Below are 56,464 nucleotides of genomic sequence, written 5' to 3'. Positions count from 1 at the left end.
ATCTCGATGGGCTGGGCGGAATGGAGGTGACGCTTGTGCTGTATGGGGTAACGGCTGGGGCAGGGTGCGCCTTTGCGCCTGTCTCATCCCAAGACGCCTGTCGTGGGCCGCTGCTTTTGCCGGGAGCGCCGCGCGCCTGGACGCACTCAACCTGTGGGCGGTATGCCCAGGTCATGGCTGAGCGACGCCCCTATCCGAGCGATCTGTCCGATGCCCGCTGGGAGTTGATCGAGCCGGTTCTGTCCGCCTGGCGGGCCAGGCGGCGACGGGATGCTCTGGACATCGGCTGCCCGCCCGAGCACGACCTGCGCGAGATCATGAACGCGATCTTGTACGTGGACCGGACCGGTGTGCAGTGGCGCTACCTGCCGCATGACTTCCCCCCCACCAGACCGTGTACGGCTACTTCGCCAAGTGGCAGAAGGACGGCGTGTTCGCCCAGCTCACCGGCCTGTTGCACAGCTTGCTGCGGCACCGGGAGGGCAAGCGCGCAGACCCGTCGGCGTGTGTCATCGACGCGCAGAGCGTCAAGACGTCCACAAGCGTCCCCGTCGCGGGGCAGGGCACGGACGCGGCGAAGAAGATTGTGGGCCGCAAGCGGAGCATCGTGACCGACACGCTCGGCTTGCTGCTCGCGGTCCTGGTCACCGCCGCGAGCGTGCAGGACTCCGTGGCCGGCACCCACCTGATCAACACGGTCGCCACCGACCATCCCTCGATCCGCAAGGCCTGGGTGGACGGCAGCTACCGCCAGCATCTCGTCGAGCACGCCGCCAGACTCGGCATCGACATGGAAATCGTCCAGCGCAGCCCTGCAACCAGGGGTTTCACTCCGTTACCGAGGCGCTGGGCGGTGGAGCGCACGTACGGGTGGCTGATGTTCCACCGCCGTCTGGCCCGCGACTACGAAACCCTGCCCGCCCGCTCCGAAGCCATGATCCACCTCGCTATGACCGATCTGATGGCCCGCCGCCTCACCGGCGAAGCCACCATCTCCTGGCGAGACCCGACGCTACAGGATCAAACGCAAATTCCAGGATGAAATATCGGGAGAAAACGACCTCTCAGCAACCTCCGCAGGACTGACCCGACCGCACGAGCACATGCCCTGCGGCCACGCTCGCCCGTCTGCCGCGAGGATGGCGAGGTTGTCACCAGGTCACGGGCGGCCATTCTCCTCGCGCGTACGCCGCTATCCGCTCGGTCGGAGGTGAGACCCTGCGCACCGCTGGCCTTGATCGACGAGAGAACTGCGGTCGTAGGGTCATCGGCTCAGCTGAATGATGTGTTCAACCGTTAGGCCCGACCCCGCTGACCTGCGGATTCGCTGTTCCCATGTTCTGGCTCCCCCACCGAGGGCTCGCACCTGCGCACGGCACCGGACAACGTTGCCTGTGGATCGTCTTTTCCGCGCGATGAGACGCGCTCCAGCGTCATCGCCGACGGGTGCTGTCAGGCGGCCGAGTTTGTGAGAATCCGGCCAGCCGTCTCTCGAGCTGGCCGCGATCACACAACGACTTGCTTCGCGGCGTGCGCCCTTGTCGGCTGGATGCACCACACATCCGTGTACCGTTCCCAACCGACGTCCAGAGTCCCGTCACATGCGGCAGCGACTCTTCAGGGCGCCGGACAACACAACTGGGGGTCAGGGGATCGTGGGTTCAAATCCCGCCGTCCGACAGAAAAGCAGCAGGGCAGAGCCTCCTATCCATAGTGGTAGGAGGCTCTCAGTGCGTCTGGAGGCTTTCGGGAGCGGAATGGGGAGTGGATCTCGGTTGCTCATGCTTCCGCTGCGGCCGGCTCGCTCCCGAAGCAGTGCGTCAAGCGTCGGGACCGCCGAGCGGGGGCACATCGCCAGCCGCGCGTCCAGCGCGTCTGCACCTGCTGCTCGACGCCTATGGCTACGACGGCGACCGGTCGCGTTCGCGCTCGTGGCGGCCGCACGGGCGCGGGCCAACGCCGACGTCATCGACCGCATGGCCTCCGACGGCGACCCGGTGTACACCGCGCTGCTCCCGGTTGCCGCCGACCTGCGCCAAGCCGCCCTCGAGGTCGAGGCGTTGCCCGCCTCCTTCTGGGCCCCCGCGAGCGGCTCATCACCCTCGCCCCGGGGCAGGGGCGCCTGGCTGACGAAGGAGACCTACGCCGTGCACCGGGTGTTCTGCCCCCCTCAACGGCGGCGATGGCACCACCGGCCCCAATTTCGTGAACTCCACCGACGAGTTCGGCGCCAGCTTCCACGTCTACCTCAATCCGGATGAATCAGCCGCGCAGGCCGACGACGGCGAAAGCCCCCCTCCCCCCGCAACGCCTTCGACTTCATCGATGAAAAATCCCGCGAGCCCGATGTCTTCGAAACCCACCCCGACCTGTCCCGGAGCGTACCCGCCCCTCGGATGCACCGGTTCGGCCGTTCCTGCTCGGCCGTTCCTGCTCGGCGAACGCGCGTACCAGGCCGTGAACGGGGTACCGCATACAGGCGGGTCCGTGAGGGCTACGTCGCCCGTGGTTGCCATTGCGCACACCGCGCCACTGAGCGACTGTCCCACTACTCAGAGACGCATCGCCGCTGATGCCCCGCTGATGCCCCTGACGTGGAGCCATTCATGACCACACCGCGGGACCTGATGATCATCGCCATGGAGGTCGCGCCCCGTCCTCCTGTGGAGCCAGGCGATCTGTCGCTTGCGCTCGCGGGAGCCGAGTTGATCGACCTCCTGGCCGCCGAAGCCATCCGGCTGGACGGCGATCACATTGTGCCGGCCCACCGGTCGGCGATAGCGGATCGCCTGTTGGATGAGGCCGCGTCGTCGCTTGTCCGAGAAGCGCCGTACGAGTCGGTCCGCGACTGGCTGTGGCGCAGAGGCCGCGGGCTGTCGTCGGCCTATCTGGCCGCCATGGAGGCGGATGGGCAGCTCACGCGGCAACGCCGCCGTGGGACGCTCTTCCGGACCAGCCAGATGGTGCTGGCCGATTCGCCCGATCGCCGCCTGGCGACGGTCCGCTGGACATCGGGTGAGCCCATCCTCGCCACCCTTGCGGCGGCCGTCGGGATCGGCGACAAGCGGACTGCGGACTCCGCGAGCGTGGCCGACGACGCGGTGGCGACAGTGCTGGCCGCCGCCAATGACGCGTTGATGGAACTGGAGGCCGTACGGCAACGGCGAGCCATCGAGAAAGCGGCGTTCGACAACATTTGGCGAGGCGAATGACTCTGCCGCTCCAGCCCTCTGGCCTTGAGCATTGAGCAGGCTCAGGCGGTGGGCCGGACGAGGCCGACGCCCGGGACCCGGCCGGCGGGCGGTGCTGTCGGTGAGTGTTGAGGCAACCAGGCGGCGCAGCGCACCTGCCGGGGGCGGCCAGGACGTGGCACCACCAGTGCGGTCGGGAGCGGCACCCGCCCTCGCTCTGGCTCTGCCGGCGAGGCGAGCGGGAGATTGAAGTCCGCGTGCGGGCGTTTGCAGGGTCCGGCGGTCTGTGCGTCACTGAAGATGGCCCGAGGGCCCAGGAGCGGGCAGGCTGAGTGGACTGATCGGCTCCGTCGGAATCATGCCGCGCTCCCCGTCGGCACTGGACCCGCGATCGGTTGAGGGCGGAAGCGCCAGGGCAGGAGTGAACATGATCGAGATGTTCCCGCCGATACCGCTCCGTGAGTGGCAGGACACCAAGGAAACGCTGCACCGCTTCGCGCAGGTGGTCGGCAAGATCCGTCTCGCGGCGAGTGTCCGGCGTAATCACTGGTGGAACGTCCCGTTCCATGTCACCGGGCGCGGCATCACCACACGCCCGATGGGGCAGGCGGACGGCAATCCGGTCTTCACGATCGACTTCGACTTCGTCGACCATCAACTGCTGGTCTCGTCGTTGGACGGCAGGGAGATGTCCATCCCTCTTCTCGGTCAATCCGTGGCGTCGTTCCACGACAGTGTCATGACCGCTCTGGACGCGCTGGACGTCCGGGTGGTTATCGATAGTCCGAGGCCGTTCGACCTGCCCGACACCGCTCGACTGTTCACAGAGGACACCGAACACGCGGTCTACGATCCGGCACAGGCAAACCGTTACTGGCGGGTTCTCAGTCAAGTGGCCCTTGTGCTGGAAGAGTTCGCGGCGCGCTTTTCGGGTAAGGCAAGCCCGGTCCACCACTTCTGGCACACCTTCGATATCGCTCACACCCGTTTCTCCGATCGCCACGTCGACCAGCCACGGGAGAACGACCCGGTCACGCGGGAGGCGTACTCCCGGGAAGTGATCAGCTTCGGCTTCTGGTTCGGGGACGACAGTTTCCCCGAGCCGGCCTTCTACTCCTACACAGCTCCCGAGCCCGCAGAACTGGCTGCGCAGCCGCTCACTCCCGCGTCAGCGCGGTGGATCGCCCGTGGCGACAGCCACTTGGCCGTGCTGCGCTACGAGGAGGTCCGCGCCACCGCCGATCGTCGCGCAGCCGTCCTCGCCTTCTACGAAAGCGCCTACCGGGCCGGAGCCGGACGCGCCGGCTGGAACGTCGCCCGGCTGGCGTGCCCCGGCGGCATAACCGACCCCCACCTGCGAGAGCCGGACACCGAGGCGGAGAAGCATGCACGCGCGTAGGTACGCGTGAGCAACGGCAGTGAAGGGCGAAGAGCTCAGTGCAGGTGCCGCTCCCAGTCCCCCGGGACCTTCCCCAGGGGGCCCGGGGTCGGCTGGGAGGCCGGGTGCGAGGTCGGCGGAGGCAGTTGCGGTCCGTCGTCGTACTGCTCGGTCTCGACGTTCCAGAACCAGCTTTCCCCCGGCTCGAAGCTGGTCAGGTAGGGGTGGCCCGCCTCGTGGGCATGCCTGGTGGCGTGCTGCGAGGGCGACGAATCGCAGCACCCGATGTGTCCGCACGCGGCGCAGCGCCGCAGGTGCAGCCACCACCCCGGTCCGTCGCCAGCCAGGCACTCCACGCATCCGTCTCCACTCGGGGTCGTGGTCGGGTCGACGCCCGGGGTCAGGTCATTCGGCATGAGCCGCACCTCCCTGAGGGCTAGAGGCAGGTTGTCGCGGGCTGGCACGCCGAGTCGGCGACCGCCCTTCTTCGAGCGTAGACGGCCTGCCGCAGGCGCGCCCAGGTCATGCCCGACCCACCGGCGGGCGCCCCTCGATCGTTAGCTGACCGCAGCCACTGGCCTGCGGCGCCGGCTGTTCCCATGACTCCCGGTGGTGCGCTGGTGTCATCTCCCTCTCCTCGCGGGTCCGGGGGACGCAGGCCACTATCGCGCGGGGCGACATCATCATGACCCCCCGTTCCGGCCAGGGCTCGTCCTTCTCCTCCCCGGTGCGCCATCGAGCGAGTCGCAGGCGCAGGCGGCGCCTGAGGAGTCGTCGAGCCACATGACGTCACCGCGGGCCCCGGAGACCCCCGGGCCTGCGTGGTCCGTGAACAAAGAAGGACCACCGCGACTGCCAGGAGCGTTCCACCCGCAGGATCGTCGGCGCCACCACCAGGCGGACCTAACCGCGCTCCTCACCGCGTGGACGGCCGCGGGCCGCCGCGGTCAGGGCGCGGCGGGCGTAGGCGCGGACGTCGGCGTCGGTGTCGTCGAGGGATCCGGTGAGTGCTTCGGCGACGGCCGGGTCGGCGGCCAGGGGCGCCATGGCCTGCACCGCGGTCCGGCGCACGTTGGCGTGCGCGTCGGTCAACGCCGCGCGCAGGCGCGGCAGGTGCTGGGGGCCGGCTGCCGCGAGGGCGCGGACCGTGCCCTCGCGGACCTGCCAGGCCGGGTCGGCGGCGGCCGTGGCGGCGAGGGCAGTCAGCTCGGCGGCCTCGGGGAAGGCCGCCGCCGCGGTGAACGCCGCCGCGCGGACCAGCGGGTCCCGGTCGCGGGCCAGCCGCGTCAGCGCGGGGAGCCCGCCGGGGTCGGCCAGGGTGCCGAGCCCTCGGGCCACGGCCACCCGCACCTCGCGGGCCTGGTCCGTGGCGGCCCGGGCGACACCGAGCGTGTCGTCCAGGCCGACGAGTCCGCTGACGGCGGCCAGCCGCACGGCCGTCGCCTGGTCCGCCAGCGCCGCGCGGAACGGCTCGGGGCCGGCGGTCCGCACGGAGTGGAGCAGGCTCAGCGCGGCGGCACGGACGCCCGCGTCGGGTGCGGTGAGCGCGCCGCGCAGCCCGGCGCGCATCCCGTCGCCGTCCGGGGTGCCCGCGGCGGGCAGGATCTCGGCGAGTTCGCGCAGCGCGTCCGCCGCGGCGCCGCGCACTCCCGCGTCGTCGTCGGCCAACGCCCCGGTCAGCGCCGTGGCGTAGCCGTCGGGCGTCGTCTCGGTGAGCGTCGTCAGGGCGGTACGCCGCACCCGCGGGTCGGCGTCCGCGAGGTAGGGGCGCAGCTGGGCGAGTGAGGGCGTGCGGTCGTGGAGCGCCAGCAGGGCGAGGATGCGTGGGGAGCCGCTGTCGTGAGACGGGGAGGTCGGGCAGGGCGGGGTGGCGGGGCGCGCGGCGGCGCTCCCCGTCCGGACGCGGCTTGCGGTGCCGGCCGGGTCGGGCATCTCCAGCGGCACCGGGCCGGGGTGCGCCAGCCGCGCGGGCGGCGCGAACTCCGGCACCGGCACGACGTACGGCGCCACGCCTCGGCGCAGGAACTCCATGGACCCGTCGGGCCCCTTGCGCAGGTTGAGGTGGAACAGCCAGCGGTCGTCGTCGCGTTCGGGCAGGTCCACGCGCTGGTGGTACAGCCCCCAGCGGCTCTCGGCGCGCGCCAGCGAGGCGCGGGCCGCCATCTCGGCGCAGTCGCGGATGAAGGAGACCTCGACGCACCGCATCAGCTCGTGCGGGGTACGGGCACCCATGGCGGCGATCTCCTCACGCATCCGCTCGAACGTCTCGATCGCGATGGCGAGCCGGGTATCGCTCTTCGGCGGCGCCACGTAGTCGTTGACGAAGCGGCGCAGCTTGTACTCGACCTGCTGCTGCGGCGGCCCGTCGGGGTGGCGCAGCGGCCGGTAGACCAGCTCGTGGGCCTCGGCGAGCTGGTCGGCCGGCGGCTCCTCGCGATACGGGTCGCGGCCCGGGCCGGTCGCGGCGTGCTCGCCGGCCAGGTCGCCGAAGACGAACGCACCGATCATGTAGTTGTGCGGCACGCAGGCCAGGTCGCCGGCGGCGTAGAGACCGGGGACGGTGGTGGCGGCGTTCTCGTCGACCCACACCCCGGAGCCGGAGTGGCCGCCGCACAGGCCGATCTCCGAGATGTGCATCTCGACGTCGTGGGTGCGGTAGTCGTGGCCGCGCCCGGCGTGGAACGTGCCGCGCGTGGGCCGTTCGGTGGTGTGGAGGATGGACTCCAGGGCGGAGATGGTCTCCTCGGGGAGGTGGCTGACCTTGAGGTAGATGGGTCCCCTGGCGGAGTCGATCTCGCGCTTGACCTCGGCCATCATCTGGCCCGACCAGTAGTCGGAGTCGACGAAGCGGTGGCCGAGGGCGTTGACCTGGTAGCCGCCGAAGGGGTTGGCGACGTAGGCGCAGGCGGGGCCGTTGTAGTCCTTGATGAGGGGGTTGATCTGGAAGCACTCGATGCCGGACAGCTCGGCGCCCGCGTGGTAGGCCATGGCGTGGCCGTCGCCGGCGTTCGTGGGGTTCTCGTAGGTGCCGTAGAGGTAGCCGGAGGCGGGCAGGCCGAGTCGGCCGGCCGCGCCGGTGGCCAGGATCACGGCGCCGGCGCGCACCACGGCCAAGCGGCCGGTGCGGGTGTGCAGGGCTGCCGCGCCGACGGCCCGGCCGGCGTGGGTGAGCACCCGGACGGGCATCAGCCGGTTCTCGATCCGGATGCGCTCGCGGTTCTCGCGGCGGCGCAGCACCCGGTAGAGCACCTTCTTGATGTCCCGGCCCTCCGGCATCGGCAGCACGTAGCTCCCCGAGCGGTGCACCTTGCGGACGGCGTACGCGCCGTGCTCGTCCTTCTCGAACTTCACGCCGTAGCGCTCCAGCCGGCGCACCATGGCGTGGCCGCGGGTGGCGGTCCGCAGCACGGTGCGCTGGTTGACGATGCCGTCATTGGCGCGGGTGATCTCGGCGACGTAGTCCTCGGGAGTGGCCAGGCCCGGCAGGACGGCGTTGTTGACGCCGTCCATGCCCATCGCCAGGGCGCCGGAGTGGCGTACGTGCGCCTTCTCCAGGAGCAGTACGCGCGCGCCGTGGGCGGCGGCGGTCAGCGCGGCCATGGTGCCGGCGGTGCCGCCGCCGATCACCAGCACGTCGCAGTCGAGCACTTCGTGGTCGGCGAGGCGGGGGATCTCCATCGGTGCCTCCATCGGGGCCCGCCCCTTCACGGCGCGGGCTCGGCGGGCTCGGCGGGCTCGGTTGCCGGGTCGGACGCGGGTTCGGCGTCCAGCAGCGCGAGCAGCCGCCCGCGCGCCCGCCGCGTCCCGGCGGTCCCGGCGGCGGCGCGGTCGCGGGGCGACGGCACGGCGACGACGCCGCGCGGCGTGCCGCCCGACGGGCCGAGGACCAGCACCCGGTCGGCCAGGTGCAGCGCCTCGTCGATGTCGTGGGTGACGAACACCAGCGTGGTGCGGTGGTGGCGCCACATCCGCACCAGCAGGTCCTGCATGGCGGCGCGGGTGACGGTGTCCAGCGCGCCGAACGGCTCGTCCATCAGCAGCACGCCGGGCGCGGCCACCAGCGCGCGGGCGAGCTGGACGCGTTGGCGCATGCCGCCGGACAGCTCCCGCGGCAGGTGCCGCTCGTAGCCGGCGAGTCCGACGCGTTCGATCCACGGGCCGCTCGCCCGCGCGCGGTCGCGGCGGCGTAGGCCCCGCATGACGAGGGGCAGTTCGACGTTGCGGCGCACGCTGCGCCAGGGCAGCAGCCCGTCGTCCTGGAAGACCAGGGCGCGGTCGGCGCCGGGGCCGGTGACCGGGGTGCCGTTCACCAGGACCCGGCCCGAGGTGGCGGGCAGCAGGCCGGCGAGCACCCGCAGCAGCGTGGTCTTGCCGCAGCCGGAGGGGCCGACGATGACGAGCACCTCGCCGGGCGCGACGCTGAGGTCGAGACCGGTGAGCACCTCGGTGCCGGGGTAGCGGAGGCTGACGCCGTCCAGGGACAGTGCGGCGGCCGCGCCCTGGCTCGTGTCGGCGGCGGGGATCGTGGTCATCACGGCCTCCTCGAACGGGTGGCGTGCCCGGTCCTGGGCAGCCAGCGGGTGACGCGCCGCCCCGCGAGCTCGACCAGCGCCGAGGTGGCCCAGCCGAGCGCGCCGATGGTGACCATGCCGACCAGCACGCCGGGGTAGTCGACGACCGTGTACGCCTGCCAGGTGCGGTAACCGACGCCGTACTGGCCGGAGATCATCTCGGCGGAGATGACGCAGATCCACGAGACGCCCATGCCGACGGACAGCCCGCCGAAGACGCCGGGCAGGCTGCCCGGCAGCACCACGTGCCACAGCACCCGCCACCGGCCGCCGCCCAGCGTGCGGACCGCCTCCTCCCAGATGACGGGCAGCGAGCGCACCGCGTGCCGGGTGCTGACCAGGACGGGGAAGAACGCCGCGACGAAGGTGATGAAGACGATGCCCTGCTCGTCGGTCGGGAAGAGGAGGATCGCGATCGGCACCAGGGCGATGGCGGGGATGGGCCGGGCCACCTCCAGCGCCGGCTGGAGCACCGCCCCCGCCAGGCGGGAGCGGGCGAGCAGGATACCGATCGCGATGCCGGCGAAAGCTGCCAGGCCGAAGCCGGCGAGGATGCGCTGCAGGCTGAAGTGCAGGTCCGTCCGGTAGGACTCGGTGCCGGCCTGCTCGTGGAAGGCCGAGGCGACCTCGGTGGCGCTCGGCAGCCGGTCGAACCGCAGCCACCACGTCACGTCGTTGACCGTGAGGAACTGCCACAGCGCGAGCGCGGCGGACAGCGACAGCACGCCGAGGGCGAGGCGCACCAGGCGGGCCCGGCCGGGGAGGGCCGGGAGGGCCCGGAGAGCCAGGGGCCCTGGGCCGCCCCGGCGGCCGGGCGGGCGGGCCCCGTCCGGGGCGGGCCCGGCCGCGCCGTGCGGCGGCGTCGCGGGCGCCTCGCCCGGCCCTCCGGTGGCGGGGCGGGTCAGCGGCCGTGTCGTCATCTGGCTGGCTCCTTCCGTCAGGCCTCGGCGAGCGCGTCCTGGTAGCCGATGACTTCCGAGCCCGGGTGCCCGGCGGCGTACGCGTCGGCGGCGGAGGGCGCGGCAAAGGGCAGCAGCCGCTCCTCGGGCGAGGTGGCGGGGTCACGCACCCAGGTCATGTGGTCGGCGAACCAGCGGGTGCCGGTCGTGGCGTCCGGGGCGTATGCGGCGCGCGGCGTCCCGCCCGCCGCCGTGGCGTCGCGGATCTGGCGCAGCAGGCAGGTCGGGGTGGCGGCGGGGCGGGTGGTGTCCTCCCCGGCCAGCCACAGCTCGCCGGCGGTCGCCGGGTCGTCCGCCTCGACGCCGCAGGCGGCGTCGGTGCCGGTGATGGCCGCCGGGTTGGCGGTGGCCGCGGCGTCGGCCTCGTACGCGGGGCCGTACGCCTCGCGCAGATACGAGTCGTCCACGAAGGCGTCCAGGTCGAGGGCGTCGAGCTCGGCGATGTCCTTCAGGAGCGGGACGTCCCGCTCCAGGGCGTCCACCAGCTCCGGCTTGAGGGTGGCGTCGAAGGTGGCTATGCCGCCCGGGCCGTTGTAGAGGTAGACGACCTCGGGCGGCAGTCCCGTCTCCTCCGCGACGATCGTCGCCGCCTCCATCGGCCGCTCGTGCAGGAACGCCGTCGCGTCCAGCTGCGCCCTGAGGAACGCGTCCATCACCTCGGGCCGCTCCTCGGCGAACGGCTCCCGGACGACCACCCCGTGGAGGGTGGGCACGCCGAGCGCGGCACCGTCGTACAGCAGCCTCGCCCGGTCCTGGTGCACCAGCAACCCCGGCCAGGCCACGAACTGCGACTGGGCGGCGACCGCGCCCGACTCCAAGGCGGAGGCGCCGACCTGGGGCTGCTGGTTCTCGATGGACACGGTGTCGGCGGGCAGACCGGCCTGTCGCAGGGCGCGAACGAGCTGGCCGTGGCCAGCGGAGCCCACGGAGGTGGAGACGGTCTCGCCGGCCAGGTCGGACAGCGTCCGGGCGTCGGAGCCGGGCGGCACGACGACGCCGTTGAGGCCGCCGCGCAGGTTGTAGCCGGTGACCGACACCATGATGGTGCGGTCCTCGCCCAGCGGCTGGGTGCGGGAGCCGTTGATCAGCATGGGGTAGTCGCCCATGGAGCCGATGTCGACCTTCCCGGCGACCATCTGGGCGGTGATGGGGGCACCGGTGTCGTAGTCCTGCCACACCACCTCGTAGTCCGTGCCGTCCCGCCGGCCGAGTTCGTCGAGCCGCTGCTCGAACCAGCCCTTCGCGCGCAGGAGCGTCCCGGCGGTGACGGTGTTGATGGTCTTGGACTGGTACCCGACCACGATCTCCACGGCGCTGTCCGAGGCTCCTCCCGGCGCCTCGGCGCAGGCAGCGAGAGGGGCGAGGAGCAGCGTCGCGGCGAGCCCGGCGAGGGCGGCGCGGCGGCGGGTTGTGCGAGGGCGGGTTCCGCGGGGGCGGCGGCGGTGCATGGGTGTCCTCCCCTTCAGCGCAGCAGGTAGGGCATGTTGACCGTGACGGCGTCGGTGGGGCAGCGCAGCGCGCACGGGCCGCAGTACCAGCACTCGTCGACGTGCATGTACGCCTTGCCGGTCTCGGGGTTGATGGCGAGGGAGTCGAGCGGGCACACGTCCACACACAGCGTGCAGCCGTCGATGCAGCGGGACTCGTCGATGGTGACGGGGACGTCGACGCGGTTCTCGGCCTGGGCCATGGCGGGCCTTTCGGGTGCGGTGGCGTGACAGCAGGTCAGCCGCGGTTGATGCGGGCGGTCATGGTGAGCCGGTCGCCGCGGAACCGGATGAACTCCAGGTCCACGGGCCGCCCGCCGTCCAGGTGGCTGAGCCGCTCCACGGCAAGCAGGGCCGCGCCCGGCGGGGCCTGGAGCACGGCGGCGGTGTGGCGGTCGGCGCTGACCGCCTCGACGGTCAGCTCCGCGACGCCGAGCCGGCGGCCGGTGGAGCGCTCGATGAGCGCGAAGAGGTCGTTGTTCACCAGGTCCTCGCCGAGCAGCGGTGCGCCGATGTCGGGGGCGAGGTAGGTCAGGTCGAGGGACAGCGGCAGCCCGCCGACGCGGCGCAGCCGCTCGATGTACACGACGCCGGAGCCCGGGCGGAGCCGCAGCCCCCGCGCCACGGCGGCGGGGGCGGGGACGCTGCCGGCCGCGCGCACCTCGTTGGTGACGGGCCCGTGCTCGTGCAGCGTCTCGGCGAGTCCGGTCAGCCGGTTCAGGCCGTGCGCGTACTTCTCCGCGGTGACCAGGGTGCCGGTGCCGGGGACGCGCTCGACCAGGCCCTCGGCGCGCAGGGCGTCCAGGGCCTGGCGGACGGCGTTGCGCGAGGCCGCGTACTCGTCGGCCAGGGCCTGCTCGTCGGGGAGCACGCCGTCGCGGAAGGCGCCCTGGACGACCTGGCGGCGCAGGATCTCGGCGATGGTGTGGGCGCGGTCCGCGCGTCGCCGGGTGGCGGGCGGGGCGGCTGCCTCGGCGAGGGGAAGCGTCGACGTCGGGGTCATGGGGTGCCTCTCGGAGGTGGTGGTGAGCCGGGGCAGGCCCGGGTGGCGGCGCCACCCGCGCGGAGCGGGCCGGTGGCGATGCGGTCCGGTCCGCGCGGGGCATCCGGAGCGCGGAGGGCGTCCGCGCGGCAGGCGGCTGCGGCTGACGGGCAGTCAGACGTACGCGGGCGGTCAGCCGCTACAGAGGGCGCTCGCCTGGCGGCGCAGATCCACGTGTGCCCGGCCCACCAGGCGCGGCAGCGCCGGGACGGTGGTCAGGACGGGCATCTGCGTCTCCTTGCGAGAGGGCCGGTGACAGGCAACCTCCCCGCTGGGTGTGTATGGGAGATTGCGCTGGTTTGTCGTTCTCATTACGCCACCGTCGGTGGCGGTGGCCCGCCCGATGACCTGCGGTCTCGCCGGCCGGGGCGCGCCACCCGCCACCCGCCGCCGGCCGGGCGGCCTACGGCGCCGGCGTCACGGGCAGTCCGGCGCGGCGCCAGGCCTGGAAGCCGCCGATCAGGTCCGTGGCGCGGGGCAGGCCGATGGCGCGCAGCGAGGCCGCGGCCAGGGAGGAGGCGTACCCCTCGTCGCAGAAGACGATCCAGTGGACGCCACGGTCCCGCGCCTGGGGCACCGAGGCGCCGCTGGCGGGGTCGCAACGCCACTCCAGGTGGTTGCGCTCGATGATCAGCGCACCCGGCACGGCGCCGTCGGCCGCGCGCTGGAACTCCGGCCGAGTGTCCACCAGCACCGCGCCCGCCCGCACCGCGGCGAACGCCTGGCGGGGGTCGAGCCGGTCCAGCGTGCGCCGGACGGCGGCCAGATGGGCGTCGATGGAGGGCGCGGCCGTCACGCGTCCACCGCCTCGGTGCGCAACAGCCGCGGCCGGCCGTCGGCGCCGCGCCGGTAGTACGCCTGGCCGGTCAGCGCCGGCGCGTAGGCGTGGATGCTGACCGCCGGGCGGGCGCCCCGGTTGACCACCTGGTGGATGTGCCGGGGGCCGAACGCCCGCACGCCGCCGGTGGCCAGCGTGCGGGTGTGCGGCTCGGCGCCGGGGAAGGTCAGTTCGGCGAGGGCTCCGTCGACGACGCCGAAGGCGCCCGAGGAGCCGCCGTGGTCGTGGATCTCGGTGGCCTGGCCGGGCAGCCACGTCAGCAGCCAGACCTCGAACTCCCCGGTCCTCTCCAGCCGTCGGTACCAGCGGTCGGGGACGGTGAAGCGCACCAGCGGACGCCACAGCGCGGGGCGGGCGGCGTACGCGCGGACGGTGGCGGCGAGCCGGGTGGGCGTGTGAACGGCGGGGGCAGGCGCGGGCGCGGTGGCCGCGGTGGCGGACATGGGAGGGTCCTCTTTTCAAGCGGTGTCAGGGGTGGGCATGCCGCGCCCACGGCAGACACCGGGCGCGACCGTCGGAGGGAGAAGACGTGGCGTGGGCGGCGTTACGCCGCGACGCCTACGGACGGTCGCTGCGACACAGCGCGCTGGACACGCGGAGGAGATCCACGTGCCACCGGGAGTACAGGCGCTTGCTGGTCGGCATGGCGAGCAGAGTGACAGCGGCGAGGCGGCGACGTCAAGTCGGTTAGCCGGAGGCCGATTGCGCCGGACGCTAACATCCCTACTATCTCTATAGAAACAGTAGGCAACTTGCTTGTCCCCGTCGCCGGCGCCGGGAGCCGGATCGCCCTCGCCGGCGGGGGAAGGCTCCTGGTATTCCCGTGGCCGCCGTCGCGCTGGAGGCTCCCGTGACCACTCTCTCCCCCCGTCCCCTCGTCGCCATCGTCGGCGCGGGCGCCGCCGGCGCGCTGACCGCGATGCAGCTGTGCGAGACCGCGGTACGCCGCAGCACGCCCCTGAGCCTGGTGCTGATCGACCCGGCCCCCGAGGCGGGCCGGGGCGGCGCGTACGCGACCACCGACCCCCGCCACCGGCTCAACGTGCCCGCGGGCGCCATGAGCTGCTATCCGGACGACCCCACGCACTTCGTGCGCTGGCTGCGGGACCACGGCGAAGCGGAGGCCTCCGCCTGCGACTTCGTCTCCCGCCACCGCTACGGCGCCTACCTCGCCGACTCCCTCGGCCAGGCCATCATCCGCGCCCACGGCACCGTCGCCGTGCGCCGGCTGCGCACCGTCGCCACACGCTGTACGCCGACCGGCGGCGGGCCCGCGACGCTGCGCCTCGCCGACGGTCGCACCCTGCGGGCCGACAGCGTCGTGCTGGCCACGGGCCCCGCGCCGGGGACCCGGGCCTGGGCCCCGGAGGCGCTGCGCGCCTCGGACCGCTTCATCCCCGACCCCTGGGCGCCCGGCGCGCTGGACGCGCCCCGCGCCGGCAGGGGGCGCGGGGACGACGGCGACAACGGCGACGATGGGGACAAGGGGGACGACGGGGACAAGGGAGACGTGCTGCTGATCGGCACCGGGCTCACCGCCGTGGACGTGGCGCTCAGCCTGGAGCGCCCGGGCCGCCGGGTGCACCTCGTCTCGCGCGACGGCGCCCTGCCCCGCCCCCACGCCCTCGTCCGGCTCCCGCCGCTCCTGGCGCCCCCCGAACTGGTCGGCCTGCCGCTCGCCGCCCTGCGCGCGGCCGTCCGCCGGCACGTCGCCGCCTCCGTGCGCCGCCACGGCGACTGGCGGCCCGCCGTCGACGGCCTCCGCCCGCTGACGCAGGCGTTGTGGTCCGCCCTCACGGACGCCGAACGGTCCGAGTTCCTGGACCGCGACGCCTCCCGCTGGAACATCCACCGCCACCGCATGCCCCCGGCCACCGCCGAGGCCGTCGAGCGGGCGCTCACCGCCCAGCGGCTGCGCGTGCACGCCGGGCAGGTGCGCGACGCCGCCGCCCGGGACGGCGGCGCCCTCGCCGTCACGCTGGCCTCCGGCCGCACTCTGCACGCCGACTGGGTGGTCGACTGCACCGGGCCCGGGCTGCGCGTCGCCGACTCCCCGGACCCGCTGTGGCAGGGGCTGCTCGCCGACGGCGCCGCCGTCCCCGGGCCGCTCGGCATCGGGGTCGCCACCGACGGCGGCCGGCTGCGGGCCGCCGACGGGCGCGCCGCGCACCCGCTGTTCACGCTCGGCTGGCCCCGCCGCGGCGAGCTGTGGGAGACCACGGCCGTCCCCGAGATCCGCGCCCAGGCCGCCGAGATCGCCGAGGCCGTCCTGGAGCCGCCGCGCCGCCGGACCCGCGGCCGCCGCCGGCCCACCGACATCCACGGGCTGCCGCTGTCCACGCACGCCGCCGCGGCGGCCTCGTACCGCACGGGCCTCGAACGCGTGCTGAAGGTGCGCGCCGGCGCCGAGGGCTCCCTGTCCCGCGCCGTCGAACTCGACCCGGGCTTCGCCCTCGGCCACGCCGCGCTCGCACTGCTCGGCCACGAGTGCGGCGCGGCCGTCGACGTGCCGCGCGCCCTGGCCGATGCCCGGCGTGCCGCGCGCGACCGCGCCGACGAGCGCGAGCGGAGCTTCGTCGACGTCGTCTCCCGCCGCATCGCCGGCAGCGGTTCCGGCAACGGCGGCGACGCCGCGCTCACCCGGCACCTGGCGGCCTACCCGGGCGACGCCCTGGCGCTCGCCGTCGCGGTCCCCACCATCGCGTTCTCCGGAGTCACCGACCTGGACGGCGCGATGGCCCGCCGCCTGGTCGAGCGCTGCGCCCCCGCCTACGAGGGCCACTGGTTCCACACCTCGCTGCTGGCCTTCGTACGCCAGGACGACGGCCGCTACGACGAGGCGTCCGAGCTGGCTCGCCGCGCGCTGGCGGTCGAGCCCGCCTCGGGCCACGCCACGCACGCCCTCACCCACGTCCACTACGAGACCGGGGCGCACCGGCACGGACGCGACTGGCTGGACGGATGGATCGCCGGCTGGGGCCGCGGCGCCACCCACCGGGCGCACTTCGCCTGGCACGTCGCGCTCCACGAGCTGGCCCTGGACGACCCGGAGGCGGTGCGCAGGCGCTGGTTCGCCCAGCTCGCCCCGCACCGGGTGGGCGGCGTACGCGCGCTGGTGGACTCCGGATCGCTGCTGTGGCGGGCCCGGCTGGCGGGCGGCTGGACCGGGGAGCAGCCGGCGGCGGACGTGCTCGCCGCGGTCGGGCGGCAGGTCGTGGAACGCCCGGAGACGCCGTTCACCGCCCTGCACAGCGCGGTGACCCTCACCGCGGCCGGGGATCTGCACGCCCTGCGCCGGCTGCGTACGCACGCCGCGGGCGCGGGCGCGGTCCAGCGCGAGGTCATCGCCCCGCTGTGCGACGCCCTGATGGCGGTGCTGGAGGAACGCTGGCCCGAGGCGGTCGCCCACCTGGAGGCGGTGCGGCCGGTGCTGCGCCGGGTCGGCGGCAGCGCCGCGCAGCGGGAGGTGGTGGAGGAGACGCTGCTGTACGCGCTCGTCTCCGGCGGGCGCTCCGACGCCGCCCGGCGCCTGCTGGAGATCCGGCTGGACAGGCGGGCGTCCCCGGCCGACCACCGCCGCCTGACGGCCCTTCACCCGTAGCCCCACCGCCAGGCGGCGCCCGCCGTGTCGGCGAGCGCCGCCGGACGCCGGGCGGGACCGCCCCTCGGGCCGCGTTCCAGCAGACGGTGTCGTTCTGGCGGTGGTTGTCGTAGAAGGGGATGAGCGTGACGGCCGCGTCGTTGTCCGTCGCCGGCGCGGCGGGCGACAACAGCGTCCAGGTCAACGGGCTGGCCGACTTCGGCTCCTCGGTGACCGCCACCCTGGAGTACACGCCCGGCTCCGGCCGCACCACCGTCGTCGACGCGCCGACGCAGGTGTCGACGGAGACCCTCGCGGTCACCGACGGCAGCGTCACCGTCCAGGTCACCGGCCGGGACGACCTCGGCGCCTGCCGTCTCCTCCCGACCCCGGCCTGACTCCGCCTGGTCCCGCTCGTCGCCCCGCTCACGGCGGGCCGTCGCCGAGCAGCGCCACCGCCGCGTATGCCGCCGAGGCGAGGGAAGCCGTCACGAGGGCCGTCGCGCGGCGGCGCGACGGCCAGGTGGCCAGCGCGGTTGCGAGCGGCAGCAGCAGAGGGAAGGCGGGCATCATCAGCCGGGGGCGGGAGCCGAAGTACGCGGAGCCCGCGAGGGAGAGCACGACGACGGCGCAGCTGTACGCGACGAGTGGGGCGGGCTGGCCCTGGCGTACGGAGCGCCACAGCAGCCACGGCGCCAGGGCCAGCGCCGCGCACACCCCCAGGCCGCCGAGAGGATCCGGCCAGGGGCCGCTCAGCAGACGCCACGCGAAGCCGAGCAGGGCCGCGCCGCCGTCGACGCGGTTGTCCCAGTCCGCCTGGACGTCGAAGTAGCCGAGGGGGGTGCCCCGGCGTACGCCCACGTACGTGACGTAGGACAGCCAGCCGAGCGGGGCCAGCAGCAGGCCGCAGAGCACTCGGCCCCCAGGCGCCCCGGAGCGGAGCGCGCCGAGCGCCGCCACCGCGAGGGCCGCGACGAGGGCCGCGCCGGTGGGGCGGCAGAGGCCGGCGGTGGCCGACAGCAGGCCCGCCGTGAGCCAGCGGCCGGTCAGGGCGGCGTACAGCGACCAGGCGGCGAGGGCGGTGAACAGAGACTCCGTGTAGGCCATCCACTGCACGTAGCCCACGGGCAGCGCGCCCCAGAGGGCGGCCAGGAGGACGCCGGCGCGGCGGTCGAAGACGTGGCTGCCCACGGCGTAGATGCCCCAGGCTGCGGCTAAGGAGGCGGTGCAGCCGACGAGGATGCCGGCGTCGGCGAGGGAAAGCGGTAAGGCCGCGGACAGGGCCCGTTCGAGGAGGGGAAGGAGAGGGAAGAACGCCAGGTCGGGGTGGGTCCCGCCGTCGGGGAGGCGGGCTTCGTAGCCGTATCCGCCGGCCGCGATGCGCTGGTACCAGACCGAGTCCCAGCGGCCGTGGAGGCGATGCGTCGGGTCGTCCTCACCGGCCAGCGCCGCGCCCACGTACAGCGCGAGCAGGCCGGTGAGCCGTATCGCCGCGTACGCCGCCAGCGCGGGGCCCGCTGCCCGCACCGCGCCGGGCAGCCGGAACCCGGGCCCGGGCCGGGGCCAGGGCCGGAAGCGCGGGCGGCCGGCGGGTGGGGACGTGCGTGGCGCGGCGCTCATGCGTCACCTCGGCGGTGCGGGGGAAGACCGGTCGCCGGATGCTCTCCCGGGGGCGCTGAGAGGACGCTGAAGCACCCTGAAGTCGGTTTCAGGCCTGAAGGTTCTCTTCAGGAACGCACATGCGGCGGCGGGATACTGGACGGCGTGCGCCTGCTTGTGGTCGATGACGAGGAAGGGCTGGCCGCGTCCCTCAAGCGAGGTCTTGAGGCGGCCGGTTACGCGGTGGACGTGGCCCATGACGGCCACACCGGGCTGCACCTGGCGCGGGAGCACCCGTACCAGGCCATCGTGCTCGACATCATGCTGCCGGGGCTGAACGGCTACCGCGTCTGCGCCCGGCTGCGCGCCGACGGCGTCGACACGCCCATCCTCATGCTGACCGCCAAGAACGGCGAGTACGACGAGGCGGAGGGGCTGGACACGGGTGCGGACGACTATCTCGCCAAGCCCTTCTCGTACGTGGTGCTGGAGGCCCGGCTGCGGGCGCTGCTGCGGCGCGGCGGCTCGCGCACCCGGGCGGTGCTGCGGTTCGGCGACCTGTGGATCGACCCGGCCGGCCGTGCCTGCGGGCGGGGGGAGGAGCGCATCGCGCTGACGGCGAAGGAGTTCGCCGTGCTGGAGTGCCTGGCCCGCCGCGCGGACGAGACCGTGTCGAAGGCGGAGATCGCCGAGCAGGTCTGGTCGGCCGACTTCGACGGCGACATGAACATCGTCGAGGTCTACGTCAGCGCGCTGCGCCGGAAGATCGACGCCCCGTTCGGCCGGCAGACGATCAGCACCGTGCGGGGCTGTGGCTACCGGATGTCCGGCCATGCCGCGCCCCGATGACACACGGGCGCCGCGGATGCCGCGGATGCCGCGGATGCCGCGGATGCCGCGGATGCCGCGGATGCCGCGAGCGCTGTGCGCGCCTCGCGCCCGGGCGGCGGTGGCCGCGGGCGTCGCGGCCGGCGCGATGCTGTTCGCCGGCCCACCGCTGCCGCGCTACGGCGGGCTGACAGGCGCCGCGGTGGTGGTGCTGGCCACCTGGATCGCGGGCGAGGGCCTGGCTCCGCGGCTGCGGCTGCGGGCGGCGCTCGCGGCCGGCGCGGTCGCGGAGATCCAGTTCCTCGGCTACCGCAGCATGCAGGAGAGCCTTGACGGGACGTCGGCCCTTCTGATGAGCAGCGATCTCAGGCTCTTTCAGAGCCTGCACGTCGCCGAGCCGGTCGTGATGACGTCCGTGGCCCTCGCGGCCTGGGCGTTGGCCGGACGGGTCGGCCGGGGGCTGCCGCTGCGGGTCCGCATGGCCCTGGTGGTAGGCGTGGGCACGCTGGGCGCGGTGAGCGCGTGGCTGGCGTTCACGACCTCGGCGACGACGTCGGAACAGTGGTTTGTCGCATGGACGCCGGCCGGGCTCGAGTGGGTGTTCCTCTACTTGGCGCAGGCGGCCGCCATGGCGGTCGCCTGCGTGGCATGGCTGACGGCGGGCCGTGCCCTGCGGCCCGTGGAAGGGATCCGCCGGGAGCTGGAGGACATCACCCTGCGTTCCCTCGACCGCCGGGTGCCGGTCCCGCGCGGCGGCGACGAGCTGACCCGGCTGGCGCTGACGACGAACGCGATTCTGGACCGGCTGGAGCGGGCGACCGAGACGCAGCAGCAGTTCATCGCCGACGCCTCACACGAGCTGAGAAGCCCGGTGGCGGCGGTGCGGGCGTCGCTGGAGTCCCTGCTGGCACATCCGGAGGACGTCGACTGGCCCACCGCCGTGCGCAGTGCGCTGCGCGATCTGAAGCGGCTGCAGAGCCTCAGCGAGGACCTGCTGCTGCTGGCCCGGCTGGACGGCAACGCGCCGCTGCTCCGCGAGCCGGTGAACGTCACCGACCTGGTGCACGACCTGGTCGAGGAGCACCGCCACCAGCGGCACGGGCGGCTACTGGAGATTCGCTGCCGGGCGAACGGGGTGCCCGTGTGGGTCCGGGGCAGCGACATCCAGCTCGAACGGATGCTGCGCAACCTCCTCAACAACGCCTGCCGCTACGCCCGTACGACGGTCCAGGTCGACGTCGCGGTGGACGGCGGCACCGGCGTGGGCGGCGTGGACGGCGGCGCCCGGCCGGGCACTGTACGGATCGACGTCCGGGACGACGGGCCGGGGATTCCGGCGGGCGACCGGGAGCGGGTGTTCGAGCGGTTCAGCAGGCTGGAGGACGCGCGGACGCGGAAGTCCGGTGGGGCGGGGCTCGGTTTGGCGATCGCCCGGGAGATCGCCGACCGCCACGGTGGCACGCTGCGCTTCGCGGACGCGGCGGGCGGAGCGCACGCGGTGGGCCGGCTCCCCGCCCTCGCGCCGCCGGCGCCCACGACGTGACCCGGCGGCGCCTGCCCGGATCAGCGGTTCAGCGCGGTCTTTGGCGTTCTGGCTTCACCTCACATGTCAGTGGGCACTCGGCAGTGCGCCGGCACGGCCACGTGCCGGTCGCGGGGGGACAGCAGTCAAGCAGAGCGACTTGCCAGCCCACAGAAGGAGTGGTCAGCCATGGACACGGCCGTCATCATCGCCGTGGCCGCCATCGTCGCAGCCGCCGTACTCTTCTTCGCGCTCGGCCGGGGTGCCGTCAGCGGCAGGGAGAGGCTGAAGCGGCGCTTCGGCCCCGAATACCACCGTGCCGTGGCCCGCGAACAGGGCGACGTCAAGGCGGCCGGGCGGGAACTCCGCGCCCGCGTGGCGCGGTACGGATCGATCCGGGAGCGGCCGCTGCCTCCGGGGATCCGCGAGCGGTACACGGTTCAGTGGATCGAGATCCAGCAACGGTTCGTCGACGCGCCGCAGGAAGCGCTCACCGAGACCGAGACCCTGCTGGCGCGGCTGGCGAAGGACCGTGGCTACCCGGACGGACAGCCGGTCGAGGAGCAGATCGCCGCGATCTCCGTCCACCACGGGGACCAGGTGCACGGCTACCGCAGCGTCCACGCGGCGGTGCATGACCAGGTCGGCACCGAGGAGATGCGCCGGGCGATGACCGAGGCCCGCGGCCTGTTCGACGCGCTCACGGCGGAGGAACCGACCGCCTCCGCGCGCCGCCGCGAGCACGCCCCGTGGGCGTTCGCCCGCCGTTGACGCGAAGGAAAGGGAACGTCATGACGTACGAGCACGACATCACGGGCCACGCCGAGGGGACCGCGGCGTCCGTCGGCGCCTACGGCCCCGGCCGCGACGGGCTGCTCCCGCCGGGCGAAAGGGAACAGCTCGTCAGGCGGCTGGACCAGGCCACCCAGAACTTCGTCGCCAGCCCGCGCGAGGCGGTGGAGATGGCCGACGGCGCCCTGGCCGAGGCCACCGCCCAGATCACCGAGGCCATCGCCGAACAGGGGCAGGTCCTCCGCACGCGGTGGCAGGGTGAGGCCACGGTCATGGAGACGGAGAAGCTGCGTCTCCTCCTGCGCCAGTACCGCGAGCTCACCGAGAAGCTGCTGCACATCTAGTCCCGGCTGAACGGGCCCTCCCCCGTGACCCTCAGGCGGGCCCGGCGGCTGGTCGGCGCGCAGTCGCGGCCGTGGTGCCGGCCAGCCCGGCCGTCGGCCCGGTCGCCCGGTCGGGGCCGGTGCGCCGTCCCGCTGCGCGGGCCGCGCCGGACGGCCGCTGGGGCCGGGGGCGCGGCGGGAGCCGCGCCGCTATCCGGTGGGGACCTCCTTCACCAGGTCCGGGCCGTTGGTGCGGACGTTGTTGACGGCGGTGGACACGGGCCGGGCGTCCAGGTGGCCGTCAGCCGGGGTGGTCAGCAGCGCCCGCAGCTCCCCGGGGTCCTCGTGGTGGGGATCGAGCCAGGTGTCGTAGCGGTCCGGGGTGAGGGTCAGCGGCATGCGTGGGTGGATGCGGCCTGCCGCGTCGGTGGCGTCGGTGGTGATGATGGTGCACGTCGTCCACCAGGCCCCCGGGTCGTCGTCGCCGGCCACGGCGGGGTTGCGCCAGAACTCGTACAGCCCGGCCATGGCCATGACCTGCCCGTCGTGGGCGGTGATGAAGTACGGCTGCCTGCGGGGCTTGGCGGTCTCGGTCGCCGGGAGGTGCTTCCACTCGTAGAAGCCGTCGGCCGGCAGCAGGCAGCGGCGCTTGGCGAAGGCGCGGCGGAAGGCGGGCTTCTCGTGCACCGTCTCCACCCGGGCGTTGATCAGTTTCGCGCCGGCCTTCTCGCTCTCGGCCCAGAACGGCACCAGTCCCCAGCGCAGCTGCCGCAGCTGCCGCTCCGCCCCTTCCCCGCCCTTGTGCCGGGGCCGCTCCAGGACCGCCCACACGGTGTCGGTGGGGGCGACGTTCCAGCTCGGCGGCAGCGTCTCCGCGGGGGTCCCGCCGGTGACCTGGAAGGCCTTGGCCAGGTCCTCGGGGCCGCGCGTCGAGACGTAACGCCCGCACATGATTCCACTGTGCCACGCGGCGGCCCGGCACGCGGGGGCGGCGGGGGCGCCGCCGGGCCGGGTGGCTACGGCGTCTCCTCCCCGGCGTCCGTGTCCGCGTCCGTCTCCTCGCCGGGTTCCCTGGTGTGCATCGCGGCCTCCTCCGCGCCGACCGAGGCGCTGTCGCCGCCGGTCGGGGGCTGGACGTCCGGCGTGTCCTCGGCCAGGCGTTCGTCCAGCGTCTCGCCCTCCCGCTGCTCGCGGGCCGTCGTGCCGTGCGCGTCCGCGGCCCGGGGCCTGTCGGGCGGCGAGTAACCGGTGTCCGGCGTCTCGTCGTCCGGGCTCGTGCCTGGCGCCCGATCGTTCGTCCTCCCACCTTCCGGGTTTCTCGCCTGGGCCGACGGGAACCCGCGCGCCACAACCCGGGAACGCGGTGCCACGCGAGTGATCGCCGGTTCTGGCCGGCCGACGGGAGGCAGGATGCGGGTACGTGACTCCGTCGTGGTGGTGACCGGGGCGTCCAGCGGCATCGGGCGCGCGACCGCGGTGTCGTTCGCCCGCAAGGGCTGCGCCGTGGTGCTGGCCGCCCGGCGGGAGGAGGCCCTCGAGGCCGCGGCCGAGGAGTGCCGCGCACACGGCGGGCCACGGAGCGGGCAGACGCTCGTCGTGCCGACCGACGTCACCGACAGCGCTTCCGTGGAGCGCCTCGCCCGGCGCGCGGTGGAGGCCTTCGGGCGGATCGACGTGTGGGTCAACGCCGCGGCCGTCGCCGCCTTCGGCACCTTCGAGGAGGTGCCGCTGCCGGAGTTCCGCAGGGTCATCGACGTCAACGTCATGGGCTACGTCCACGGGGCGCGCGCCGCCCTGCCGGTGATGCGGGAGCAGGGCAGCGGCACGCTGATCAACGTCTCGTCCGTCGTCGGCGTGGTCAGCCAGCCCTACACCCACGCCTACGGCATGTCGAAGTGGGCCGTCAGGGCGCTCGGCGCCAGCCTGCGGCAGCAGCTGCGGCTGGAGGGCGCGAAGCGGATCCACGTCTGCACGGTGCTGCCCGCCTCCATCGACACCCCGCTGTTCGAGCAGGGCGCCAACTACACGGGCCGCAAGGTACTGCCGATTCCTCCCGTCTACGCGCCCGAACGCGTCTCCCGCGCCATCGTCGGCCTGGTGCGCGTGCCCCGGCGGGAAGTCGTCGCGGGCCCGGCGGGGCGCGCCCTGGTGCTGCAGTCCCGCCTGACGCCCGGGATCGTGGAACGAGCGCTCGCCCGGCAGGTGGACCGGACCCACCTCTCCCGTCGGCGGCCGGCCCCGGCCGGCCCGGGCAACCTCCACGTCCCGGCGCCGGGCGCCGGCTCGACGGACGGCGGCTGGCACGGCCGGCGCCGCACCGCCCGGCGCCGCCTGGCCGGCGCGGGGCTGGTCCTGCTCGTCCTGGGCGGCGGCGCGGGGGTCCGCCGGGCGTTCCCTAGCCGGACTCCCGGCTCCGGGTCCGGGCAGGCCGGCCGTGTGAGGCGGAGAGCAGGGCGGCGTAGAGGGTCAGTCCGGGGCCGAAGGCCATGGCCATCACCGGGCCGCCGCCGTTCAGCGCGCCGTCGGTGACGAGCCTGTCGAGCACCAGCAGCACGGTCGCGGACGAGCAGTTGCCGTGCGTGGCCAGGACGGAGCGCGACGCGGCCAGGGCGTGCGGGGGGAGGGCCAGACGCTCCTCCACGGTGTCCAGGATGCGCGGGCCGCCGGGGTGCACCGCCCACGCGCGCACGTCGGGCAGGTCCAGGCCGTGCCGAGCGAGCAGGGACTCCACCACCGGACGCACATGCCGGGCCAGCACGTCCGGCACCCGCCGGGACAGTCCCATGCGGAATCCGAGGTCGGTGATGTCCCAGGTCATGTGGTCGCTGGTGGCGGGGATGGTGAACGCCGCGACCTCCACCAGTTCCAGGCCCAGCGCCGGTTCCAGCCCCGGTCCCCGCTCCGGTCCGGGCGCGCTGCCGGCCTGTGGCCGCAGCACGACGGCGGCCGCGGCGTCGCCGAACAGCGCGTGGCAGATGACCTGCTCCGGATCGTCCGTGGGCGGCTGCAGGTGGAGCGAGGTGAGCTCCAGGCAGAGCAGCACGGCGGCCTGCCGGCGGGCGACCACGAAGTCGGCCGCGCTGCCCAGCGCGGGCAGTGCGGCGTAGCAGCCCATCTGCCCCACCAGCAGCCGCTGCACGTCCGGCCGCAGGCCCAGCGCCGGGATGAGCTGGATGTCGAGCCCGGGGGTGCTGTGGCCCGTGCAGGACGCGACGACGAGCAGCCCGATGTCGTGGGGGGCGACGCCGGCATCGGCCATGGCCGCCCGCACAGCCCTGTGTCCCAGCGGCCGGGCCGCATGGGCGTACCGCCGCATGCGGGCGCCGGTCGAGCAGCCGGACAGATCCTCGTCGACGGGATTGACGGTGGCGTGCCGCCGCTCGACTCCCGACTCCCGGAAGACGCGGTGGGCGATCCGGCTCGTGGCGAAGTGCTTGCGGAAGAAGCCGTCCCACAGCTCCCGTTGCCCGACGGCGGCCGGCAACGCCGATCCCAGCCCGGTGATCGCGGCGGTCACCACCGCGGCACCTGGCCGTCGCGGTCGGGGTCTCCGCCGAGGGCGGCGATACCCAGCCAGTCGGCGCAGACGTCCGAGGTGGCCGGCTGCAGCGCTCCGCAGCGGGCGTCGCGGTAGATCCGCTCCAGCGGGTGGCCCCGCCGCGTGGCCGAGGCGCCGGCCGCCTCGAGCACGGAGGACGCCACCTCGGCCGCGGTGTCCCCGGCCAGCAGCTTGGCGCGCCAGATCCACCGGTTGGTCTCCGGCGTTCCCGGCTGGTCGGTGACCCGCCGGGCGGCCTCGTCGACGACGAGCCCGGCGGCGGCGACCGCGGCCTCCGCCCGGCCCATCCGGGACCGCACGGCCGGCAGCGTGTGCAGGCCGCGTTCGCGCAGGTGGGCGCCGCCTGCCTGGAGGGCCGCGCGGGCCACGCCGACGTAGACCGCGGCGTAGGAGGCCACCAGCCACTGGGGCATGACCTCGGCGAGCAGCACCGCCAGCCCTTCGATGCCGCCGAGCAGGGCGTCCTCGGGCACCTCGGCGTCGACATGCACGTCGTGGCTGCCGGTGGCGCGCATCCCCATCGCGTCCCAGGTGGGCTCGACCCGCACCCCGCTGTCCGCGGGCACCAGGAAGTAGGACACCCTCGGCTCGCCCGACGCGTCGTCCCTGGCCGCGACGAGGTAGGCGTCGGCATGGCCGGCTCCGGAGACGAACGCCTTGGTGCCGGTGACGCGGAAGCCGCCGGCCGTCCTGCGGTAGGTGGTGGAGATGCGCGACAGCCGGGAGCCCGCGCCGCGTTCGCTCATGGCGACGGCGTACAGCGCGCCCGCGGCGGCCCGGGCGAGCACGCGGTCGCGGGAGGCGAGGAAGCTGTCGGGCGCGCCGAGCTGCCGGACCAGTTCCTCGGGGGTGTGGGCCAGCGCCCCGGTCACGGCGGCGTGCATGTTGAAGATCAACGCCGTGGCGCCGGCTCCGCTGGCCAGCTCGGTGGCGACGGCCGCGTAGTCGGCGAAGGAAGCCCCGCATCCGCCGAGCCGGGTGGGCACCAGCAGGCCCAGGAGGCCGTTCCCGCGCAGATCCTCGAAGTCGGCCGCGGGGAAGGAGCCGGACGCGTCGTGGGCCTCCGCCCGCGAGGCCAGCACCGGTGCCAGCCGGCGGGCGCGAGCCTGTGCGGCGGCGACCGGATCGGACGGCGGATCAGCGATGCGGCAGGTGACCGACGCCACTCACACCACCCCCTTGCGGCCGTATCCCTGGAACAGGACGGCCGTGGTGCCGACCGGCACCATCCGGACCTCCGCACGGCGCCCCGCGGCCCATCGGGGCAGGTCGGTCAGGGCCGGCCGGATGCCGCGCAACGCCAGGCGAACGCCGTGCCGGGCGCACTCGGTGGCCAGCTCCGTCCGGTCGACCAGCAGGGCGGGGTCGTGCACGCCCCTGGGCGCGAGCCCGGGCAGGCGCTCGGCGATGCCGATGGCGAGCAGCCGGCACAGCGCGGTGTCGGCCAGCGTGTCCAGCACCAGCAGACCACCGGCGCGCAGCACCCGGCAGGCCTCCCCCACCGCGCGCGGCAGGTCGTTGACGTGCTCGAAGATCTCTCCGGCGACGACGACGTCCGCGCATCCGCGCTGGAGCGGAAGGGCGAGCACGTCACCCCGCACGCCGCGTACGCCGTGGTCGCGGGCCTGACGCAGCGCGCTCCGCGAGCGGTCCACGCCGATGTGCCGGTAGCCCTTGCCGGCCAGGTGCGGTGCCACCAGGCCGGCGCCGCACCCGAGATCCACCAGCACCGCGCCGGGACGGGGCGCCGCGGGCACGAGGGCGGCGCGGGCGGCGGCCAGCCAGTGCAGCATGGCGAAGGGGCCGCGCGGTTCCCACCACTGATCGGCGAGCCGTTCGTAGAGCACCGGATCGTTGGGCGGCACGGATGGATATTTTCGCGACATTCGCGGCATTTTGCACAACACGAGCTAAGACTGGCACACTCACCACCTATGCGACGTCTGCCGGGGACCGTGTCGGCACTGATCCGGGCCTCGCATCCCCATGCCGTGCTGGCGGTGACCGCGGTCGCCGGCGGGCTCGCGGTCAGCCAGGGCAGGACGGCCGGATCGGCGGCGTTGGCGACGGCGGCGGTGCTCGCCGGCCAGCTGTCCGTGGGATGGCTCAACGACCTCGTGGACGCGCCTCGTGACGCCGCGGCGGGACGCGGCGAGAAGCCCCTGGCGACGGGGCGGCTCTCCCCGGCGACCGTGCGCGCCGGCGTGCTGGTCGCGGCCGGTGCCGCGGTGATCCTGTCGCTGCCGTCCGGTCTCCTCGCGACCGCGGCGCACCTCGCCGCCCTGGCATCGGCGTGGCTCTACGATCTCGGGGCCAAGTCGGGCGTGTTCTCGGTGGTGCCCTATGTGGTCTCCTTCGGGCTCCTGCCGGTGTTCGTGGTGCTCGGCGCGCCGGGAGCGCCGCTGCCGCCGGCGTGGCTGGTGGCCTCGTCGGCGTTGCTGGGCGGCGCGGCGCACTTCGTCAACGCGCTGCCGGACATCTCCGCCGACGTGGCCGTGGGCGTACGCGGGCTGCCGCACCGTCTGGGCCCGGCCCGCAGCCGCGTGGCCGCCGCGGGGCTGGTGCTGGCCGCCTCGGCCCTCCTCGTGTTCGGCCCGCCGGGCGGGGCGACGGGTGCGGGAGCCGTGGCGCTGCCGCTGAGCGCGGTCGTCGTCGGCGCCGGGTTGCTCAGAGGCCGCCGCCCCGGATCGCGGGCGGCGTTCCACGCGGTGCTGCTGGTCGCGGTGGTCGACGTGGTGCTGCTGCTGGCCACGGGCGAGCCCACGGGCCAGGTGCTGCGGGCCGGCCTCGCGGAGCTGCCGGGCGTGCGTTCGCCGTGACTCGTCGAGGCCACCCACCAGGTGTGCCCCTCCTCCAACGCCACCGCGGCAACATCCCGGTCGGGCTGGTCATCGCGTAGGACGGCGGCACACCACCACCAACTCCTCCACCAACGGCTCATTCACCAACCGAAACCGCCACGGCATGCCGTGGTCGCGGCCGGCGGGCACCGCCGTAAGACAACCTCCCGAGGGGCGGATGAGAGTGAGGCCACGGGTTGCGGCGGGTCCCGCCGGCGAGACGGGCGGTGGCGATCACCCGCCCAGTGGGGCGGGCGCCTCCGGCCCGGTGCCGCCGGCAGCCGTGCGGACGACGAATTCGGAGAAGTCGTCGAAGCCACAATCTCCGCCCTGACCGCGGCCTTGTCCACTGTCATGTCTCCTTTCCTTTCCTCAGTGGCTCCCACCACTTCCTGTTCTCCGCATACCAGCGGACCGTGCCGGCCAGGCCGGTTCTGAATTCAATGGACGGCCGGAATCCAAGCTCCTCCTGGAGCTTGGACCCATCAAGGGCGTACCGGCGGTCGTGCCCTTTCCTGTCCGGCACGAAGCGGACCTGTGACCAGTCGGCTCCGGTCAGTTCCAGCAGCGCACGAGTCAGGTCGATGTTCGTGACGGCGCGGCCGCCTCCCACGTTGTACGCGTGACCGGGAAGCCCTCTTCCGGCGATCAGCGCAATGGCGCGGCAGTGGTCGTCGACGTGGAGCCACTGGCGCTCGTTTCCGCCGTCGCCGTAGAGCGGGACCGTCCTGCCGTCGAGCAGGCTGGTGACGAACAGCGGGATGAGCTTCTCCGGGTACTGGTAGGGGCCGTAGCCGTTGGAGAGGCGCGCGATGCGCACCGGGAGTCCGTGCGTCCGGTGGAAGGACCTCGCCAGGAGCTCCGCCGATGCCTTCGACGCGGCGTAGGGAGAGTTCGGCAGGAGCGGGGCCCCCTCGTCCCAGGAGCCGGACTCGATCTCTCCGAACACCTCGTCCGTCGAGACGAGCACGCAGCTTTCGGCATCGGCTCGCAGGGCGGCGCGCAGCACTTCGTAGCTGCCGGAGACGTTGGTGCGCACAAATGCGTCCGCGTCGGCGATCGACCGGTCCACGTGCGACTCGGCCGCGAAGTGCACCACGACCGTCGCGCCGCGCATGACGCGCTCGACCGCCCGGCGGTCGCAGATGTCGCCGCGCACGAAGGTCAGCCGGGGATCGGCGATCACGGGGTCGAGATTGCCGAGGTTGCCGGCGTAGGTGAGCTTGTCGAAGACCACCACCCGGGCGTCGGCGAAACAGGGGTAGGAGCCGGCCAGCAGGTGCCGGACGAAGGCGGAGCCGATGAAGCCGGCGCCGCCGGTGACCAGGACGTTCACTTCACGGCCTCCCGCCGGCCAGCGCCTTCGCGGTCTCCATCACGTACTGTCCGTACCCGGAATTCGCCATCGCCGCGCCCAGCTCGTGGCACGCCGCCGCGCCGATGAACCCCATGCGCAGGGCGATCTCCTCCACGCAGGACACGCGCAGTCCGTGGCCGCCAACGCCGCACGCACCTCCTCAGCCGCACGCGAGGTGGTCAGCACGCAGGCCGGGGCGCTGTCGCGAGGACCGACCGCAGCCGGGTGTCCAGCTCCCGGTAGGTGAGCGTCGTGACGGTCTCGCGCCGCCGCGGCTGGCCGGGGACCCGCACGTAGTCGAGCACGGTGAGGGCCGGCCGGTCATCGTCCTCGTCCGCCAGCCGCATCACGGGTGCCGGGCGGCCGGGCGGCGGCGTCAGCGGTGTTCGCCCTCTGCCTGCGCATCTGCCCTGTCCTCCTCCTCGTCGATCAGCCGGGCGGCCGCCGCCGCCAGGACGTCACGGGCCGCCTGCACCTCGGCCGCCATGGGCCGGTCCGCCCGCAGGGGCGGGGAGACCCGGGAGAGTTCACGCCACACGCCGCCGTCGCGCGCCGGCTCCTCGGCGGCTCCCTCCTCGCGGGTCAGCGCCGCGTACTGAGTGGCGCCCAGCCCGAGGGAGCCGACGACCAGCCAGGCGAGGTCGATCGCCTCGCTGACGGCGTTGGCTCCGTTGAGCGCCATCGGGACGCGGTCCTGGTTCCCGCCGTTGGTGGGCAGCGCGGTCAGGCTGGCCGGGTAGACGAGCTGCCGGATGCGGGACGTGAAGGATGTCGCGCTGAGCTGTACGCCGGCCAGACCGCTGCTGGCGCCGGGGTGCGGGGTGAGCATGGGGGCCCGGCCGCCGTTGGTGGCCGGTGTGCACAACAGGGCGAGCTGGCGTTCGGCCAGGAAGGCGATCTGCTGCAGGCACAGGCCGCTGGTGTCGGAGGCGAGACCCACGGGCATGGCGTGGAAGTTGCCCGCGTGCAGGAACTCGCCCTCGTAGTAGACCGGGTTGTCGGTGCAGCCGGTGGCTTCGCGGGCCAGGACCTCGTCGGTCGCCGACAGCTGGTCGAGCACCGCGCCGATGATCTGTGGCGCGCAGCGCAGGCTGTAGGGCTCCTGGAGCGGGCGCGAGGGAGCATGTGCCGCAGGCCCGGCGGCAGCGCCTCGCGGATCCAGCGCGCCACCAGGATCTGGCCGGGCTGGCCTCGCGCGGCGCCGACGCCGGGGTGGTAGGCCTGGGGTTTGGCGCCCAGGAGCCCGGCGAGGCGGGCCGTCAGCAGCGCGGCGACGCGGGCAAGCCGCAGCACCTCCCGGTGGTTGGTCATGGCCACAGCGAGGCTGACGCTGGTGCCGTTGACGAACGCCAGCGCCTCGCGGGCGGGCCACGCGACGGGCTCGGCACCGAGTTCTCTCAGCGCCTCGGCGGCAGGGCCCGCCACCCATCCGCCGTCGCCGTCGGGCAGCCACGCTTCCCCTTCGCCCGCGCAGGCGAGGGCCGCGTGCGCCAGGGGCTGGAGGTCGCCGCTGGCGCTGACGGTGCCGTCGCGCGGGATCACCGGCGTGAAGCCCCGGTTCCACAGCTCGGCCAGCCGGTTCCAGAACTCCGGTGTGACCGCCGAGTGTCCCTGGCGCATGCCGGCCAGCCGGAGCCACACCACCAGTCGGCTGACCTCGGGGGGCAGCGGGCGGCCCTGGCCGGTCCCGAGGTGGGCGATGAGGCCGCCGCCCTGGCGGGTCCCGGGTCCGGCCCCGGGGTAGTCCACGAGCGGGCCGAAGCCGTGCGTGATCCCGTACACCTGCTCGTCGGCGGCGAGAGCCTTCTCCAGCGCCGTCGCGCTGCGACGCATCAGCTCGGCGTCCCGCGGGGAGCACATGTCGAGCGCGGCTCCCGGGCGGGCGCGGCGGAGGATGTCCGCGAGGCGTCGCCGGGCGGGCTCCGCGGTTTCAGCGGTCACGAGGTGTTCCTGCGTCCGGGGGGTCGGCGTCGTCGTCAGCAGGGAGAGGCGGCTGGATGTGGCGCAGCTTTCCGGTCTCGGAGCGGTCGATCCGGTCGACCACGCGCACCCGCCGGGGCCTCAGGCCGAAGCCCGCCATGGAGGCGGCGCGCACCTGGCGGGTGTCGACGCTGCCGCCGGCCGGCGGGACGACCAGCAGGTCCAGATGCTCGCCGCTCAGCTCGTGCGGCACCGGTACGCAGGCCAGGTCCGCGCAGGCGATCAGGGGCCGCAGCGAGCGCTCCACCTCGTCGAGGTCGACGCGCCGCCCGTTGATCTTCACCAGCCGGCACCGGCGTCCGGTGAGGTGGAAGCGGCGGTCACCGGCGCGCCGCACGAAGTCGTCGGTCCTGAAGACCTCGGGCGGCGGCTGGCCGGGCCGGGCCGCGAGCCGCGGGCTGCGGACGGCCAGGGGGATCTCCCGCCCGTCCGGCCCGGCGGCGTCCTCCTGCGGTGCGGCGCGGGCGAGCTCCACGTCGTCGAACAGCTCCCACGGCGGCTCCTGGTGGCGCCAGGAGCGCCGGGCGATGCCACCGGCCTCGGTGGAGCCGAACACCTCGGTGATGCGCACGCAGTCCGGGCCCGCCTCGGCGACGAGGTGGGCGGCGGCGCGTGGCAGCGTCGCGGTGCTGTGCAGCACGGCGAGCCGCTCGGCGGACCGGGTCCAGGCCGTCTGCCGTCGCAGGATGGAGAAGGTCCACGGCACGGCGACGACCGCCCAGCGGGGGTGGCCGGCCGGGGGCATCAGGCAGAAGAACCGCTGGAGGTACCAGACGGGCAGCCGCATCCGGGCCGGCACCAGCAGGGTCGCCAGCGCGCCGTAGAGGTGACGCGGGGGTGCGAAGGACAGGATGGCCTGCGGGCGTTGCGGAGCGAGGAGGGCTGCCAGCAGGCCGGCCTCCGACCACAGCTGCTCGCGGGTGCGCCGCCAGCGCTGGCGGGGGCCGGTGCTCCCGGAGGTGTGAAACTCCACGGCGGCCGGCAGCAGGCCGTGGACCAGGGACTCGGGGTCGGCGTCGGCGCGGTCCCAGCGCACCAGCCACGGCTCGTCGTTGACCTCCGGGGCCGCGTGGCCGGCGGCCAGCAGCTCCTGGGGGGTCAACTCGGCGTAAGTCACCACGGGTTCTCCTCGCGCCCGGAGGGAGTGGGATCGGTGTCCAGAGGAGATCGATGAGGTCCTGAACGGTGAGCACTCCCGTCGGTGCCTCGTCGGGGACGTCGAAACCGGCCGTGGTCTGAAAGGCGTGGGCGAGCTCGATCACGGCGAGCGAGTCGAGATTGAGGTGGTCGACGAGGCGTTGTTCCGGTCATACGTCCCCCGGCCGGCCAATGCCAGCGATCGCCTGCCTTTTCGGGTAGGGCCATGACTATCTCGTAATGCGGCGGCGAGACGGTGTCAATGCGGTCGCTGGCCGGACCGCTTCGGCGTCTCGCCGGCGAGACGGCCACCGAAGCGAAAGTGCGTATCATATGCCCGGCAAAAGGGCCGCGCAGCGGAGAGGGGGCCTGGCCCATTCCTCCCATCTGGGGAAGACTGAGCTACAGGCAACCCGTCAGCGAACAAGTCAGGATCGCGCGAATGGGGAAGACCGAGCCGCGCACGGCACTGCCACGAGCCCGCAACGCCACGACCGGCGGCGAAAACATCGCCCGGACATCGTCAATTCCCCGCCAGCCCGAGGCACTTCTCGACGGAAGCGTCATCAGCAGGCGCACCAGCCTGTCGCTCCCCCCCGGCATGCCCCTCGAAAGGTGGCGGGACGTGGGCAGACACATCTTCACCATCAACGACTCGTCCGGCTGGTGGCTGGGCGACTGGCTGATCTACGGACAGTCCTACTATCCCGATCGGTATCGCCTCGCGATCGCCGAGACGGCCCTGAGCTATCAGACGCTCCGCAATTACGCATGGATCGCCAGCCGGTTCAGCCTCTCCCGCCGGCGTCCAGGCCTCAGCTTTCAGCACCACGCCGAGGTGGCGAGCCTGAAGCACGACGAGCAGGAGAGCTGGCTGAGCCAGGCGGAACACTTCGGCTGGTCCCGGAACGAGCTGAGGCGGCGTGTGAGGTCTTGCTCGCGCCCGGAGCTGCCACCGGGGCGGACCAGCGTCAGCATCAGCGTCTCCGCCGAACGCCGAACGCGGTGGGAAAAGGCCGCGGCCTCCCAGTCTCTGAAGCTCTCCGAATGGATCGTCTCCGTCCTGGACGAAACCGCCGGCTGTGCCGCGTGACCGGGTAAGTGAAAGCAGCTGACGGGCCGCCACCGGGTGGTGGGCACCGGTCGCACCACGCGGCTGGCCGAGCTGTTCCGGGCCATAGCCGAGAAGGCCGCCACTGTCACGGGGCGGCGGCCGCCCTCGCCGGTGGTCACCGTCGCCCCGCCGCCGCACGCGACGCCAGCCGATTTCCGCATCTTCGCCGTCGACCCCGCGCCGTTCCGCGCGATCACCGGGTGGCGCACGCGCGTCCCGCTTCACGAGGGGCTGCGCCGCGCCCTCGCCGTCCTGAGCGGCCCCGGCATCCCCGGGCCCTTGCGACACTGACCCGGCCGGGCCCGCGCCCCGGACGCGTCACTCGAACCGCGCGGGGTCGCCCGCTCCCCGGCGTACGAACTCCGGCGCCCCGCCCGAGAAGTCCACCACCGTCGTGGGCTCGACGCCGCAGTCGCCGGAGTCGAGCACCGCGTCCACCACGTGATCGAGGAGTTCCTTGATCTCCCACCCCTGCGTGAGCGGCTCGTCCTCGCCGGGCAGCAGCAGGGTGCTCGACATCAGCGGCTCGCCGAGCTCCGTCAGCAGCGCCTGGGCGACGACGTGGTCGGGGATCCTGACCCCGACGGTCTTCCGCTTCGGGTGCAGCAGCCTGCGCGGCGCCTCCTTCGAGGCGGGGAGGATGAAGGTGTAGCTGCCCGGCGTCGCCGCCTTGATCGCGCGGAACGCCGTGTTGTCCATCCGCACGAACTGCCCGAGCTGCGCGAAGTCCCGGCAGACGAGGGTGAAGTGGTGCCGCTCGTCCAGGCGGCGGATGGCGCGGATCCGGTCCAGGCCGGCGCTGTCGCCCAGCCGGCAGCCCAGCGCGAAGCACGAGTCCGTCGGGTAGATGATGAGACCTCCGGCGCGTACCAGGTCGGCCACCTGGCCGATCACGCGCCGCTGCGGGTTGTCCGGATGCACGTCGAAGTACTTCGCCATGGGCCGAGCCTAGTTCCGCCCCGGGCGCGCGGCCCGGCATACGGTGGAAGGGTGCGCATCGTCTCGCTTCTCCCGTCGGCGACGGAGATCCTGTTCGCGGTCGGCGCCGGCGACGACGTCGTCGGCGTGACGTTCGAGTGCGACCACCCGCCGCAGGCGCGCACCCGGCGCATCGTCTCCACCAGCGCGCTGCCCGAGGGCCTGCCGCCCGCCGAGATCGACCGGCTGGTCAGCGAGCGCATGGCCGCCGGCGAGGACCTCTACCACCTGGACCGCGGCGCGCTCGCCGGGCTGGACGCCGACCTGGTGGTCACCCAGGACCTGTGCGCGGTGTGTGCGGTCGACGTCTCCACCGTGCACGACGCGCTGGCGTACCTCACCTGCCGCGCCGAGGTGCTGACCGTGGACCCGGGGACGCTGCCCGAGGTGCTGGACTCGATCGTGATGATCGGCACGGCCGCGGGCGGGCGGTGCCGGGAGCGGGCCGGGCGGCTGGCCGCCGAGCTGTCCGGCCGGCTGGCGGCGGTGCGTGCGAAGGTCGCCGACCGGGAGCCGGTGCCGGCGCTGGTGCTGGAGTGGACCGACCCGCCGTTCGCGCCGGGGCACTGGGTCCCGGACATGGTCGAGGCCGCGGGCGGGCACTGCGTGCTCGGGCGCTCCGGGGAACGCTCCTTCCGCACCGGCTGGGACGAGGTCGCCGCCGCGGAGGCCAGCGTGGTGGTGTGCGCGCCGTGCGGGTTCGGGCTCGGCGAGGCGTCCCGGCTGGCGGGCGAGGTCGCCGGCCGCGTGCCGCCCGGGGTTCCGCTGTGGGCGGTGGACGCCAACGCCTCCTTCGCCCGGCCCGGCCCGCGCCTGGTCGACGGCGTCGAGGCGCTGGCGGGCGTCTTCCACCCCGCCGCCGCCGGCGAGCCGGACCCGGCGCTGGCCCGCCGCATCGCGTGACCCGCTAGGGTCGGCGCCGCCGGCTCGCCCAGCGCAGCGCCCCGGCCTCCTCCGGCGGCGGCAGATCTCCGCGCGCGGACGCGCACCTCGCGCACGGGCACCGGGAGCCGGGTCATGGCCTCCACTGCAGGAACGCCCGCGACCTGCCGTCACCCGGAATCCGGTGCCGCCCTCACCGCCCGGCCCGCGACGGCGCGGCGGCGAACTCCACGGTGCGGCGGGCGTCCTGCCCGCTGCCGGGCGGCCGCTCCCCCCGCGCGTGCGCGTCCAGCCGGCCGGGGTCGATGTCCACCGCCGCCACCAGTTCCACCACTCGGCGTGGTCACGCAGGGCGGGCAGGTGGGCTCCGGTGACGATGCCGCCGGTGCCGACGACCGCAGGCAGCGCGCAGGCGGGGTGAGGGAGAGGGCACGGGTGGCTCCTCGCGGCGTAAACCGCTTGGTAAAGGGGAGCGGCGGGACTCTAGGATCAGATGATCGATCACACAGGGTCGTCGCGCCGCCGTCCGGCGGCGGCGGCGGGTCCGCGTCGTCCCGGCCGCCGGGCGGGGGCGGTACCGTCTCCGGCCGCACGGTCGGGTCGGGTCCCGGCGCGGGTCCGCGCGCGGGAAGCGGAACACGGTCGCGGGCGGGGCCCCGGCCGGCTCGGCGGCCATGCGAACGGCCGGGGCCCACGCGTCCGGCACGGAGCCCGATGCCCCATCAGGAGGAATTGCGATCAGCGCCGAACTCGCGTAACGCGTCGTACACGTTCATCGTCTTTGACGATTGCGTAACTACCCGCACAACGAGCAGGATTCCCGTGACCCCCTCAGCAGAGTCCGCCCCGCCGACCGCCGGACAGCCGCCGCTCCCGGCCCCGTCCGCTCCCGCGGCTCGCGCCGTCTGGCGGCGCCACCGCGTGCCGCTCCTCGCCATTCTCTCCGTCCTCCCCCTCTACGCGATGTGGGGGCTGTTCCTCGCCACCGGCGGCGGCGACCTCGCCGCCCAGGAGGCGTGGGCGGAGTATGCCGCCGAGCACGGCGGGTCGCCGTACAGCCTCTTCTGGTACGGCGGGATGCACACCGCGAGCTACAGCGTGCTCTCGCCCTACCTGATGGCCGCGTTCGGCGTGCGCACGGCCAGCATCGTCGCGGGCCTGGCGGCCTCCTGGCTGACCGCGCTCCTCATCGTCCGCGCCGGTGTGCGCCGTCCGGTCGGTCCCGCGCTGCTCGCCTCGCTCACGCTGTGGTGCAACGTCGCCTCGGGCCGCACGACCTTCGCGCTCGGCGTCGCCTTCGGGCTCGCGGCCTGCCTGATGCTGACCGGCGCGCGGCGGGTGGGGCTCGCGGCCGTGCACGCGGCACTGGCGACCATGGTCAGCCCGGTGGCCGGCCTGTTCCTGGCGGTGGTGGGCGCGGGCTTCCTCCTCGCCCGGGACTGGGGGCGCGCGCTCGCCCTCCTCGGGCCGCCCTTCGGCGTCGTCGCCATGACCACGCTGCTGTTCCCCTTCTCCGGCGAGCACCTGATGCCGGCCGCACGGATACTGCCGCCCGCGCTGCTCGGCCTGACCGTCGTCGCGCTGGCCCCGAGGACCTGGAACGTGGCGCGGTGGATGGCCGTGGTGTACGCGGTCGGCACGGTCCTCGTGTACCTCATCCCCTCGCCGATCGGGACGAACATCGAGCGGCTCGCGGCGCTCTTCGCGCCGACCGTGCTGCTCGCGGTGCTGCTGGCCCGGCCGGCGCTGACGCGGCTGCGGCGGGTCGCGCTGGTCGGGGCGCTGGTGTTCTCGCTCGGCTGGGTGGGCTCCGCGACCGCCGCCGACCTGAGGGTGAGCTGGACGGTGCCGGAGTGGGCCACCGACACCCAGGGCGTGGTGCGCGCGCTGCACCGGCTGGGCGCCGACCGCACCCGCGTCGAGGTGGTGCCCGCCCGCGACCACCGCGAGGCGGCCGTGCTGGCGCCGTACGTCAACATGGCCCGGGGCTGGAACCGCCAGCTCGACGTGGAGCGCGCGCCCCTCTTCTACGACGGCACCTTCTCGGCGGCGACGTACCGCGCGTGGCTGGACCGCTGGGCGGTCGGCTTCGTCGTGCTCCCGCTCGGCCAGCCGGACGGGTACGCCGAGGACGAGGCGCGCCTGGTGGCCGACCGCACGCCCGACTGGCTGGAGCCGGTGTGGCACGACGAGCACTGGCGGGTGTACCGGGTGCGCGACGCGGTGCCGCTGGTGTCGCCGCCCGCGTCCGTCGTCCGCACGACCAGCGCCGAGCTGGACATCCACGTGCCCGCGCCGGGCACGGTGACGGTGCGGATCGCGTACTCGCCGTGGCTGCGCGCCGAGGGCGGCTGCCTCACCCGGCACGGCGAGTTCACCCGGCTGACCGTGACCGAGCCGGGCGAGTACCGCATCAGCTCGGAGTACGCCCCCGCCGCGGCGCCGGACCGGTGCTGAGCCGCGCGGTGCCGTAGGCCATCGCGGTTCCCCTGCCGTCCGGGCGGAGCCGCACGCCGCGGCGGCGGGCTCCGGGGCGTGTACTGGGTGGGGCAGCGGACGCCGGAAGCCCGCGAGGAACCCCCGAGGAACCGCGAGGAACCGCGAGGAACCGCGAGGAACCGCGAGGAAGGAGACGAACGCCGTGCCGCACGCCCTCCCTCCGGACCCGGGCACCGTTCCCGACGCCGTCGCGCCCATACTGGCCACCGACGCGCCGCTGCCCGCCGGGGACGACTGGGCGTACGAGTTCAAGTGGGACGGGATCCGCTGCTGCATGCGCGTCGCGCCCGGCGGCGCCACCCGGCTGACCAGCCGCAACGGCGCCGACATCACCGAGGCCTACCCCGAGCTGGCCCGCCTGCCCGCCCCGGAGCTGCGCGGCCGCGCCGCCGTCCTCGACGGCGAGATCGTCGCCCTGGACGCCGCCGGGCGGCCCGACTTCGGCGTTCTCCAGCGCCGCCACCACCGCCGCCCCACCGAGAGCCTGCTGGCCAGCTTCCCGGTGACCTACTTCGCCTTCGACCTGCTGCTGCTCGGCGAGGCGTGGCTGCTGTCCCGCCCCTACGGGCAGCGGCGAGCGGCGCTGGCGGGCCTGGCGGCCGCGCCCGTCCCGCACCTGGAGGTCCCGCGCCACTACACCGGATCCGACGCCACGCCCGGCGATCTGATGGAGGTCGCCCGGCGGCACGGCCTGGAGGGTCTGGTCGCCAAGCGGCTCGACTCCCCCTACCTCCCCGGCCGCCGCTCCCGGCTGTGGATCAAGAAGGCGCTGTTCGCGACGCAGGACGTGGTGATCGGCGGCTGGCAGCCCGGCCAGGGCCACCGCGCGGGCACGATCGGCTCGCTGCTGCTCGGCGCCCACGACCGTGAGGGGCGGCTGCGCTATGTCGGCCACGTCGGCAGCGGCTTCACCCGGCAGGCCATCGCCGACCTCCTCGCGCGGCTCGCGCCGCTGGAGCGGGCCGACTGCCCGTTCGCCGAACGCCCGCCGCCCCCGCAGGTCCGCCACGCCCGCTGGGTCGCCCCCCGCCTCGTCGGCAGCGTGGCGTTCCGCACCTGGACCCGCGACGGGCGGCTGCGGCACCCGGTGTGGCGGGGACTGCGCCCGGACGTGCCCGCCGAGCGCGTCGCCCTGCCGCCCGGCCGGGATCCCGCCGCCCCCGGCTGACCGCCCCCATCGGCCCGTTCGGGCGGGAAACGGGCAGGCCTCGCGCCCGAGCGGGCAGGGCCCCGACCGGCAAACGAGCTCCAGCGTCGCGTCAGGCTGAACGGCGCCCGCAGTGAGCGCGGCGCCGTAGTGCGTGCCGCTCAGGTCAACCGGTAGCATCTGCAGCGGCCAGGTGCAGCCGGCCGCTCGCGCCTTTCAAGGTTGGGTGAATGCACCGTGGGTCGCCTCGCCTCGGCTCCCTGAACGCGGCGCCGGCCGACAACGCGAGCATCGGCAGGACGGGCCGCGTGGAAAGCCGACGCGATGATGTCCACCACCACTGACCACGCCAAGAAGCTCGCCAAACTCCTGCGCGAGGACCTTGCCACAGCGGGGATCGAGATCCCGCACAGCCTCGCGCTCGAACTGATCGCCCACCAGCTCGGCACCAGGGACTGGAACGTGCTCGCCGCCCTGGCGAGCCGCGCTGCGAGCCCTGCCACGCCGAGCATCGGCCCGGGCGTGCCAGTCCTGCGCGTCATGTCCATCGCACAGGCACTGCCGTTCTACCGTGACTTCCTGGGCTTCGCCTTGGACTGGGAGCACCGGTTCGAGCCCGGGCTGCCACTGTACGTGCAGGTGTCGCGCTCGTCAGCCGTGCTACACCTCTCCGAACACCACGGCGATGGCAGCCCCAACGGCGTGGTCTGGATCCCGGTGCGCGATGTGTCCGCGCTGCACAAGGAATTGCTCGCCCGACCGAAGGCGCCGGTACGTCCCGGAATCGATCCGGACGCGCCCGGAGGGCCGACGCTGCAGGTCATCGACCCGTACGGCAATATCCTGAGATTCGCGCAGCCGCCATCCGCGCAGTAGCCGGCCCCGGCAGAGCGCGCCGCAGCGCGCGGCGCGCTCTGCCGACACGATCCCCCGCACGGACACTCCACCCGCCGAGAGACGGCAGCCAGATCACGATCCACGGCTGGGAGAACTAGAACGGGGTCAGGGTGAGGGTGATGTGCTGCGGCGCGCCGTCCTCGATGTAGGAGGCGAAGCCGCCGACGTCGTCGAAGGCGAAGCCGTAGGCCCGCCCGTCCACGCTCGCGGCGTGCAGCACGCGGGCGTAGTGGTGGGCGGGCTCCTCCTGGTAGAACGCCGCGGGGTCGGTGACCGGCTGGGCGGAGTGGCTGACGGCGGTGGTGCGGTTGAGCGCGGCGGCCAGCACGGCGGCGACCGGGCCGGTGATCGGGTCGTTGGGGGCGTGCAGCGCGCCGTCGCAGAAGAGCACGTCGCGGGTGGTGGGGCGGGCGAACGCCACCTGGCCGGGGCCGGTGAAGACGAACTGCTCGCCGCCCACCCGGCCGGTGAACTCCCCTGCGTTGGTGGTGATCACCATGTCCCGGGCGGCGTACTCGCTCCACACGCGGTCGACATAGGGGTCGAGGTAGCCGGCCGGGAAGAGCCCGGCGTCCAGGCCGTGCCCCGGGGCCACCACGCGCTGGTCGCCGAGCACGAGCGGGCCGAACGCCTCGTGCGCGGCGAGTTCGGCGAAGACGCTGGCCCGCGCGCCGTCCTTCAGGGCGCCGGCGGTCTGGTCGCGGGCGCCGGTGAGGTGGATGGACATCGGCACGCTGAACATGTCGACCATCGTGGTGTTGCAGTACATGCCGTCGGCGCGGTAGGTGAACTCGGCGCAGTCATGCAGCACCGGGTAGTTGGGGTCGGTGGCGACCCAGCCGGCGGGGTAGGCCAGCGCGGGGTTGCCGTTGCCGTCGGTCACCGCCTTGATCTTCAGCTTGTCGCCGAGCGCCACGTAGATCCGGCCGGAGAGGTAGGGCAGCGGGATGGTGGTGTCGCCGGTGGCGGCCAGCGGGATGGCGTAGTCGGTGAAGCCGTCGGGTCCGTTGTCGTCCAGGGAGACCGGCAGGAGCTGTCCGTCGGGCGCGACGCGCACCTGCCGCTGGCCGTCGTTGCCGACGACGTAGACCCAGATCGAGGCGTTGTCGTACTGGCCGGTCCGGTTGACGACGGTCAGCGGGAGCGGGGCGGCCGCGCGCGCGGCCCCGGGCCGGATCGCCAGGGCGGAGGCGCCCAGGGCGACGCCGGTGGCGCCGGCGAGCAGTGTCCTGCGCGGGATTTTCATGTCCATGACACGCTCCGGGGTGTGGGGGTGGAGTGGAGAGGTGTCTGAGAGCGCTCTCATGCCGATTGCCTGCACCTTGCCGCCGACCGGCGACCCCGTCAAGACCTCGAGCCGGGCCGGGACGCGGGCGGCCCGCACGTGCGCGTCCCGTCCGACGAGAACCTCCAGCGCGCCATGGAGGAGGGCGCCGCACGCGAAGGGGTGAGGCCCGCCGTCGTCTCCTACGGCTGCCGGGTCACGGTGTAGCGCAGCAGGACGCCGACTCCGTCGTCCATGTGCGGCTCCGTGTCCGGCACGATGACGAGCTCGGCGCTGGTGCCCGCGGCCGCGCGGACGAGCAGGGCGTCGGCCGGCCGCTCCCGCGCGACGGTCACGCCGAAGGCCCGCAGCTCCTCGGCCGATCCGGCGATGTGCGTGGGTTCCGGGCCTCCCCACAGCGGCCGCATGGGCCGGTCCCCGGCCCGGGGCGGGCGGCTGACCAGCAGCGCCTGGGCCTGGCCGCGCTGCAGGGCGGCGACGGCGGCGGTCATGCCCTCGGAGGCGGTCCGGTGGCGGGCCCGCTGGGCCAGAAACAGGTCGGTCTGATGGCGGTCGTGCTCGCTGAGGCGGCCGGTCAGCACCGCGGCCAGCTCCCCCTCCAGCAGCGCCCGGCCGGCGGAGGCCGCCCCGGCCCCGACGGGGACGACGCGGTCGCGCAGGCGGCCGGGCAGCCGGTTGACGAGGGCGCCGCGCGCCCAGGCGTCCCGCTCCGAGGCGCCCACGACGATCGCCTCGGCGCCGGCGCGGCGTACCAGCTCCGCCGCGTCGTCGGCGATCCGCGCCGCCGCGCGGGGCCAGTCCTCGGCGGGCGCGCGCCGGGTGGCCACGGGCCCCGGCGCGACGCGGCTCATCGGCCACCGTCCGGTCTGGAACGTCGCCACGATCTCGCCGGCGTCGCCCGGGTCCTCGGCGTGCCCGGCGTGCCCGGCGTGCTCGCGGCCGACCGTCACCGCCACGTAGGCGATGTCGGGCGCATGCTGCACGGCGAGCGGCAGGGCGTCGGGAACCTCGCCCACGCGCGCCGTGTCGTGCGCCGGAGGCTCGGGCAGCTCCTCCGCCAGCACCGTCCGGCCGTCGTACGTCGCGAACAGCGCCTGGCCGTGCGGCCCGGGGACGGCGCGGTCGGACCCGACCCGGGAGGCCAGCGCGGCAACCGCCGCGTCGTCCGCACCCTGGGCCCTCAGGTCGTCACTCAGGTGGCGCCACCGCAGCTCGATGGCGTGGTCCGGGTCGTCGATGTCGCGGGAGGTGTCCAGGTAGACGCCGGCGACCGGTCCCGGCGCGGCGTAGAGCGGGTCGAGGAAGGACAGCTTCATCGGCCTGTGCGCTGGTGCGCTACCCTCCGGCCGAGCCCTCGCTGCCGGCGAAGAGCACCGTGGCGAGTTCGTCGTCGAGCGACTGGCGGATCTTGTCGGTCAGCGAGCCCTGCGTGGCCTCCTCCACGACCTCGATCACGCTGCGGGCCTCGTGCACCGCCTTCGGGATGTCGGCGCCGCTGCGCTGCGCGACGCGGTCGAAGAACTCCTGCCGGCTCATGCGTACGCCGGTCTGCGGCACGTCGGGGGCGTACGCCACCCGGCGCAGGTGTTCGCCCACCTCCAGGGGCAGCTGGGCGGCCAGGTTCTCCGCGAGCGACGACGGTATGCGCTCCGCGAGGGTCTCCAGGCTGGCGCGGGTGGCGGCCTCGGCGGCGCCGCGACTGTCCAGCCGGGCCCGGGCCTGCACCTGGCCCATGAACTGATCGTGCTGCACGGCGGCTCTCCTCACTCGTGGTGCTCGTGGTGGGTGACGAGGTTCCCCTCGGATCACGGGGCAAAACGGGCTTGTCAGGTGCGTGGCGGGTGGAGCGGGCCGAGGTCTGGGTGGCTGGAACACGGTGGACAAGACGGAATCGGTTCCCGCGCCGGGGAGCAACCGGGCCGGGTGGGCGCTGCAGCGTGTCGCGGACGGCCGTGACCTGGGAGCCTTGATGCGTGCAGGCGGGATCGTGCGGGCTGAGCCGGTGCCCCGCCCGGCCCGCTCGCCGACACGGCGGCTTCTGTGCTGCTGGTGTGCTGCTGGTGTACTGCCGGGAGAGCGTGACGCTCAGCGCGGCAGCGGTTGTTCGGTCCAGATGATCTTGCCGGTGGGAGTCTGGCGGCTGCCCCAGCGCTCGGCGACCTGGGCGACCAGCATCAGCCCGCGCCCGCCCTCGTCGAAGGTGCGGGCCCGCCGCAGGTGAGGGGCGGCGCTGCTGCGGTCGGACACCTCGCAGATGAGCGCGTTGCCGCGGATGAGCCGCAGCTGGATCGGCGGGGTGCCGTAACGGATGGCGTTGGTGACCAGCTCGCTGACGATCAGCTCGGTGGCGAACGCCAGTTCCTCCAGCCCCCAGACGGCCACCTGTTCGCCCGCCATCCGGCGGGCCCCGGCGACGGCCTCGGCGTCCGGCGGCAGGGGCCAGGTGCGAACCTGGCCGGCGCCGAGCACGGAGGTGCGGGCAAGGATCAGGACGATGTCATCGGTCGGGGGGTCGGGCCGCACGGTGCGCACCACCTGGTCGCAGAGGTCCTCCAAGGTGGCGGCCGGGGCGGTCAACGCGTCGCGCAGCAGGTCGAGTCCGACGTCGATGTCACGGTTGGCGGACTCGATCAGACCGTCCGTGTAGAGGGCGAGCATGCTGCCCTCGCCGGGTTCGATCTCGGCGGTCTCGAAGGGCAGGCCGCCCAGGCCGAGCGGCGGCCCGGCGGGCAGTTCCAGAAGCCGCACGGTGCCGTCGGCGGTCACCAGGGCGGGCGGCGGATGTCCGGCACGTGCCATGGCGCACCGGCCGGACACCGGGTCGTAGACGGCGTACAGGCAGGTGGCCCCGACCTCCCCCGAGGCCTCGTCCGCCTCCCCGCGCGCTTCCGGGCCCTCGTCCCGGTCGAGGCGGATGACCAGGTCGTCCAGCTGGGTGAGCAGCTCGTCCGGGGCGAGATCGACGTCGGCGAGGGTTCGCACGGCGGTTCGCAGACGGCCCATCGTGGCCGAGGCGTGGATGCCGTGGCCCACCACGTCGCCCACCACCAGGGCGACGCGTCCCCCGGACAGCGGGATGGCGTCGAACCAGTCCCCGCCGACGCCGTTCCCGGAACCGGCCGGCAGGTACCGGTACGCCAGGTCCACCGCTTCCAGCCCCGGCAGCCGCCCGGGCAGGAGGCTGCGCTGCAGAGCGAGCGCGGTCCGGCGCTCGCCGGTGTAACGGCGGGCGTTGTCCACGCTCACCGCCGCCCTCGCTGCGATCTCCTCGGCGAGCACCAGGTCGTCGCGGCCGAAGGGGTCCGGCGTACGGTGCCGCACGAAGTGCACCAAGCCGAGAGTGACGCCCCGGGCACGCAACGGAACCATCATCACTGAATGCATCCCGTACCGCCGCGTGCTCGCGGCGCGGGCCGGGGAGGTCATCAGCCACTCCCGCATCGGCGGGTCGGCCACGCGCCGCAGCGTTCCCCGGCCGGTGAGCAGGGCCCGGGACGGCGGCGAGCCCGGGGGGTAGACATCCGTCCCGCCCGTCGGGACCACGGACTCCGGGCATCCCGGGAGCACCGACCGCTGCGCGGCGCGGCGGCAGGGGATCGGCCCGGTGGGGGAAACCGGCTCCGGCTCGTCACCCAGGGCGACGGATTCCAGGAGATCGACGATGACGAAGTCGGCGAACCCCGACACCGCCACCTCGGCCAGTTCCTGCGCTGTCCTGGTCACGTCCAGGGTGCTGCCGATGCGGACGCTGGCGTCGTTGAGCACCGCCAGGCGGCGCCGGGCCCAGTACTGGTCGGTCCTGTCGATCACCAGCGCCGACAGTCCCTGCACCGTGCCGCTCTCGTCCTTCAGCGGTGTGAGGAAGATCGACCAGGCATGCTCGCGGACCTCACCGGAGGCCCGGGCGGGTTCCTCCTCGCGGTAGATCGCCTCCCCTGTGCGCACGACCTGATGCTGAAGGCGATCGACCTCGGTGAGGAACGGGGAGGGATCGATCTCCCGCAGCGTACGGCCCTTCATCTCCTCCGGCGTCAGGCCCATGGCCCGGCTCATCAAACGGTTGCAGGTCACGAACCGCGCCTCGCGGTCGTAGATGGCCACGGGCAGTGGCAGCTGCGCGAGCGTCCGGTCCCACAGCTCTGCCGCCCCCTCGTCGGCCGGCCCGGCGGGGTGCGTCAGCGCCGGGCGAGTGATGAGCCAGTGGGGCCCACTGTCCGCGTCCGCCACCAGCGGCGTTCCCCGAAGGTGGGCGGAGACCCGGCCTCCGTCCCGGTGCCTCAGCGCCACATCGCTGGCCCACGGCTCCCCGGCGGCCATGTGGCGCCGCGTAGCGAGGGGCAGCTCCATGGCGAGCAGGCCGGTGAGGGGTTGGCCCACGATCTCCCCGGGCTCGTACTCCAGGAGGGCCCGGGCCCCGGCACTCCACACGATGATCTCCCCGCCGCCGTCGACGACGATCGCGAAGTCCTCGGGCACCCGTGCGTGCGCCGCCCCTCCCCCGATAACGGGCTCATGGTCCACGAGGGCGGCTCACCCCTCATTCCTGCGATGCCTCATACGGTGCTCGGAGCGCACGTCCTGCGCTGCTTCCAGCATCCTGCGACGGTGCACACCGATCAACCGAAAGCAGCGGGTCGTGGAGCACGTGTGCACCGCGCAGAATCGTCCGTTCCGCTTGTGGGGGGATCCGCAGTCGTGAACCGAGCGAACGCCGGGCGACGGCGCGGTCCACCAGCTCAACCTCGCCGGAGTCACCGCCGGCGTCGGCTTCAGCGCCGCGGCGGTGGCCGGCAACGCCTGGTGGCTCGTCCCCGTCCTGGTCGTACCCGCGGTCCTCAACGCGTGGGTGCGCCGCCGCCAGCAGAGGGAGTTCGCCCGGCCGTGGGTGTCGCGTCTGCGAAGTCGCTCGACCCACGGAACACACACGGTGCGGTCGAGTGCCTGAACGCGGGCGAGGAGTTCCGAAGGCTCCTCGCCGAGGATGACGGCGGCGGCGAAGGCTCCCGTCCGGGCCCGTTACCGGCCCACGGGGTCGCCCTCGGCCCCGTCGGTCCGCGTGCGAAGCGCAACGTGGCCGCCGCGATGCAACGGCGTGCCCAGCTTCAAACGGGCTGCCTCGCTGCCCGTTCGGGCATCGAAGAGGTGAACCTCGCCGTGGCCGCCGCGGGTGACGGCAACCCAGTCCGCTCCTGGTGAGGCTGCCACCGCACGGCGTTGGACGCCCTCCCAGGGGGTGCCGCCGCGGCCGGGGGCGCCGTCCATGGCGGGCAGGGGGACGCGGTCGGCCGTCGCGCCGTCGGCGTCCAGCAGGATCAGGTCGTCGCCGTCCGGGTGGATGCGGGTGAAGGCGGTGCGGTCCTTGGCGAGGGCCAGCCGGAAGACGAGCCCCGGGCCGAGTTCTGTCAGGGCCGTACGGCCTGTTTCCAGATCGTGGCACCATGCCTGGTTTGTCCACGCCGGCCACTGCAGCGGGTCCGCGTGGCCGCCCCGCAGCGTCGACCACAGCGCCCGCCGCCGCGGGTCGAGCCGCAGATACCAACCCCGGGCGGGCGAACCCCACGGGATCACCGCCTCCGCGACGAGGGCGTCGCCATCACGGCGTGCCACGTGCACCCCCTCGCCGGTGGCCGCGAACACCTGGCCGGCGTAAGGCGCCTGGGCGTCTCCGTGCCCATCGTCCGGCAGCGGAAGGGACGCGTGGGGCGTGACCGGCGGGCAGCCGGGCGGCGCGCCGAGCAGGTCGTCGAGTCGGTGGACGGCGAGTGCGCCGGGCTCCCTGTGCCGCAGGACGACGAGGGGGTCCCCGTCGCCCAGTACGGTCACCCCCGGCTCGCCCACGCGTGTGCGCACCCGGGCCGCGTCTCCCGTGGCGAGGTCGACGACCGTCAGCAGATCCGACCACGGCTTGCCGTTCTTGCCCAGGCCCGTCGTGATCGCCACCCACCGGCCGGACGGGTCGACGGCCAGGTGCTCGGCCGGCACGGCGACCGGAATCGCGGCCTCGACCAACTCGTGGCCGAACGGGGCAAGCACCAGCAGCTCGCCCCTGCGGTCGTCGACGCAGGCGGTCCGCCCGCCCGGCAGCGCCAGAAACCCGGCGTGCTCGGAGAGGTGGCGGTTGGTGAGGCGGCCCGTCTCGGTGCCGTCCGGCACGGTGAGCACGTGGACGAATCCCCCGACATGGTCGGAGACGAGCAGCAGTGGACCGGCGGGCATCAGTGCCTCCTCGCTGAACCGGTGTTACCCGGATCACTCCCCAACAGGACTATGAAAAGACAATCATATTCATTAAGGTCTGATCCGTGCGGCGCTCAGCCGAACGCCGTACCTCCCCTGCGATGAAGGAGAGTTCATGGACAACGAGCAGGTCTTCGAGCCGATCGCCGACCCGGGCCAGCTGGCCCACGACTCGGCCTCCCACTCCAACGCCCTCGTCGAGAACCCCTTCGACGACACCGAGGAGTGAGCAAGGGGTAAACGCCCCCGACCGTGGGCCCGCCCGCCGCCTTCAGGGCGGGCCCACCCGCTCCACCACGGCCCTCACCGACAGGAGAAGCCACGTGTCCCGCAGCCGGCTCGCCCCCGGGGTCGAGGTCGTCGCCGTTCCCGGGCGGGGGCTCGCCGTCCGTACGACCGACGGGCAGTTCCTCCGCGTACGGACCGGCGACGCGGACCAGGAGGCACTGCTGGCCCGGCTCTCCGGCACGGCGACGGGCCGGCCGGACGCCGAACTCGACCAGATCGTCCATGCCTTCGAAGGCGCCGGATACCTGGCCGACGAGCCGCCGCGCAGGGAATGGCCCGCTGAGCGCCGGGACGTCCGGCTGGTGGGCGACCCCGTGCTGACCGCGCCGCTGGCCACGTCCCTGCGGGCCCAGGGCGCCGAGCCGCGGCCTGCGGAGCCCGGCACAGCGGCCGACGGACAGCCCGCCGCCGTCGTGTGGTGCCTGGACGGCCCCGTGCCCGAAGGGCTGTGGGACACGGCCGACCGGCTGCCCGAGCGCGGCATCGCCTGGCTGCGCTGTCACCGCGAGGGCTGGCAGGCGTACGTGGAGCCCCTGGCAGCCGCTGCCGGTGACGTCACCTCGTCCCACGTCCGTGCACGGCGGCTCGCCGCCTCGCCCGCGCACCGCGAGCTGTCCGCCTACTGGAGCGGCCCGCGTACCTCCGGCGCCCCCATCCAACTCCCCGCTCCGGCAGCCGCGTTGCTCGCCGCCCTGCTGGCCGACGACCTCACCCGGTGGGCCACCGACGCCCCCCACACCGGAGGGCTGCCCCCGCGGCGCCGTCTCCGCCGGGTCGACCTGCGCACGCTGACCGTCACCGAGCACCCCGTGCTGCCCGTCCCCGACGTCGCCCCGATGCCCGGGAAGGCCGGATGACGCTGCTCACCGTGGCCGTCGAGGGCCTCGCCACCGACGTCCGGCTCCCGGACGGCGACGGCCCCTTCCCGGCCGTCCTCGTCCGCACGCCCTACGACAGGCGACGGCACCGCGCCGAGCTGCGCGGATGGGCCCGGCGCGGGTTCGCCGCGGTGGCACAGGACGTGCGAGGGCGGCACGCCTCGGCGGGCGACTGGCACCCGTACGAGAACGAGGCCGCCGACGGGGCGGCAACCGTCCGGTGGCTCCGCCGGCAGCCCTGGAGCGACGGGAGGCTGGTGGCGTCAGGCTCCTCCTACGCCGCGCACTGCGCCCTCGCCCTCGCGCTGGAGGCGCCCGAGGGCGCTCGCCCCGACGCCGTCATCGCCGCCGTGCCGGCACTGGGCACCGCCGAGACGGCTCGCGAACCCTCGGGCGTGGAACGCCTGTGGGCCCGCGCCGGGTGGTGGGCGGCTCACGGAGACCGGCGGGACTCCGACGACAAGGCCCTGGAAAAGGCCCTCGCCGCCGACCCGGAGCTGCTGGCCCACCTGCCGGTGAGTGGCCTGCCCGCGAGGCTCGGCCGGAACCTGCCCTCCTGGCCTGGCGTGTGGCGGCACCGCGCGCGCCGCCGGCCCGGCTCATGGGCCAGGCAGGCCGGGACCCCCTTACTCGCGGTGGGCGGCCATCACGACCACTTCGCCGAGGACACCGTCGCGCTGTGGCGCTGGTGGGGCAAGCCCTCGGCGCGACTGCTGATGGGCCCCTGGGGGCACGGCCTCGTCGCCGAGCCCGGGCCCGACGCCGAGCCCGCGCACCGGGTGGGACTCGGCGACCTCTACGCGCGCTGGGCCCGCCTCGCCCTCGCCGGGGAGCTGCGGCACGGGCACGGGGGTGTGGTCGCGCTGGGTGGCAGCCCGCTGTGGGTGCCCGCCGGCACGGAGGGCGAGCCGTACCGTCCGGAGGTGCTGCCGCTGCGCGGGGCCTCGTTCACGGCCGATCCCGAACGCCCCGTGCTGTCCGGGACGTTGACCGTCCCCGCCGAGGGAACGCCCGACCGCTGCGTCCTCGTCACCGCGCCGCTGCCACACCCGCTGGACGTCGTCGGCCTCGCCGAGGTGCGGCTGCGGGCCACCGCCGGCACGCCGTTCGCCGACTGGTTCGCCCGGCTCGCCGCGGTCACCCCGGAGGGCATGGCGCGGCGGCTGGCCGTGGGCGTCGTCCGACGCGCGGATCCTCCGGGGCGGCCCGCCGAGTTCACCGTGGTGCTCGGCCGGCTCGCGCGGCGCCTGCCCGCGGGCACCCGGCTCCGCCTGGAGATCGCCGGGCACCACTTTCCGGCCCACGCCCGCAACCCCCACACCGGTGACGACCCGATCACCGCCACCCGCCTGCTCGCCTCCCGGCGCGAGGTCGAACCCGGGCGCGTGGTGCTGCGGCTGCCCGTTCTCCGGTCCCGTCACGAATCCACCGATCCCGAACAGGAGATCCTGCGATGACGGCGCTGCCGCTGGAAGCCCTCGTCGACCCCGTCTGCGGCATCGTCCGCAAGGTCAAGCCTGTCGAGCACCCCGCGGGCGCACCGCCCCGCTACACGGCGCTCACCGCAGAGATCGCCGATGCCCGGAAGCTCGGCCTGTGGCCCGCCGACCGGGTGTCGCTCGGCACGACCTTCGGCGACCCCGAGGGCGCCCGAACAGCCGCCATAGCGGAGGGAATCGAGCGGTACTGCGGCAACCGCGTGCCGCCGCCCGGCCACCCCGGCGCGCCGCTGCGCGCCACGGCCGCCGAGCTGACCGAGAAGGGGCTGCGGCTGTACGGGCCCGGCGAGCTGCCCGCCTACGCCGGCTGGCAGTACGCCCGCGAGCGGTTCCCCTACCGTCCCCTCACGCCTGACACGCCGTCCCTGTGGACGCGCGGCGAGGAACGGCTGCCCGGCGGGGAGGTGGCCGAGGTCTGGGCGCCCGTCGCGCTCACCCACCTCAACTGGCGCCAGGGCGAGCTGCGTTCGCTGCCCCGCACCCACCACCTCAACTACGCGGGGATCGCCACCGGGCAGGGGTTCGACGACGCGGTCGAGCGCGGCCTGCTGGAGGTCGTCGAACGCGACGCCCTCGAACTGTGGTGGCACCTCGACGGTCCGGCCCGCGGCATCGACCCGGCCAGCGTGCCCGGCCTCGCCGACGACCTCGCCGGATCCGGGCTCGGCGTCTGGCTGGCCGAGATGCCCTCGGAGTTCGCCCCCTGCGTGGCCGCGCTCGTCCACGACCCCCGGCTCGGCCTGCATGCCGCCGGGTTCGCCTGCAAGTACGACCCGGCCGAGGCCGCCCGCAAGGCCGTGCTCGAGGCCGTCCACACCTGGGTCTTCACCCAGGGTCTCACCGACCCCGACGGCTGGGTGTTCCAGGCCGTCGAGGCCGGGCTGCTCGCCCGCGGCCTCTACCTCGACCACCGTGACGACCGCCGCTACCTCGACGCATGCGGCGAACACTTCGCCCGCGTAAGGGACCTGGGCGCGCACGTCCAGGTGTGGCTGGACGAGCGGATGGCGGCCGAGGCCCGGCGGTTCACCGAGCCCGCGCACGGGATCGTCCCCATCGAGGCGGTCGAGCCCGGCGGCCGGGACCGGCTGGAGCGCGCGCTCCACGACGGCGGCCACCGCGTCATGACGTTCGACCTCACCACCGAGGACGTGGCCGAAACGCCGCTGCGCGTCGCCCGGGTCCTCGTCTCCGGCCTCATCCCCAACGCCCCGGCTGCTTTTGCGTACTTCGGCTGCCCGCGCCTCGCCGATGCCGCCCTCGACCGTGGCTGGCGCACGACCGCGCCGAGCGCACCGGAGGACTTCACGCTGGCTCCTCCGCCCCACATGTGAGGGCCGCCTCGTGGATCTCGTCACCGCGCTCGCCCGCGCCCGTTCTCCCGAGAGGCCCGGCCCGGACACGCCCGCCGGGCCCGCCGTCCGCCCGTGGCCCGGGCCGCCGCGCCGCCTGCCGGAGGCCGGCCCCGGGGAACTGGACCTGTGGTCGCTGCTCCGCCTCTCGCTGGCGGCCAGGGACAGTGCCGGACGGCTGCGGCCCACCCCGTCCGCGGGCGCACTGCATCCCGTGGACGCGCAGCTCGTCGTGGGCACCGGCTGCCCGCTGCCGCCCGGGCGCTACGGCTACGACCCGCTCCGCCACCGCGTGCACCGCCTCGGTCCGGAACCCGACGACGCGTTGCCGGGGGCGACCGTCGAGCTCTCCGTCACCCCGCAGCGCACGGTCTCCCACTACGGTCACCGCGCCTGGCCGCTGATGCTGCTGGACACCGGGCACGCCGCCGCGGCGCTCTGGCTCGCGGCCCGTGCGCTGGGCGCGCGCCCGCCCACACTCCGCCTCGACGGGATCGCCGAAGACCCCCTCGCCGCCCTGCACGTCGCGCCGCCCGAGGGTGCGCGCCGGGCCGCGGGGGCGCCCACGCCCCGGGAGCTGCTGACCCGCCGCAGTGCCCGGCCACCGCTGCGGCACACACCGCCCCGGGACGCCCTGCGGGCGGTGCTCGCCACCGCCGCCGAGGCGAGCGCCGGTGAGCTCGCGTGGTGCGCGGCCGTCGGCGAACCGCAACCCCACATCGTCGAACTGGCGCCCGACGGCACGCTGCGACGTCTCGCCGTGGGCGAGGCCCGGCCGACGCTCGCCGCCTGGGCCGCGGGCCAGGCATGGATCGCGGACACGGGCGCCGTACTGCTCGGCCACGGCTGCCCGGCGGACGCCGGAGCACCGCAGATCCGCCGGGCCCACCTGCGCGCCGGCTTCGCCGTCGGACTGGCCCACGTGGCCGCCTGCCGACGAGGGCTGGCGGGCCGCCCCATCGGCTCCTGGCAGCAGGCGGACCTCGGCGCCTCGCTCGGCGCCTCGCCGGGCAGGGACTGGGTCGTCCACGGCCTGGCTCTCGGCACCACCCATTCGGAAGAGGGAACCTCGTGATCGTCCATCCGGAGCTGCGCCGCGCCGCACGGCACGCACGGCGGCCCCTGCTCGCGGCCACCCTCCTCCAGGGGGCCGTCACCCTCACCCACCTCGCGCAGGCCGTTCTGCTGGCACTCGCTCTCGCCGACGTGGCCCGGGGCGACACGGACCGGCTGCCCATGCTCATCGGGGCGGTGCTCGGCGTCGTCGCCGCCCGTGCGGGGCTCGGCTGCCGGCAGCGGCGCACGGCCGTACGCGCCGGAGCACGGGTCAGGGTGAGCCTGAGGGACGAACTCCTCGCCCACCTCGGGCGGCTCGGACCCGCGCACCTGACCTCCCCCAGCCTTCGGCCGGGGGGACCCCCATCGCGCGCCGGGGCCGTCCGCACCACCCTCGTCGACGGGGTCGAGGGCGTCGATGCCTACGTCTCCCGCTACCTGCCCCAGCTCCTGATCACCCTCTCCGTGCCGCCCCTGCTGCTCGCCGCCATGGCCGCCATCGAACCCACCGCCCTCGTCGGTCTCGTCCCCGCCCTGCTGCTCGCTCTGCTCGGGCCGCGCGCCTGGGACCGGCTCCTCGCCAAGCGCGGCAAGGAACACTGGGACACCTACGAGGGGCTGGGCGCCGACTACCTCGAGGCGTTGCAGGGGATGCCCGCGCTGCGGGCCGCGGGCGCCGTCGGGCGCACCCGGCAGCGGCTCGAGGAGCGTTCGGCGGCGCTGCACAGGGCAACCGTCGCCAAGCTCCGCGTCTCGCTCGTCGACACCGGACTGACCGACCTGGCCATCCAGGGCGGCACAGCGGCCGCCGCGCTGCTCGCCTGCTGGTCGGCCGTCACCGGATCAACGGCGGCGACGGGCACCTATCTGGTGCTGCTCCTGGCCTCCGAGTGCTTCCGTCCCGTGCGCGACCTGTCCCGCGAGTGGCACGCCGGGTACCTGGGCGTCTCGGCCGCCGACGGGCTCGTCGCGCTGCGCACCGCCGAACCCGCGGTCCCCGACACGGGAACAGCACAGGCACACTGGCCGGGGCCGCCCCACCTGCGCTTCGAGAACGTGGAATTCGGCTACGAGGCCGCGGGGAGCCCCGTCCTCCGCGGCGTCACGTTCACCGCCGAGGCGGGGCGCACCACCGCGCTCGTCGGCCCTTCGGGCGCCGGCAAGTCCACGCTGATCGCCCTGCTCCTGCGCCATCGCGACCCCCGGCAGGGCCGGATCCTCATCGACGGCCGCGACGCGGCCGAGTACACGCTCGAGTCCCTGCGGCAGGGCATCGCCGTCGTCTCCCAGGAGACCCACCTCTTCCAGGCCACCATCGCCGACAACCTGCGCCTGGCCCGGCCGACGGCCACGGACGACGCCCTGGTCCGCGCGGCACGCACCGCCGGCATCCACGACGAGATCGCCGTCCTGCCGGACGGCTACGCCACCGTCCTCGGCGAGCGCGGCGCCACCCTGTCCGGTGGCCAGCGGCAGCGGCTCGCCCTCGCGCGGGCCCTGCTGGCCGATGCCCCGGTGCTCGTCCTCGACGAGGCCACGAGCTCGGTCGACGAACGCCGCGAGGCGGACATCGTCCGCGAGCTGCTGGACGCCGCGGGAGGCCGAACCGTCCTGGTGGTGGCCCACCGGCTCGCCGCCGTCCAGCATGCCGACCGGATCGTGGTGCTGGACCGCGGACGGGTGGAGGCCGTCGGCGAGCACGCGGCCCTCGTCGCGGCCGGGGGCGTCTACGCGGAGCTCGTCAGGGCGGGCCGCACTCATGAAGGAGGACTCGCCGCATGAGCAGCACCAACGACAGCGGCACAGCGGACATCGGCACGGCGGACAGCGGCACCACCGACGTGTCCGTGCCCGCGCGCGGGTCACTGCGCGCCCTGCTCCCCGCGCTCGCCGGGCACCGGGCCATGGTGGCCCGCACCTGCGCCGCCGCCCTCATCGAACAGGGCTCGCTGGTCACGTTGCTGACGCTGGCCGCGCACACCGTCGGAACCGCCGTCATCTCCGGCCGCGCCCCGTCGGCCGGCACGGTCATCGCTCTCGTCGTCCTCGTCCTCGTACGCGCCCTGATGACCTGGCGGGAGATGGACCTCTCGCACGACCTCGCCTACCGGGTGCTGGCCGAGCTGCGCGTGCGGATCTTCGACGGGCTCGCCCGCAGCGCGCCCGCTCGTGTGGCCGGCAGGCGCAGCGGAGACCTGGCCGCCACCGCGATGGCCGACGTGGAGGCCCTGGAGTTCTTCTACGCCCATACCACGGCCCAACTTCTCGCCTCCGGCGTCGTGTTCACCGGCGCCTCCGCGGCACTGGCCACAGTGGAGCCGTGGCTGCTGGCAGCGGTGCTGCCGGTGGCCGCGCTGCTCGCCGCGGCGCCCTTCGCCGACGCCCGCGGACGCGCGGCGCGCGGGGCCCGCACCCGGGCGGCCGCCGCGAAGCTGTCCGCCGACACCGTGGAGACCGTCGACGGGCTGCGCGAACTGCTCGCCTTCGGCGGGCTTGCCACGCGGCGCGGCCACATCGCCGAACAGGGCCGAAGGGTGGGAGAGGCCCAGCAGGCCGAGGCCACCTGGGAGGCCATGGCCGCCGCCGTCCGCGACCTCCTCATCGTGCTCGCGGTCCTCGGGGTGGTGGTCGCCGCCGCGCAGTCCGTGACCTCCGGGCGGCTGCACGGGGCGTGGGCACCGGCGGCAGTGGCGCTGGCCCTGTCGGTGCTGGGCCCGGTCGCCGAGTCGGCCAGGGCACTGAGCCAGGCCGTGGGTCTGCGCGCCGCGGCCGCCCGGGTCCACGCGGCCCTGAAAGCCCCCGCTCTCGCCCCGCCGCCCGCTTCGCCACGCCCGCTTCCGCCGGGCCCGCTGGGCGTCCGGCTGCACCGGGTGAGCTTCGACTACGGGGGCCGGCCGGTGCTGGACGGAGTCGAGTTGACGGTTCCCGCGGGGCGGACCCTTGCCCTGGTCGGCGCCTCGGGGGCGGGCAAGTCGACCTGCGCCCATCTGCTGGCGCGTTTCTGGGACCCCTCCGCGGGAGCCGTCCAGCTGGTGCCCGACGGCGGTGAGCCCATCGATCTCCGTGACCTCGCCGACGCCCACCTCCGCGGCGCCGTCGCCGTGGTGGGCCAGCACACCCCCCTCTTCCACGGAACCCTCGCCGACAACCTGCGCCTGGGCGCACCGGACGCGGACGAACACCTCCTCGCTGAAACAGCGCAGCTGTGCGGCGTGGACGGGATCGCCCCCATGGACACCCTCGTCGGCGAGCGCGGCTTCACCCTCTCCGGCGGCCAGCGCGCCCGCATCGCCCTCGCCCGCGCCCTGCTCGCGGAGCCCCGGGTCCTGGTCCTGGACGAGACCACCGCCCACCTGGACAACGCCGGCG

Annotated in this window: 51 protein-coding genes and 4 pseudogenes (1 of these 55 only partly in view); 25 read left to right on the top strand and 30 right to left on the bottom strand. The window is 74.4% G+C overall.

The window, feature by feature from the left end:
- Positions 1-173: 173 nt before the first annotated feature.
- The 4 genes and pseudogenes from ACTWQH_RS01455 to ACTWQH_RS01440 all read left to right on the top strand — a co-directional run bounded on the left by ACTWQH_RS01455 (position 174) and on the right by ACTWQH_RS01440 (position 4,590).
- Positions 174-1,042 (top strand): annotated as a pseudogene (locus tag ACTWQH_RS01455) (IS5 family transposase).
- Positions 1,043-1,931: 889 nt separating this feature from the next.
- A complete protein-coding gene (locus ACTWQH_RS01450) occupies positions 1,932-2,261 on the top strand; it encodes a hypothetical protein (RefSeq protein ID WP_443284399.1) in 330 nt (109 codons plus the stop codon).
- 345 nt (positions 2,262-2,606) lie between these two features.
- Entirely contained in the window at positions 2,607-3,212 is a 606-nt protein-coding gene (locus tag ACTWQH_RS01445; RefSeq protein ID WP_443284398.1) for a GOLPH3/VPS74 family protein, read from the top strand.
- Between the two features lie 409 nt (positions 3,213-3,621).
- Entirely contained in the window at positions 3,622-4,590 is a 969-nt protein-coding gene (locus ACTWQH_RS01440) for a DUF5996 family protein (protein WP_443284457.1), read from the top strand.
- Between the two features lie 35 nt (positions 4,591-4,625).
- Here ACTWQH_RS01440 and ACTWQH_RS01435 read toward each other — a convergent pair whose 3' ends face one another.
- From ACTWQH_RS01435 to ACTWQH_RS01385, 11 genes are all read right to left on the bottom strand, one after another.
- A complete protein-coding gene (locus tag ACTWQH_RS01435) occupies positions 4,626-4,985 on the bottom strand; it encodes a UBP-type zinc finger domain-containing protein (protein ID WP_443284397.1) in 360 nt (119 codons plus the stop codon).
- Between the two features lie 487 nt (positions 4,986-5,472).
- Entirely contained in the window at positions 5,473-8,247 is a 2,775-nt protein-coding gene (locus ACTWQH_RS01430) for a fumarate reductase/succinate dehydrogenase flavoprotein subunit (RefSeq protein WP_443284396.1), read from the bottom strand.
- Positions 8,248-8,273: 26 nt separating this feature from the next.
- Complete coding sequence (locus ACTWQH_RS01425; protein WP_443284395.1) at positions 8,274-9,101, bottom strand: ABC transporter ATP-binding protein; 828 nt, start codon at positions 9,099-9,101, stop codon at positions 8,274-8,276.
- Entirely contained in the window at positions 9,101-9,886 is a 786-nt protein-coding gene (locus tag ACTWQH_RS01420; RefSeq protein WP_443284456.1) for an ABC transporter permease, read from the bottom strand. The genes ACTWQH_RS01425 and ACTWQH_RS01420 overlap by 1 nt, the downstream gene beginning before the upstream one ends.
- 191 nt (positions 9,887-10,077) lie before the next feature.
- A complete protein-coding gene (locus ACTWQH_RS01415) occupies positions 10,078-11,547 on the bottom strand; it encodes an ABC transporter substrate-binding protein (RefSeq protein ID WP_443284394.1) in 1,470 nt (489 codons plus the stop codon).
- Between the two features lie 14 nt (positions 11,548-11,561).
- Positions 11,562-11,789: a 4Fe-4S dicluster domain-containing protein gene (locus ACTWQH_RS01410; protein ID WP_443284393.1), complete on the bottom strand. Its 228-nt coding sequence runs from the start codon at positions 11,787-11,789 to the stop codon at positions 11,562-11,564.
- A 35-nt stretch (positions 11,790-11,824) separates the two neighbouring features.
- On the bottom strand, positions 11,825-12,589 hold the full coding sequence (locus ACTWQH_RS01405; RefSeq protein WP_443284392.1) for a GntR family transcriptional regulator: 765 nt from the start codon (positions 12,587-12,589) through the stop codon (positions 11,825-11,827).
- A 171-nt stretch (positions 12,590-12,760) separates the two neighbouring features.
- The gene (locus ACTWQH_RS01400) at positions 12,761-12,856 is read right to left on the bottom strand and encodes a putative leader peptide (protein WP_443284391.1); all 96 of its coding nucleotides are present in this window, start codon (positions 12,854-12,856) and stop codon (positions 12,761-12,763) included.
- A 175-nt stretch (positions 12,857-13,031) separates the two neighbouring features.
- Positions 13,032-13,424, bottom strand: coding sequence for a rhodanese-like domain-containing protein (locus tag ACTWQH_RS01395; protein ID WP_443284390.1), 393 nt, complete (start codon positions 13,422-13,424; stop codon positions 13,032-13,034).
- Complete coding sequence (locus tag ACTWQH_RS01390; protein WP_443284389.1) at positions 13,421-13,909, bottom strand: cysteine dioxygenase; 489 nt, start codon at positions 13,907-13,909, stop codon at positions 13,421-13,423. Before ACTWQH_RS01390 ends, ACTWQH_RS01395 begins: the two co-directional genes overlap by 4 nt.
- A gap of 115 nt (positions 13,910-14,024) precedes the next feature.
- Positions 14,025-14,111: a putative leader peptide gene (locus ACTWQH_RS01385; protein ID WP_443284455.1), complete on the bottom strand. Its 87-nt coding sequence runs from the start codon at positions 14,109-14,111 to the stop codon at positions 14,025-14,027.
- Positions 14,112-14,316: 205 nt separating this feature from the next.
- Here ACTWQH_RS01385 and ACTWQH_RS01380 point away from each other — a divergent pair, with 205 nt between their 5' ends.
- Both ACTWQH_RS01380 and ACTWQH_RS01375 read left to right on the top strand, forming a co-directional pair.
- A complete protein-coding gene (locus tag ACTWQH_RS01380) occupies positions 14,317-17,067 on the top strand; it encodes an FAD/NAD(P)-binding protein (protein ID WP_443284388.1) in 2,751 nt (916 codons plus the stop codon).
- Between the two features lie 125 nt (positions 17,068-17,192).
- The gene (locus ACTWQH_RS01375) at positions 17,193-17,444 is read left to right on the top strand and encodes a hypothetical protein (RefSeq protein ID WP_443284387.1); all 252 of its coding nucleotides are present in this window, start codon (positions 17,193-17,195) and stop codon (positions 17,442-17,444) included.
- A gap of 28 nt (positions 17,445-17,472) precedes the next feature.
- Here ACTWQH_RS01375 and ACTWQH_RS01370 read toward each other — a convergent pair whose 3' ends face one another.
- Entirely contained in the window at positions 17,473-18,666 is a 1,194-nt protein-coding gene (locus ACTWQH_RS01370) for a hypothetical protein (RefSeq protein ID WP_443284386.1), read from the bottom strand.
- 144 nt (positions 18,667-18,810) lie between these two features.
- Here ACTWQH_RS01370 and ACTWQH_RS01365 point away from each other — a divergent pair, with 144 nt between their 5' ends.
- The 4 genes from ACTWQH_RS01365 to ACTWQH_RS01350 all read left to right on the top strand — a co-directional run bounded on the left by ACTWQH_RS01365 (position 18,811) and on the right by ACTWQH_RS01350 (position 22,131).
- Positions 18,811-19,494, top strand: a complete 684-nt coding sequence (locus tag ACTWQH_RS01365; protein ID WP_443284385.1) for a response regulator transcription factor — start codon at positions 18,811-18,813, stop codon at positions 19,492-19,494.
- A gap of 61 nt (positions 19,495-19,555) precedes the next feature.
- Positions 19,556-21,016 carry a sensor histidine kinase gene (locus ACTWQH_RS01360; RefSeq protein WP_443284384.1) on the top strand — a complete coding sequence of 487 codons (1,461 nt, stop codon included), beginning with the start codon at positions 19,556-19,558 and terminating at the stop codon, positions 21,014-21,016.
- Positions 21,017-21,184: 168 nt separating this feature from the next.
- Complete coding sequence (locus tag ACTWQH_RS01355) at positions 21,185-21,766, top strand: hypothetical protein (protein WP_443284383.1); 582 nt, start codon at positions 21,185-21,187, stop codon at positions 21,764-21,766.
- Between the two features lie 20 nt (positions 21,767-21,786).
- Positions 21,787-22,131 (top strand): hypothetical protein, encoded by a 345-nt coding sequence (locus ACTWQH_RS01350; protein ID WP_443284382.1) that lies wholly within the window; start codon positions 21,787-21,789, stop codon positions 22,129-22,131.
- Between the two features lie 189 nt (positions 22,132-22,320).
- Here ACTWQH_RS01350 and ACTWQH_RS01345 read toward each other — a convergent pair whose 3' ends face one another.
- Positions 22,321-23,061 (bottom strand): SOS response-associated peptidase, encoded by a 741-nt coding sequence (locus ACTWQH_RS01345; RefSeq protein ID WP_443284381.1) that lies wholly within the window; start codon positions 23,059-23,061, stop codon positions 22,321-22,323.
- Between the two features lie 65 nt (positions 23,062-23,126).
- Entirely contained in the window at positions 23,127-23,480 is a 354-nt protein-coding gene (locus ACTWQH_RS01340; RefSeq protein WP_443284380.1) for a hypothetical protein, read from the bottom strand.
- A 40-nt stretch (positions 23,481-23,520) separates the two neighbouring features.
- Between ACTWQH_RS01340 and ACTWQH_RS01335 the strand changes: the two genes are divergently transcribed.
- On the top strand, positions 23,521-24,639 hold the full coding sequence (locus tag ACTWQH_RS01335; protein ID WP_443284379.1) for an SDR family oxidoreductase: 1,119 nt from the start codon (positions 23,521-23,523) through the stop codon (positions 24,637-24,639).
- Here ACTWQH_RS01335 and ACTWQH_RS01330 read toward each other — a convergent pair.
- The 3 genes and pseudogenes from ACTWQH_RS01330 to ACTWQH_RS01320 all read right to left on the bottom strand — a co-directional run.
- Positions 24,617-25,627 (bottom strand): annotated as a pseudogene (locus ACTWQH_RS01330) (type III polyketide synthase); the annotation flags it as partial. The gene ACTWQH_RS01335 and the pseudogene ACTWQH_RS01330 overlap by 23 nt on opposite strands.
- Entirely contained in the window at positions 25,624-26,835 is a 1,212-nt protein-coding gene (locus ACTWQH_RS01325; RefSeq protein WP_443284378.1) for an acyl-CoA dehydrogenase family protein, read from the bottom strand. The pseudogene ACTWQH_RS01330 and the gene ACTWQH_RS01325, both read right to left, overlap by 4 nt.
- A complete protein-coding gene (locus tag ACTWQH_RS01320) occupies positions 26,836-27,534 on the bottom strand; it encodes a class I SAM-dependent methyltransferase (RefSeq protein WP_443284377.1) in 699 nt (232 codons plus the stop codon).
- Between the two features lie 69 nt (positions 27,535-27,603).
- Between ACTWQH_RS01320 and ACTWQH_RS01315 the strand changes: the two genes are divergently transcribed.
- Positions 27,604-28,488, top strand: coding sequence for a UbiA family prenyltransferase (locus ACTWQH_RS01315; RefSeq protein ID WP_443284376.1), 885 nt, complete (start codon positions 27,604-27,606; stop codon positions 28,486-28,488).
- Between the two features lie 373 nt (positions 28,489-28,861).
- On the opposite strand, the gene rfbB is transcribed toward ACTWQH_RS01315, so the two are convergent.
- The 6 genes and pseudogenes from rfbB to ACTWQH_RS01285 all read right to left on the bottom strand — a co-directional run bounded on the left by rfbB (position 28,862) and on the right by ACTWQH_RS01285 (position 32,966).
- Positions 28,862-29,845, bottom strand: a complete 984-nt coding sequence (rfbB, locus tag ACTWQH_RS01310) for a dTDP-glucose 4,6-dehydratase (protein WP_443284375.1) — start codon at positions 29,843-29,845, stop codon at positions 28,862-28,864.
- A 1-nt stretch (position 29,846) separates the two neighbouring features.
- Positions 29,847-29,990: a hypothetical protein gene (locus ACTWQH_RS01305; RefSeq protein WP_443284374.1), complete on the bottom strand. Its 144-nt coding sequence runs from the start codon at positions 29,988-29,990 to the stop codon at positions 29,847-29,849.
- Between the two features lie 55 nt (positions 29,991-30,045).
- A complete protein-coding gene (locus tag ACTWQH_RS01300; RefSeq protein WP_443284373.1) occupies positions 30,046-30,213 on the bottom strand; it encodes a hypothetical protein in 168 nt (55 codons plus the stop codon).
- Between the two features lie 29 nt (positions 30,214-30,242).
- Positions 30,243-31,028, bottom strand: a complete 786-nt coding sequence (locus tag ACTWQH_RS01295) for an aromatic amino acid lyase (protein WP_443284454.1) — start codon at positions 31,026-31,028, stop codon at positions 30,243-30,245.
- Positions 31,022-31,807, bottom strand: a pseudogene (locus ACTWQH_RS01290) (aromatic amino acid lyase); the annotation flags it as partial. The gene ACTWQH_RS01295 and the pseudogene ACTWQH_RS01290, both read right to left, overlap by 7 nt.
- Positions 31,797-32,966, bottom strand: a complete 1,170-nt coding sequence (locus ACTWQH_RS01285; RefSeq protein WP_443284372.1) for a hypothetical protein — start codon at positions 32,964-32,966, stop codon at positions 31,797-31,799. The gene ACTWQH_RS01285 and the pseudogene ACTWQH_RS01290, both read right to left, overlap by 11 nt.
- Before the next feature lie 486 nt (positions 32,967-33,452).
- On the opposite strand from ACTWQH_RS01285, the gene ACTWQH_RS01280 reads away from it, so the two are divergent.
- Together ACTWQH_RS01280 and ACTWQH_RS01275 are read left to right on the top strand one after the other, a co-directional pair.
- Complete coding sequence (locus ACTWQH_RS01280) at positions 33,453-34,076, top strand: LmbU family transcriptional regulator (RefSeq protein ID WP_443284453.1); 624 nt, start codon at positions 33,453-33,455, stop codon at positions 34,074-34,076.
- 36 nt (positions 34,077-34,112) lie between these two features.
- On the top strand, positions 34,113-34,388 hold the full coding sequence (locus ACTWQH_RS01275) for a hypothetical protein (protein ID WP_443284371.1): 276 nt from the start codon (positions 34,113-34,115) through the stop codon (positions 34,386-34,388).
- A gap of 27 nt (positions 34,389-34,415) precedes the next feature.
- Here the strand turns inward: ACTWQH_RS01275 and ACTWQH_RS01270 are convergent, their stop codons facing one another.
- Complete coding sequence (locus ACTWQH_RS01270; RefSeq protein WP_443284370.1) at positions 34,416-35,036, bottom strand: L-threonylcarbamoyladenylate synthase; 621 nt, start codon at positions 35,034-35,036, stop codon at positions 34,416-34,418.
- A gap of 51 nt (positions 35,037-35,087) precedes the next feature.
- Between ACTWQH_RS01270 and ACTWQH_RS01265 the strand changes: the two genes are divergently transcribed.
- A complete protein-coding gene (locus ACTWQH_RS01265) occupies positions 35,088-35,978 on the top strand; it encodes an ABC transporter substrate-binding protein (protein ID WP_443284369.1) in 891 nt (296 codons plus the stop codon).
- Positions 35,979-36,240: 262 nt separating this feature from the next.
- Here the strand turns inward: ACTWQH_RS01265 and ACTWQH_RS01260 are convergent.
- Positions 36,241-36,362, bottom strand: a pseudogene (locus ACTWQH_RS01260) (gfo/Idh/MocA family oxidoreductase); the annotation flags it as partial.
- 516 nt (positions 36,363-36,878) lie between these two features.
- On the opposite strand from ACTWQH_RS01260, the gene ACTWQH_RS01255 reads away from it, so the two are divergent.
- The 3 genes from ACTWQH_RS01255 to ACTWQH_RS01245 all read left to right on the top strand — a co-directional run bounded on the left by ACTWQH_RS01255 (position 36,879) and on the right by ACTWQH_RS01245 (position 40,479).
- A complete protein-coding gene (locus ACTWQH_RS01255; protein ID WP_443284452.1) occupies positions 36,879-38,414 on the top strand; it encodes a hypothetical protein in 1,536 nt (511 codons plus the stop codon).
- Positions 38,415-38,598: 184 nt separating this feature from the next.
- On the top strand, positions 38,599-39,624 hold the full coding sequence (gene ligD, locus ACTWQH_RS01250; protein ID WP_443284368.1) for a non-homologous end-joining DNA ligase: 1,026 nt from the start codon (positions 38,599-38,601) through the stop codon (positions 39,622-39,624).
- Positions 39,625-39,927: 303 nt separating this feature from the next.
- On the top strand, positions 39,928-40,479 hold the full coding sequence (locus tag ACTWQH_RS01245; protein ID WP_443284367.1) for a glyoxalase superfamily protein: 552 nt from the start codon (positions 39,928-39,930) through the stop codon (positions 40,477-40,479).
- 115 nt (positions 40,480-40,594) lie between these two features.
- Here the strand turns inward: ACTWQH_RS01245 and ACTWQH_RS01240 are convergent, their stop codons facing one another.
- The 5 genes from ACTWQH_RS01240 to ACTWQH_RS01220 form a co-directional block, all read right to left on the bottom strand.
- On the bottom strand, positions 40,595-41,752 hold the full coding sequence (locus ACTWQH_RS01240) for a beta-1,3-glucanase family protein (protein WP_443284366.1): 1,158 nt from the start codon (positions 41,750-41,752) through the stop codon (positions 40,595-40,597).
- Between the two features lie 215 nt (positions 41,753-41,967).
- Positions 41,968-43,101 (bottom strand): baeRF2 domain-containing protein, encoded by a 1,134-nt coding sequence (locus tag ACTWQH_RS01235; RefSeq protein ID WP_443284365.1) that lies wholly within the window; start codon positions 43,099-43,101, stop codon positions 41,968-41,970.
- Positions 43,102-43,120: 19 nt separating this feature from the next.
- The gene (locus ACTWQH_RS01230; RefSeq protein ID WP_443284364.1) at positions 43,121-43,537 is read right to left on the bottom strand and encodes a DUF2267 domain-containing protein; all 417 of its coding nucleotides are present in this window, start codon (positions 43,535-43,537) and stop codon (positions 43,121-43,123) included.
- Between the two features lie 333 nt (positions 43,538-43,870).
- A complete protein-coding gene (locus tag ACTWQH_RS01225; protein WP_443284363.1) occupies positions 43,871-46,306 on the bottom strand; it encodes a SpoIIE family protein phosphatase in 2,436 nt (811 codons plus the stop codon).
- Between the two features lie 495 nt (positions 46,307-46,801).
- Positions 46,802-48,001 (bottom strand): hypothetical protein, encoded by a 1,200-nt coding sequence (locus ACTWQH_RS01220; RefSeq protein WP_443284362.1) that lies wholly within the window; start codon positions 47,999-48,001, stop codon positions 46,802-46,804.
- A gap of 136 nt (positions 48,002-48,137) precedes the next feature.
- Between ACTWQH_RS01220 and amiA the strand changes: the two genes are divergently transcribed.
- The 7 genes from amiA to ACTWQH_RS01185 form a co-directional block, all read left to right on the top strand.
- Positions 48,138-48,251, top strand: a complete 114-nt coding sequence (amiA, locus tag ACTWQH_RS01215) for a streptamidine family RiPP (RefSeq protein ID WP_443284361.1) — start codon at positions 48,138-48,140, stop codon at positions 48,249-48,251.
- Positions 48,252-48,345: 94 nt separating this feature from the next.
- On the top strand, positions 48,346-49,167 hold the full coding sequence (locus ACTWQH_RS01210) for a hypothetical protein (RefSeq protein WP_443284360.1): 822 nt from the start codon (positions 48,346-48,348) through the stop codon (positions 49,165-49,167).
- Complete coding sequence (locus tag ACTWQH_RS01205; RefSeq protein ID WP_443284359.1) at positions 49,164-50,645, top strand: CocE/NonD family hydrolase; 1,482 nt, start codon at positions 49,164-49,166, stop codon at positions 50,643-50,645. The genes ACTWQH_RS01210 and ACTWQH_RS01205 overlap by 4 nt, the downstream gene beginning before the upstream one ends.
- Positions 50,642-52,021 carry a YcaO-like family protein gene (locus tag ACTWQH_RS01200; protein WP_443284358.1) on the top strand — a complete coding sequence of 460 codons (1,380 nt, stop codon included), beginning with the start codon at positions 50,642-50,644 and terminating at the stop codon, positions 52,019-52,021. Before ACTWQH_RS01205 ends, ACTWQH_RS01200 begins: the two co-directional genes overlap by 4 nt.
- 10 nt (positions 52,022-52,031) lie before the next feature.
- A complete protein-coding gene (locus ACTWQH_RS01195; protein WP_443284357.1) occupies positions 52,032-53,114 on the top strand; it encodes a nitroreductase family protein in 1,083 nt (360 codons plus the stop codon).
- Positions 53,111-54,877 carry an ABC transporter ATP-binding protein/permease gene (locus ACTWQH_RS01190; protein WP_443284356.1) on the top strand — a complete coding sequence of 589 codons (1,767 nt, stop codon included), beginning with the start codon at positions 53,111-53,113 and terminating at the stop codon, positions 54,875-54,877. Before ACTWQH_RS01195 ends, ACTWQH_RS01190 begins: the two co-directional genes overlap by 4 nt.
- Positions 54,874-56,464, top strand: the 5' portion of a protein-coding gene (locus ACTWQH_RS01185) for an ABC transporter ATP-binding protein (protein ID WP_443284355.1). 197 nt of this gene lie beyond the right edge of the window; 1,591 of the gene's 1,788 nt are visible here — the first part of the coding sequence; its start codon is at positions 54,874-54,876; its stop codon lies off the right edge, out of view. The genes ACTWQH_RS01190 and ACTWQH_RS01185 overlap by 4 nt, the downstream gene beginning before the upstream one ends.

This window comes from Streptomyces sp. 6N223 (assembly GCF_052246635.1).
Classification (GTDB): domain Bacteria; phylum Actinomycetota; class Actinomycetes; order Streptomycetales; family Streptomycetaceae; genus Streptomyces.
The sequence above is the reverse complement of the archived record's forward strand: the minus strand, read 5'-3'. Positions and strand labels throughout refer to the sequence as shown.

What these genes read in the sequence shown, in the direction of transcription:
- ACTWQH_RS01445 (WP_443284398.1), top strand. Translation starts at nt 2,607, where the DNA reads ATGACCACACCGCGGGACCTGATGATCATCGCCATGGAGGTCGCGCCC.
- ACTWQH_RS01435 (WP_443284397.1), bottom strand. Translation starts at nt 4,985, where the DNA reads ATGCCGAATGACCTGACCCCGGGCGTCGACCCGACCACGACCCCGAGT.
- ACTWQH_RS01430 (WP_443284396.1), bottom strand. Translation starts at nt 8,247, where the DNA reads ATGGAGATCCCCCGCCTCGCCGACCACGAAGTGCTCGACTGCGACGTG.
- ACTWQH_RS01425 (WP_443284395.1), bottom strand. Translation starts at nt 9,101, where the DNA reads ATGACCACGATCCCCGCCGCCGACACGAGCCAGGGCGCGGCCGCCGCA.
- ACTWQH_RS01415 (WP_443284394.1), bottom strand. Translation starts at nt 11,547, where the DNA reads ATGCACCGCCGCCGCCCCCGCGGAACCCGCCCTCGCACAACCCGCCGC.
- ACTWQH_RS01410 (WP_443284393.1), bottom strand. Translation starts at nt 11,789, where the DNA reads ATGGCCCAGGCCGAGAACCGCGTCGACGTCCCCGTCACCATCGACGAG.
- ACTWQH_RS01405 (WP_443284392.1), bottom strand. Translation starts at nt 12,589, where the DNA reads ATGACCCCGACGTCGACGCTTCCCCTCGCCGAGGCAGCCGCCCCGCCC.
- ACTWQH_RS01400 (WP_443284391.1), bottom strand. Translation starts at nt 12,856, where the DNA reads ATGCCCGTCCTGACCACCGTCCCGGCGCTGCCGCGCCTGGTGGGCCGG.
- ACTWQH_RS01390 (WP_443284389.1), bottom strand. Translation starts at nt 13,909, where the DNA reads ATGTCCGCCACCGCGGCCACCGCGCCCGCGCCTGCCCCCGCCGTTCAC.
- ACTWQH_RS01385 (WP_443284455.1), bottom strand. Translation starts at nt 14,111, where the DNA reads ATGCCGACCAGCAAGCGCCTGTACTCCCGGTGGCACGTGGATCTCCTC.
- ACTWQH_RS01370 (WP_443284386.1), bottom strand. Translation starts at nt 18,666, where the DNA reads ATGAGCGCCGCGCCACGCACGTCCCCACCCGCCGGCCGCCCGCGCTTC.
- ACTWQH_RS01360 (WP_443284384.1), top strand. Translation starts at nt 19,556, where the DNA reads ATGCCGCGAGCGCTGTGCGCGCCTCGCGCCCGGGCGGCGGTGGCCGCG.
- ACTWQH_RS01355 (WP_443284383.1), top strand. Translation starts at nt 21,185, where the DNA reads ATGGACACGGCCGTCATCATCGCCGTGGCCGCCATCGTCGCAGCCGCC.
- ACTWQH_RS01350 (WP_443284382.1), top strand. Translation starts at nt 21,787, where the DNA reads ATGACGTACGAGCACGACATCACGGGCCACGCCGAGGGGACCGCGGCG.
- ACTWQH_RS01345 (WP_443284381.1), bottom strand. Translation starts at nt 23,061, where the DNA reads ATGTGCGGGCGTTACGTCTCGACGCGCGGCCCCGAGGACCTGGCCAAG.
- ACTWQH_RS01335 (WP_443284379.1), top strand. Translation starts at nt 23,521, where the DNA reads ATGCGGGTACGTGACTCCGTCGTGGTGGTGACCGGGGCGTCCAGCGGC.
- ACTWQH_RS01315 (WP_443284376.1), top strand. Translation starts at nt 27,604, where the DNA reads ATGCGACGTCTGCCGGGGACCGTGTCGGCACTGATCCGGGCCTCGCAT.
- ACTWQH_RS01300 (WP_443284373.1), bottom strand. Translation starts at nt 30,213, where the DNA reads ATGCGGCTGGCGGACGAGGACGATGACCGGCCGGCCCTCACCGTGCTC.
- ACTWQH_RS01270 (WP_443284370.1), bottom strand. Translation starts at nt 35,036, where the DNA reads ATGGCGAAGTACTTCGACGTGCATCCGGACAACCCGCAGCGGCGCGTG.
- ACTWQH_RS01245 (WP_443284367.1), top strand. Translation starts at nt 39,928, where the DNA reads ATGATGTCCACCACCACTGACCACGCCAAGAAGCTCGCCAAACTCCTG.
- ACTWQH_RS01240 (WP_443284366.1), bottom strand. Translation starts at nt 41,752, where the DNA reads ATGGACATGAAAATCCCGCGCAGGACACTGCTCGCCGGCGCCACCGGC.
- ACTWQH_RS01235 (WP_443284365.1), bottom strand. Translation starts at nt 43,101, where the DNA reads ATGAAGCTGTCCTTCCTCGACCCGCTCTACGCCGCGCCGGGACCGGTC.
- ACTWQH_RS01220 (WP_443284362.1), bottom strand. Translation starts at nt 48,001, where the DNA reads ATGCCCGCCGGTCCACTGCTGCTCGTCTCCGACCATGTCGGGGGATTC.
- amiA (WP_443284361.1), top strand. Translation starts at nt 48,138, where the DNA reads ATGGACAACGAGCAGGTCTTCGAGCCGATCGCCGACCCGGGCCAGCTG.
- ACTWQH_RS01205 (WP_443284359.1), top strand. Translation starts at nt 49,164, where the DNA reads ATGACGCTGCTCACCGTGGCCGTCGAGGGCCTCGCCACCGACGTCCGG.
- ACTWQH_RS01200 (WP_443284358.1), top strand. Translation starts at nt 50,642, where the DNA reads ATGACGGCGCTGCCGCTGGAAGCCCTCGTCGACCCCGTCTGCGGCATC.